Raw genomic sequence first — 57671 nt, forward strand, 5'->3', positions numbered from 1 at the left:
GCGACCGGATCGTACTGCCGGTCAATTGAGCCAAGGGCGCTACAGCCCCCGCGCCCAGGCTGGGCGCAAGCCGGCCGACTCGGGCGCAGTAATCGCCTGGCGGACCTCGCCCAGCAAGCGCGCCTTGTCCGCCCCCAGCGTCCCTTTCAGGACCAGCCAGTTCGAGGCGTGGTCGCTGCGGAAAACGGTGCGCTTCAGTTCCAGCCCGCTCAGCAGGCGCTCGGTTTCGACGAATAGTTCATGCTGGCTCAACGGCTCCCAGCCGGGAAAACCGGCCCGCAAGCGTTGTTCGCCCTGCGGAAAACTGACCACCAGCGTCGCCAGGTATTCCGGTTGCGTCGCATTGATCAGGCGGGCCGAATTGTCGGCATGCTGCGCGCTGAGCGCCTTGCCACCCAGGCCGTTGAGGATCATCACCGAACGCGTGATGCCGGCCTGCCCGAGCTTGTCGAGCGACTCGCGGGTGGTTTCAAAGCTTTCGCCCTTGTTGACCGCCGCCAACACCTGGTCGTCACCCGACTCGGCACCGACATAGACCATCTTCAGGCCGGCCGCCGCCAGTTCGTCGATTTCCTGCTGCGACTTCTTGCGCAGGTTGCGCGGCAGGCAGTACGAGGAAATCCGCCGCACCGCCGGCAGGTGCGTGCGGATCGCTTCGAGAATGCTCAACAGGCGGCGGGTCGGCAGGACCAGCGCATCGCCATCGGCCAGGAAGACCCGGCGTACCTGATCGCCGTAGCGCTGGCCGGTCAGGCGGATGCTTTCCAGCACCTCGTCTTCTTCCCGGGCGCGGAATTTCTTCTGCGGCGCGGTGTACATCTCACAGAAAGTGCACTGGTTCCACGAACAGCCATCGGTGACCGGCAGGATCAGCGATTCCGCCTCGCTGGGCGGCCGGAAGACCGGCTCGACGTAGCGGATCGGGATCATGCTCAGGCGCTCACCTTGGCGATGAAGGCCGGCGGCACCAGGGCCGCCTTGCGGGCGGTGTAGTCGAAGAACATGATGCCGTGCTTGCCGCGCGCCACTTCGCGGCCGCTGGCCTGGTCGCTGAGACGCCAGACCAGGTCGCAGCCGTACTTGTTGAAATCGTCGGCGGCCATTTCGACGAGCAGCGTTTCGCCGTGGAAGGCTTCGGAACGATACTGCGCCGCGACATCGGCGACAACGATGCCGACGCCTTCGACATCCAGTTCGCTATAGCCGAGCGACTTGAAGAAGCGCACCCGCGCCTCGGAAACCAGCGAGATCAGCGCCGCATTGTCGAGGTGATGGCCGTAGTTGATATGGCTGATGTAGATGGGAATTTCGGTCGAAAAACTGAAACGCTCGGGCAAATCGATCTTGATGCGGGGCATGTTGTCTTACCTGGAAATGGGCAAAACCCGATTCTAAGGGCTGCGCCCGCTCGTCACCAGCACCGGGCAAGCCCTTGGCAAGGCAAGCCGGCACGTTAGAATCTGCCGCATCAGCCTTGGAGTCGCCATGAAACGTCCTTGTACAACCGCCCTCGCCAGTCTGCTGGCCCTCGCCCTGCTCGTTCCCGTTGCCCGGGCCGAAGAGCCGGCCGTCAAAAGCGTCGGTCAGGTCGACCTCGCTCGCTATGCCGGCAAATGGCACGAAATCGGCGCCTTCCCGATGTTCTTCCAGCGCCAGTGCATCGGTGACACGACAGCCGAATACGTGCTGAAGACGGATGGCGAAGTCAGCGTCACCAACCGCTGCCGTACCGACAGCGGCTTCGATCAGGCCAGCGGCCGGGCTTGGGCGCCCGAGGCGGCGCGCAGTGCAGAACTGAAGGTTTCCTTCTTCTGGCCCTTCCGTTCCGACTACTGGGTCATCGCCCTCGATCCGGATTACCGCTGGGCGGTGGTCGGCAACCCCAACCGCAAATACCTGTGGCTGCTGTCGCGCACGCCGCAACTGCCGGCCGCCGACATCGAGCGCGCCCTGAACGCCGCTGCCAGCCAGGGCTACGACCTGAAACAGTTCAAATACACCCGCCAAACGGAGACCACCCCATGAAAGCCATCGACCACAGCCGCCTCGACCAGGTCGTCCGCGATGCCCGCAAGGCCGCCGACAGCCGCGCCGAGGGCTACCGCGAGCGCGCCCTGAAAATCTACCCGTGGATCTGCGGCCGCTGCGCCCGCGAATTCACCACCGCCAACCTGCGCGAACTGACGGTGCACCACCGCGATCACAACCACGACAACAACCCGAACGACGGCAGCAACTGGGAGTTGCTCTGCCTCTACTGCCACGACAACGAGCACCAGAAGCAGATCGAAGCCGACCGTGGCTACACCGACAGTTCGCTGGGCGGCGGCGGCGCAACGCACAACCCGTTTGCCGCGCTGCAGGGCCTGCTGAAAAAGAAGGATTGAGCCGGGCGATGGCCGAACAGTATCGCCTGTCGATCACCACGCGCGGCCGGGGTTCGACCGAGATCACCGGCGAAATCGCCGCGCTGGTGGCCAGTGCTGCGGTCGACGTCGGGATTGCCCACATTTTCGTCCGCCATACCAGTTGCAGCCTGGCGATTACCGAAAACGCCGACCCGACGGTCCGCCGCGACCTGGAAACCCTGCTCCAGCGCTGGGCGCCGGACGGCGACCCGGCCTACCGCCACGACCTCGAAGGCGACGACGACATGGCGGCCCACGCCCGTTCGCTGCTGACCGGCGTTTCGCTGAGTGTGCCCTTCGCCGACGGCCGCCTGCTGCTCGGCACCTGGCAGGGCATCTACCTGTTCGAACACCGGACCCAGAGCCACCGGCGGGAAATCGTCCTTACCCTGCTCGGCTGAATTCGGCCGTCACTCCGGCCGGCGCGGCACGCTAAAGGAAAGTGTCGTCGAATGGGCGACACGCTGGCTCGTGCACTCCGCCACACATGCCTCGGCATGGCTGGCCTGGATGACATTCAAGCCGTTGCTGCCCAGCGTGACGACGGCCAGACCGGCGGCATCGGTGCGCAGAGGCGCCGCCTGGTCGTCATTGATGAAGTCGCCGATCAGCTTGGCATTGGCCAAAGGCTGCCCGCGCAGCAGCAGGCGAAGCGGCAGGCGCTCGCCCTTGCGCAAGGCCAGGGGATCTTTCAGCGGCACAATTTCCAGCGGCAGGCCGAGCGGCCGAGCCGGCTCGCCCGACGCGGCGAGCACGGCGCTGGCATAGCGCAGCAGGCGCCAGGTCCGGCGGACTTCCCCGGCCCCCGCCGCCTGCCCGTCGGCCAGCCAACGGCCATCCGTCATCTCGCGCCAGGCGCCGGCATCGAGGCGCAAAGCCAGCCGGGCCACCGGCTCCTCGGGCACGAAGCGCCACTGTCCGGCCCGTATTTCGCTGCGCCAGCCGGCCGCTTGCCCCTGCTCGTTCCAGGCCTCAACCTGCTGGATAGCCGCCGGATCATAAGCCTCGTCCTCGGCTCCTTCGCCATAGACCGCCGCCCACTGCCCTGCCCGCTGGGCCACCCAGAGGCCGTGCGCCTGGACGCTACCGGCCAGCAGGGCAAGGGCGAGGGTCAATACTGCGTGGTGAAATTTCATTGCGTGCATCCTTTAGGGAAACGCTGAAATATTGGTCATCCCCGCGAAAACGGGGATCCAGTTCGTTGATTTTCTGGATTCCCGCCTTCGCGGGAATGACATATTTGAATAAATCAGCGTTTTTCTTAGCCAATTGCGCCATTTAGAAATCAACCGTCGCCGACAACTGGAAAGTACGCGGCATGCCGATGGCCAGCGTGCTCCAGGTCGATGCCCCGGCCCAATATTCCTTGTCCAGCGCATTGCGCAGGTTGGCGCGCCAGACGACGTTCTTGCCGACCAGGCTGGTCTTGTAGCGGGCGCCGAGATCGAGCGTCGTCCAGGCCGGCAACTGCCGGCTGTTGCTCTGGTCGACATACTGTTTGCCGCTGTGCAGCACGCTGCCGCTGACGGTCAGGCCGCTCAGCACCGGCACATCCCATTCGGCATTGAAGCTGGCCTGCACGCCGGGCACGCCGACCGCCGTATTGCCTTGCGTTGCCGCGCTATTGGTCTGGGTCAGTTTGGCGTCGATCCAGGTGATGCCGCTGTAGAGACGCACCCCGTCGCCAGCCGCGCCGAAGGCGGAAAGCTCGATGCCGCGATTGCGCTGCTCGCCATCGACGGCATAGACGTTGTTGCTCAATTGCCCGCTCGGTCGGGTGATCTGGAAGGCGCTCAGCATGGTCATCAGGCGGCCGTGATCGACCTTGACGCCGATTTCATGCTGTTTCGTCTTGTACGGCGCAAAGACCTCGCCGGCATTGAGCGCCGTCATCGGCGCGCTGTCGCCCTTGGCCAGACCTTCGATGTAGTTGCCGTACAGCGAAACATGGTTCAGCGGCTTGAAGACCACGCCCAGCATCGGCGTCAGCGCACTCTTGTCGTAGCTGCTGCTGACGGCGCCGCTGGCGGCATAGTTTTCCGAATTGACGTTCTGCTGGCGCAGACCCAGGATCACCTGCAGCCGTTCGTCAAAGGCCGACACGGTATCGGACAGCGCGACGCCGCTCAGCGTATTGGCCGACTGCTTGAGCACGCTGCCCGGCAAGGCAACATCCTGTGCCGGCTGGTCGATCGGGTTGTAGAGATTCGACGTGTAAGTCCGCCCATTCACCGTTCCGCGCCCCAGGCTATCCTCGTAGCGGCTGAACTGCAGGGTCACCCGATGCTTCAGCGCCCCCGTTTCAAAGCGCCCGCGCAAGCCGCCTTCGAGCGAACTGCGCTGCACGTCGAAAATCGCCGCCACCGGCAAAACACTGGTATTGCCGCTGCTGCTGGTGATTGACGGCGTATTGAACAGGCGCTCGACATCGGTCTGCGCCGTGCCGAAACTACCGAACACCGACAGCTGCTCGGCCGCCTCGTATTCAAGACGCAACAGCGCCGACTGCTCGTCGCTACGCGAGTATTCCCAGGACTGCGTGGTGTTGCGCCGGCCGTCCGGCGCCTCGGGCACCGCCACACCGTTGTTCAGCCACAAGCGCCGGGAGGGAGCATCGATATTCTCCCGCTGATCGATCAGATCCAGCGTCGCCTTCAGCTTCTCGCCCTGGTAATCGAGCGCCAGCGCACCCAGGCTGGTCCGTTTCGATTGATTGTCGAGTGCCGTATCGCCGTTCTGGTAGGCACCATTGAAGCGCACGCCAAACTGGCGCTCCGGCCCGAAACGACGGGCGACATCGACATGCCCACCGAGCTGGCCATCGCTCAGGTAGTCGCCCCGCACCTGCGTCAGATCATTAGCGGCCCGCTTCGGCACGACATTGATCGTGCCGCCGCCGGCGCCGTTCGGCGACATGCCGTAAATCATCGCCGCCGGCCCTTTGAGAACTTCGATCCGCTCGGCGTAATCGGCCATAACGCGATAGTTCGGACCGACGCCATAGAGGCCGTCAAAGGCGATCTCCCCGGTGTTGTTGTCACCGACCGCAAAGCCGCGGATGAAAAAGGCATCGGCATTGTCGGCCCCCATGCCGCTGCTGCGTACCGACGGGTCCAGGCGCACCATGTCGGCCACCGTCGTCGCCTGGGCATCCTGGATGCTCTGGGCGGTAAAGGCCGTGACACTGAAGGGCGAATCCATCGTATCGACATTGCCCAGCATGCCCAGCCGCCCACCCCGCGCCATCTGGCCGCCGGCATAGGCCTTGGGCAACTCCCCCGGCTGCATGGCTGCCGTCACGGTGAGCGGCGACAAGGTGGCCTCGGACTCGCTACGCGGCCGGACGCGTAGTTCGCCACCGACCACCACCCCGTCCAGGCCGCTGCCGGCCAGGGCCTGTTCGATGGCCGACTGGGCGCTCATGCTGCCGGCGATGGCCGGCGCATTTTTACCGGCGAGCAGCGCCGCATTGACACTCAGTTGCCAACCGGCCTGGCTGGCAATGCGGGTCAGCGTCGTCGACAGCGGGCCGGCCGGAATATCGAAGGCCTGTGCCGGGCGGGCAGCCTGGGCCAGTGCCGACTGCGGCGCAAAACCGAGGCCGAGCGCCGGCCCGACCAGAAGAGCGGCGCGGACAGCCAGCACCAGCGTGTGTTGGGAAAGCAGATGAAGATCCGGCATGAGAGAAGCTCCAGAGAATGAATGTGTTGTTTCACCTGGTATGCCGAACACGCCCCGAAAAAGGGAACTGCCGTTCAAGAAATTATTTGGCGATCAGCCGCAAGTGGTCGTGCCCCGCCCTTTCGACCTGCAGCGGCAGGCTGCCTTCGAGGGCGGCGAGGATGAGCGGCAAGTCGCGTTCCGGATTGCCGATGCGGTAGACGCCGACTAGCCGCAGCTGGCTGACGCGCGACTCCACCTCCAGCTTCACGGTCGTATAGCGGCCGAGTTCGGCGAGGAAATCGGCCAGCGGCACGTTGTCGGCAATCAGCAAGCCTTTCGTCCAGCCCTCGCGAGCCGCTGCGGCGGAACCATGGGCGGCGGCCTGCCGGGCCGTCAGACGGCCGCTTTCGCCGGTCTCGACAATCACCGTGCGATTGTCGTCCGCCGGCGCCAGACGCACTGCGCCGGCAAAGACATCGACCAGGGTCTGGCCGCCCACGCTGCGTACCGAAAAGCGCGTCCCGAGTGCCGTGACCCGGCCATGCACGGTATCCACGACCAGCGGGCGCGGCACACTCCTGCGGTCGACACCCGAATCGAGCAATATTTCGCCATCGTAGAGGACGATACGGCGCAATTCGTCGTTGTAATCGACCTTGACCCGGGTCGCCGTATTCAGGCTCAACTGGCTGCCATCATCGAGTTCGAGCTGGCGGGTTTCGCCAACCGCGGTCCGCAAGTCGGCAGTCAGTGCCGCCAGCACCTGCCACTTTGCCGGGCGCGGCAAGGCGGCCCCAAGCACGGCGAGGCCGCCCAGCGCCATGGCGCCAACGCCGAGCAGGCGCAGCGCCTGCCGGCGCGATTTACAGCTCAATTCGCGTCGTGCCTCCAGCAGCGCTTGTCGGAAGCAAGCCGGAGGCGCATTGGCCCGCAGCCGGGAAAACGGCTGGGCAATCATCTCGACCCGTGCCCAGGCCTGGGCGTGCTCGGGGGCGGCAGCCAGCCACTCGTGCCAGCGTTGCCGCTCGGCTTCGTCGGCTGTTTCGTCACCCAGTCGGGCAAACCATTCGGCGGCGGCGGCCAGGGCGGCATTTTCCTTATTCATCGGCATCGCCGGCCTGCAGCATCAAACAATTCAGCATGGCTTCGGCCATGTACTTTTTGATCATCCGCTCGCTGACGCCGAGGCGTTCGCCGATCTCCCGGTAAGTCAGGCCGTCGAGTTGCGACAGCAAGAAGGCTTCGCGGACGCGCGGCTTCAGGCGGTCGAGCATGGCATCGACCTGCATCAGCGCCTCCAAGGCCAGCGCCTTTTCTTCCGGCGACGGCGCGAACGGCTCGGGCTGGCTGCTCAGGGCATCCAGCCAAGCCCGCTCCAGCGTCTGACGACGCCAGAAGTCGACCAGCAGGCCGCGTGCGACCGTGGTCAGATAGGCCCGCGGCTCACCGAGCGGCTTGGTCTCCCGCCGTCCAAGCAAACGCAGAAAGGTATCGTGGGCGAGATCCGCCGCCCGCTCGCCGCAACCGATCTGGCGGCGCAACCAGCCATGCAGCCAGCCATGATGCGCGCGATAGATGTCGCCAATACATTCGCCGGATGCGGCCGCGAGGTCCATGGAAAGCTCCTGAGAGGTAACTCTTCGGCTGGCTATCCGCGCTGCGGTTTGGCTGGCTTAGTTGATAATCGTTCTCATTATCCGGAACAATCGGGGAGCGGTCAATTGGCAGACAAAGAGCGGCGGCTATGATGGCAGCCAGACGCCGCAGGCAAAAAAACAGGCGGTTGCCCGCCTGAAAACTCTCCTCCACGAGAAAAGCGCGACCCTCAGGCTTCGGGCGAGCCGTCAGCCAGCACCAGGGTCAGCGGCACCGTGCCGTGGCGCTGGCGCAGGCGGCGACCAAGTCCGGCCGGGAACAGGCCGAGGCAATAGGTGCTCGGCACGACGATCGCCGAGCAATTGAGTTCTTCGGCCAGGTCGATGATGCCGGCGACCGCTTCGCTTTCACGGAAATAGCACTGGCTGGGAATACCGGCATCGCGCAAGGTGTTGGCCGCGGCCTCGAGAAAGATGGCCGCGCGTTCCTGGAAATACTGGCTGACTTCGGCCTCGGTGTAAAAGCGCAGCACTTCCCAGTTACGTACCGGTTCGGCGACATGGAGCAGGCAGACCTCGACGGCAACGCCGGCCCGGGCGCACTCGATGGCATAGCGCAGGCTCCACGCCGACTCGGCACTGGCATCGATCGGGATCAACAGTTTGAGCCCACTGCCGGGGGCAACGGAATGCAGATTTTTCATGATCGACAGATCTCCCATGTCACTCCCCTTCCCTGGCGGAATCCGCCGTTAGCCCGCTGCGCTGCCGGATGGCCTGATCCAGCCCCCGGCGCATCCGGCGGAAAAACAATGGCCCGACCACAAGCAGCAGCAAGGGCAAGGAAAGCAGCAACTGAGTCAGGAAAACCATGCCCGGCGCAGCCTCTATCCGCGCCGCCGGCTGCAATAGCCAGGTCACCAGCACGACACCGGCAAGCATGCCGAGGCGCTCGAAACGGTCGAATTCCAGCCCGCCTATCCGCGTCAGCAGTTCCGGCCACTCCCCCACCGGCCACAGGCGCAATTGCGGAAAGACCTGCCCAAGCAGCCATTGCAGGCAAGGCGAACGCAGGATCGGGCTGGCGCGGGTCATTACAGGGCGAGGAAGGCAAAGATGGCGACGCAGGTTGGCGGCAAGGCGGCCAGGAAGAGGCCGAGCGGGCTGACCGACTGTTCGTCGAAACTCGATTTGAGAATGGAGAGGCCGGCCGGATTCGGCGCATTGGCGATGATCGTCAAGCCGCCACCGGTCACCGCGCCGGCCACGATGGCGTACTTGAATTCCGGCGAGACGCCGTCGACCAGCGAAGCCAGGTAGGTCAGCGCGGCGTTGTCGGTGACTGCCGTCAAGGCGGTGGCGAGGAAATAGAGCACGGTCGGTTCAACGCCGGTCAGGGCGCTTTGCAGCCACCAGCGCTGCAGGCCGCCGAGAACCACCAGGCCGGCCAGGAAGAAGGCGACCAGCAAGCCTTCACGCAGGATCAGGCGATCCTGGTACTGCTTGTAGGCTTCGGTATACCCCAGGAAAAAGAGGAAAAAGCCCATGAAGACGACGGGATGGTGGGCAAAGAATACGACCCCGACGAGAAATAGCAGGTGGACGCCGGCGACGGTGCGCGACATGCTGGCCGGCGCCCCGTCGACCTGCCCCTTGGCGGCAATTTCATGGCGGAAGAACCAGGTCAGCACGGCGGCATTGACGAATACGGCGAAGGCCGCTTTCCAGCCGAAATGGGAGAGCATGAACAGGCTGTCCCACTGCCACTTGCCTGCCACCATCAACACCGGCGGTGCGGCAAAATTGGTCAGCGTGCCGCCGATCGAAATATTGACGAAAAGCAGGCCGAGGGTGGCGTACTTCAGGCGGTTGGAAAGCTGCTGCTGGAAATAGCGATCGCGCAGCATCAGCGCGGCCAGCGTCATCGCGGCCGGTTCGGTAATGAAGGAGCCAAGCAGCGGCACGACCGACAGGCAGAGGAAATAGACCGCCACCACGCGCTGCATGGGGATCATGCTGGCGATAAACTGGACCAGCGCAATGATGGTGTTCAGGATCGGGCGGCTGGCGGCAATCACCATGATCACGAAGACGAACATCGGCTCGGTGAAATTGCGTGCTTCCAGGTAGTCGACCGCAGCATCCTTGCCGGACAGCCCGACCAGCGTGGCGATCAGGATGAAGGCCCAGAAACCGAAGACCACCTCGACCTCGGCCAGCAGGTGCCAGAGACCGGCATGGCGCGGCTGGGCATGGGCCAGATGGGCGAAGAACTTGGTCGAAAAGGTGTGCAGCACCGCCAGTGCAAAAATGACGGCAGCGACGATTTCCGGGGTTGAGGCAGCAATGTTCGGCATGATTTCGGGTCGAAGCGATATGCACTCCAATATAGCCATCTGCCGCCTTTGCGATAATTCGGGAGTCGCTTAGCGCTTTCACCTACGGGATTCCCTTATTACCGCCCTCCATCGTCTCGGTCACAATGCAGGCACCACCTTTCCGGCAATGCGCCCTCCCGGTTTGAACCCCCTCCTGCTCTACCTCGGCTTTGCCGGCCTTTACATTGCCCTCGATGTCGCCAGCTTCATCGATCCGCTGCACGGGCTGAACATCACGCCCTGGAACCCGGCCCCGGCCCTCGGGCTGGTTTTCCTGCTGCGCCTGGGAAAATCGGCCTGGCTGCCGTTGACCGCGACACTGCTGCTCAGCGAATGGCTGATCCGCGGCCTGCCGCAAGCCTGGTGGACGAGTCTCGGAGCGACGCTGATCCTGGCTACCGGCTACATCGCACTGGGCGAACTGCTGCGCCGCCGGCTGCCGCCGGCCACCCTGCTCGACGACCGCACCGCGCTGTTCAACTGGATAGTCCCGATCGCCGGCGGCACCCTGTTGATCAGTCTCGTCTATCTGAGCAGCCTGAGCCTGCTCGGGCTATTGCCGGCGAGCGGCTGGAAAACCGGCGTCCTGCATTTCTGGGTCGGCGACGGCGTCGGCATTGCGGTCGCCATGCCCCTCTTCTGGTGGCTGAGCAGCGAACGCGGCCGCATTTTGCTGAAAGCCGCCGCCTGGCGCTGGGAAACGCTGGGCTATGCACTGCTCAGCCTGGCCGCCTTGTGGCTGGCCTTCGACGTCGGCGATGACAACCGCTCCAAGCTGTTCTATCTGCTCTTCCTGCCCATCGTCTGGGCTTCCGCCCGCCAGGGCATGGCCGGCGCCATCATCTCCGCCTCGCTGCTGCAGGCCGAGGTGATCGCCGTCGTCCAGGCGCTCGACTACAGCGCGGTGACGGTCGCCGAAATGCAGATGCTGTCGCTGGCGATGGCCCTGATCGGCTTTTTCATCGGCAGCGTGGTCGATGAACAGCGGCGCACCAGCGATGAACTGAAACAGACGCTGCGCCTCGCCGCGGCAGGCGAAATGGCCGGTGCCATGGCGCACGAGTTGAACCAGCCGCTGACGGCACTGGCCGCCTACGCCGCCGCCTGCGAAAAACTGCTTGAGCGCGGCGAGTCGGGCGAGCGCCTGAATGCGGCGATCCAGGGCATGCTGCTCGAATCGGGCCGCACCGGCGAAGTCGTCCGCCGCCTGCGCGACTTTTTCCGGACCGGCGCCACCAAGCTGGAAGCGCTGCCGCTGGCCGAGATCATCACTCAGGCCAGCCGCCCCTACCAGGACAAGGCCGTCCAACGCGGCGTCGAATTCACGCTTGGCCCGATTCCCGACGCCACCTTGCTGGCCGACCGCCTGCAACTTGAAGTGGTGCTCCGGAATCTGCTGGCCAACGCTTTCGATGCCGTCGCCGCCAGCGAACTGGAACGGCACCAGGTCGCACTGCGGGCGGAAGTGCTGCATGGCAACCGGGTCTCGATCGAGGTCGAGGATTCCGGCACCGGCCTTTCCGGCAAGGAGGCAGCCTTGCTCTTCGAACCTTTCCAGTCCTCGAAATCAAGCGGCCTCGGCCTCGGCCTGGTCATCAGCCGGGCCATCGTCGAAACCCATGGCGGCACGCTGTGGGGAGAAGTCGCCTCGCACGGCATCTTCAAAATCATTCTGCCGCTTCAGGAGAGCCCCTCGCATGCATGAGCCACTCAGCGTTTTTATCGTCGATGACGATGCTTCCGTCCGCGACGCCCTGAGCTTGCTGCTCGGCATCCACGACTACCGGGTCGCCGTCTTTGCCGATGCCGAAAGTTTCCTCAAGGCCTACAAAAAGGAATGGCGCGGCTGCCTGCTGCTCGACATCCGGATGCCCGGCATGGATGGCCTGTCGCTGCAAAAGCACCTGGCCGAGCTGGGCAGCGAATTGCCGGTCATCGTGATGACCGGCCACGGTGACGTCGCCTCGGCCCGTGAAGCCTTCCGGGCCCTGGCCATCGACTTTCTCGAAAAGCCGCTCGACCACAAAAAGCTGCTGGCCGGCCTGGCCGAGGCATTCAGCCGCCAGCAGGTCAGCCTGGTCGCCAAAATGAATCAGGACCAGACGCAGCGCCTGCTTGGCAACCTGACCCCGCGCGAACGGGAAATCATGGAAAAGGTGGTCAACGGCCAGCACAACCGGGAAATCGCCGCCGAACTCGGCATCAGCCCGCGCACGGTGGAGGTGCACAAGGCGCGGATGATGGACAAGCTCGGTGTCGGCAACGTGGCCGACCTGGTTCGCCTGCAACTGCACGCGAACCGGGGTTAAGCCGGAAGCAGCCCGGCCTTGCCGGCTAACTGCTCTTTTCCAGTCGTTCCGGCGCGCGGGCCTGCAGCACCGGCAAGACTGGCGCCGGGATATCCGTCACCAGCAGCTTCGGATTGGTCTGCGGCGTCGGCATGATGAAGTCGCTCATGCGGGATGCCGCGATCACTGCCGCGTAAGCCGGATCGACAAGATTCCGCTGGATCAGGTCGAGCGGACTGTTCAGCAGATTTTGCAGGGTCTGCGCCGCAATCGACGCCCGACGCTCGGCGTCAGCGACATCGGCAATCACCGGGGCGGCGCCTGGCGTGCCGATCTGGTCGGCGAGCGCGGCCGGATTGCCGAGCGGCACGGCCTGCCCATCGAGCGGCGAAATGATGCCCGGTGGGGGCGTGCCTGTAGCGGAAAGATCGGTCGCACTCACCGACGCTGGATTCGTCGGCGAAATTCCGCTGTCGCGCACCAGGGTGGCCGCTGTGGCATCCGGCCCGAGCAGCCCGGCGGTCAGTGCGCCTTGCAGCACGGCCGGCTTCGACAAAATCGTCGCCGTATCGAGGCCTGCGGCCGCCAGATCAAGATCGCTCAACTGGACACCGTTCAAAACGCTATCGGCCGACAATGCCTGCAATAAATCAGTGCCGACCGCGGCGCTCTGGGCGGTTGAATTGGTATTCAGCCCCAACAGCGTACTCAGATCAACGGGTTGGGCCGGGGAGCCGCCCAGTTGCGTCAAATCGACTTGGGCCAGCGCGGCACTGACCGCCTGTTGTTCAAACCCCGTCAGTTGCTCCAGCAAAGACTGGCTTGCCTGATTGAGCAAGGCCTGCGTCCCTGCCGGATCGCTTGCGATGGCGGTGTTCAGGACGTTCGGGTCGATCTGCAGGCTGAGCGTCCCGACTGTATCTCCAGGCGTAGCGGCAACCAGTTCAATACCGATCCCCCGCAGCCTGGCGAGGCTGGCACTGTCGCTGGCGATGGCGCTGCTCGCCAACTGGTTCAGGCTCAACGCCAACTGGTCGACCAGCAAACTGTCGGAAAAACCGGTCAACAAGGTCTGCGAACTGGCAACATTACTTTGCAGGGCATTGAACGTGTCGACCAGGCCCTGTGCCGTGGCAAAGACGCTCGCCGGGCTACTGTCGGCCAGTGCTGCCTGCTCGGCTTGCAGCCGCTCCCGGGCCGCCGAAACGCCGGACAGCAAGAAACCGGCATCCGAAATATCAACAATGCTGGACGCGCGGTCGAACGCGGCCTGAACCGGCGGCGAGCTTGCCGTGAGCAACGACGTACGCACCACCGGCGGAACGGCGGAAAGAGCAATCGGCTGAATCGAGAGAGAACTGCTCATCGCAAAACCACCCGGCTTGATTGGCAATCAGCCAAGCATCCGGTCTCGCACCACGATATCTGCCAGAAAATCGGGACTGGCTGAAAAGTGCCGGTTTTTTGCTGTCTACCGTAGGCTCAAGGGCTGCGTGGCATCAATGCCGTGGCTCGGCATCGAAAACTCGACGCCTCGCCGCGACAACTGATTGGTAGACAATGTCAAGGAATCGCTGGTTCTATCGGTGCCTGCCTATTTGTCGGAACCGGCAAACCTCATGACCGGGCCTGGAGTTTGTCTTGCGTGCGGAGTTCGAAGTCTGTCACATCGTGGCGCTCATGCAGTTGGCTCTCCAGCGGCCCGTTCACCCGGTTGACCATGCGGCCTCGTTGCACGGCCGGGCGCTGGCCGATTTCATCCGCCCAGCGAATCACGTGGGGGTACTCATTGACCTGCAAAAACTCCCCCGCCTCGTATAGCTGACCTTTGGCCAAAAGCCCGTACCACGGCCAGATGGCCATGTCGGCGATGGTGTACTGATCACCGCCGACATAGGGGCTTTCGCCCAGCCGCCGGTTGAGCACATCCATCTGGCGTTTGACCTCCATCGCATAGCGGTCAATTGCGTATTCGATTTTGGTCGGCGCATAGGAATAGAAATGGCCGAAGCCACCACCCAGAAAAGGCGTACTGCCCATCTGCCAGAACAGCCACGACAGGCATTCGGCGCGGCGGGCCGGTTCGCTGGGCACAAAGGCGCCAAACTTCTCGGCCAGATAGAGCAGGATCGATCCCGACTCGAACACCCTGACCGGTTGCGGACCACTGCAGTCCAGTAGCGCCGGAATCTTGGAATTGGGGTTCACCTCGACAAAGCTGCTACCAAACTGATCGCCCTCGTTGATCCGGATCAGCCAGGCATCGTATTCAGCCCCGTGCAGCCCGAGGGCCAGCAATTCTTCCAGCATCACCGTCACTTTGACGCCGTTGGGTGTCGCCAGCGAATACAGTTGTAGCGGGTGTTTGCCACGGGGCAGCACCTGCTCATGGGTGGCCCCGGCAATGGGCCGGTTGATGTTGGCGAACTGGCCGCCGTTCGCCTTGTCCCAGATCCAGACTTTGGGGGGGAGATAACTGTTGGTGTCGGACATGAATGCCTCTCTGAATGATTTCTGAAATGCGAACCTAGCCCTTGACGCAGACCACCTGCTTCAGGGTATGCAGCACCTCGGTCAGGTCGCTCTGGTTGGCCATCACCTGGTCGATGTCCTTGTAGGCGCCGGGAATCTCGTCGATGACGCCCTTGTCCTTGCGGCAGATGACGCCGGCCGTCTGCTTGAGCAGGTCGGCTTCACTGAAGGTCTTGGTGGCCGCCGTCCGGCTCATCCGGCGGCCGGCGCCGTGAGCGCTGGAGTCGAAACTTTCCGGGTTGCCCTTGCCGCGCACGATGTAGCTGCGCGCGCCCATGCTGCCGGGAATGATGCCGAGATCGCCGGCCCGGGCCCGGATCGCCCCCTTGCGGGTGACCCAGACATCAGCCCCGTAGTGGTGCTCGCGGGCCACGTAGTTATGATGGCAATTGACCACCTCGCTGGTCACCGCGAAAGCCGGCAGGTGCCGCTGCAGGCCGGCCAGCACCAGATCCATCATGCACTGGCGGTTGATGTAGGCGTATTCCTGAGCCCAGTGCACGGCCTCGACATAATCGGCAAAATAGGCGCTGCCTTCCCGAAAATAGGCCAGGTCGCGGTCGGGTAGCTGGATTTGCTGGCGCTCCATGTCGCGCCGCGCCAGTTCGATGAAGTAGCTGGCCAGCGCGTTGCCGATGCCCCGGCTGCCGGAGTGCAGCATCACCCAGAGCTGGTCCGACTCGTCCAGGCAGACTTCGATGAAGTGATTGCCGCCGCCTAGCGTGCCGAGCTGATTGACCCATTTCGAGGACTTGCCGAAGCTTTTCAACAATTGCGGGTGCTGCCGCATCATCTGCTTCAGCTTGGCCTCGAAAGGCCGCGCGGCCAGCGTCAAGGCTTGGGCATCCTCGTGCTGTGCCTTGCCGACCGGCACATCGCGGCTGATCTGCGTAAAGATCTTTTTCAACGCCTTCTCGCTCAGTTGATTGGCGCCGATCGACAGCCGGCAGGCGACCATGCCGCAACCGATATCGACGCCGACCGCGGCCGGCACGATGGCACGGTCGGTGGCGATCACCGAACCGATGGTCGCCCCGATGCCGAGATGAACGTCCGGCATCGCCGCGACATGGTGATGGATGAACGGCAGGCTGGCGATATTGGCCAGTTGTTGCTTCGACTTGTCGTCGACGTCATCGGTCCAGATCTTGACGGGCACCGGGCAGTTGGCGAGGGTTTGGCGGATCGGCATGGTCCGGAAACAGTAGCACGGCCCGGCGCCGCGCTCAAAAGCCGAAGCCTGCGGTCGACTACCTTTTCAGGGCAATTTTCGGGGCGCCCTGCCCGGCGCGGATCGCTCGACGACGAAGTCGCCGACGATGAAGCCGCACCCGGTTTTTGCCCTAACCTCTTCCGTAGAAACACCCGGGTGCAGTTCGCTCAGGGTCAGGCTGCCCTCCGCATTGACGGTGAAGACGCAGAGATCGGTAATGATCATGTCTACCACTCCCTTGCCAGTCAGCGGCAAGCTGCAGCGTGGCAGGATCTTGGGCGTTCCATCCTTTGCCGTGTGCTCCATCAGGACGATCACCCGCCCGACTCCGGAAACCAGGTCCATCGCACCGCCTGGCCCCTTGACCATCTTGCCAGGCACCATCCAGTTGGCCAGGTCGCCGTTCTCCGACACCTCCAGGCCGCCAAGAATGGACAGGTCGACATGGCCGCCGCGAATCATCGCGAAGGAGTCGGCGCTGGAAAAGAAACTGCTGCCGGGAATGCTCGTGATGGTCTGCTTGCCGGCATTGATCAGGTCGGGATCGACCGCCTCCGCCGACGGAAAGGGGCCGATGCCCAGCAGGCCGTTTTCCGATTGCAGCGTGACCTGCATGCCGTCGGGAATGTAATTGGCGACCAGGGTCGGGATGCCGATGCCCAGATTGACGTAGTAGCCGTTCCTCAACTCCTGCGCCGCCCGCCGGGCCATCCGTTCACGCAGCGGGTCGGCCTTGCCCGGCGTCGCCGTGCCGGCCGTGGTTCGGAACTCGATGCGCTTTTGGTAACCGGCGCCCTGGACAATGCGGTCCACGTAGATGCCCGGCGTGTGGATCTGGTCGGGATCCAGCTCGCCCGGCTCTACCAGTTCCTCGACTTCAGCCACCGTGACCCGGCCGCAGGTGGCGATCATCGGGTTGAAGTTACGCGCCGTCTTGCGGAAAACCAAGTTGCCGGCATGGTCGCCCTTCCAGGCCTTGACGATCGCGATGTCGGCGCAAATGGCCGGCTCCAGCACATAGTCCTGGCCATCGAACCGGCGCGTTTCCTTGCCTTCGGCCAGCCGGGTGCCGAACGCGGTGCGCGTGTAGAAGCCGGGGATGCCGGCGCCGCCGGCCCGCAGCCGTTCGGCCAGGGTGCCCTGCGGCACCAGTTCAAGCTCCAGTTCGCCGGCCAGCACCTGGCGCTCGAATTCCTTGTTCTCGCCGACATAGGAGGCGACCACTTTCTTCACCTGCCGCGTTTTCAGCAGCGGCCCCATGCCGAAATCGTCAACGCCGGCGTTGTTGCCGACGATGGTCAGGTCGCTGGTGCCGGCCTGCAGCAGCCCGGCGATCAGGTTTTCCGGAATGCCGCACAGGCCGAAGCCGCCGGCGGCGACGGTCATGCCGTCGAAGAGCAGGCCGTCCAGCGCGGCCTGGCTCGTTGCGTACACTTTGTTCATTGTGCTGTTCCCTCTTCTGGTCTTTTGCGAGGCAAGCGGGGAGCGACCAATCGCCCCCCGCCTAGCTCAGGCCTTAATCAACCCGTTCCGGTACCGGCAGATTCACCCATTCCTTGTAGAAAGCCTCGATGTCCGGCTCGAAGTCATGGATTACCGGATACCACGGGGTCGGCGCCTCGACGTCATGCAGCGTGCCGCAGGTCGGGCAGTAGTACTCGCGGTAGACCTGCCACTGGGTATCCGGCGCCATCAGTTTGGGATAGACCTCGGTCATTGCCTCTTCGGTGTCGCGCACGTAGATCGACGCGTGCAGCTTCCAGTTCTCCTTGTAATCGCAGAACTCGTGGCCACAGTCGCACTTGATGAGCCATTGCTTGGTCTTGGCCGACTGCACGATGTACATGTGCGGCGCCAGCGGCAGCACGATGCGGTCCTTGAAGCCGACCTTGGCCTGCAATGCCGCGACGTACTGCTCGAAGCGGCTGTTGTCCTTGGGCATCGACAGCATGCGGAAAGTGGTTTCCCAGTCCAGCGTGCCTTCGACCAGATGTGAAACCTGTTCATTGGTATATGACATTTTTGTCTCCTTGATTCAGATGGTGGCTTGCCCGACTTACTCTTCGACCTGAACGACGGTCGTCACGTCGGGCATCAGCGAGAGGTCCATGCGATGCTTGGAACCGTAGGTCGGCACGCCCAACTCTTCTTCCAGCAATTCCCACCCGGCCGGCAGATTCCAGAAGTCCTTGAACTCCTTGGTGAATTTCTCGGACAGTCCGAAGCTGGTGGCAAACATATGCTGGACCTGTACCGAGGCGTGCTTGTTGATGATCCGTTCGCGCTCTTCCTTCATCCACTCGCGGGTCGGCAGGGCACGGGCAAGGCGCTCCTTGCGCATCGCCGAACGACGGGCCAGGGTCTTGGCTTCGTCGACCGTGTAGACGCCCTTGGCATCCTGGGTGAAGACCGCGCCATAGACCTTCTGCGCGTATTCCGGCAGCAGGAACTTCTGGTTCAGGTCGTTCTCGATGGCCTTGACCTCGCGATCGATCGGATCGCCGAAGCCCGGGCCGCCGCGCAGGTAGTTCAGGTAGAGGTCGTGGTTGTCGTAGCAATCCTCGGTGGTGACGCACTGCTTGTCGCGCTTGACCACCGCCGTCGCGTCAAGGTGGCGCTCGTAGTCGGGTGCCGAGGGATCGATGTCGCCGCCGAGCGGCAGCGAGTCGCCGATCGCGATGCGCTCCTTGAGGCCTGTCTTGTGGGCTTCGAAACGGTAGCCGGTGGCCGACGGGTAGCCGCCCATCATGCCCCAGTCGCTGTTCATGAAGCCGTTGCCCATGAAGAACATCGTCCAGTCCTGGGCGTTCCAGACCATGCGCAGGGTTTCGAAACCGCAGCCGCCGCGGTACTTGCCGTAGCCGCCGGAGTTGGCCTTGACGTTGCGGCCGAGGTAAAGGAGCGGCTCGGCCATTTCCCAGATTTCGATGTCGCCCATGTCGCCTTCCGGATTCCAGATGGCGGCGGCGTGGTTCAGGCCGTCCTTGACGGCGCAGGCGCCGGTGCCGCAAGAAGAGGCCTCGAAGCTGTTGACCGCATGGATCTCGCCATCCTGATTGATGCCGCCGCCCTGCAGCCAATTGGAGGTATTGGCGTTGCCGGCATTGACCTCTTCCAGATAGCCGCGGCTGAAGTAGGACTGGCCGAGACCGCGCCACAACGCCGCCCAGCCGGAGACCAGGAAGTGCCAGGCATAGGCGTGGCCGGTGCGGCGGTCATCCGGGTTGCACCAGGTGCCCTTGGGCAGGTGGAACTCGGTAGCGTAGTAGGCGCCGTCGTTGATGCGCTGGGTGGGGACCAGAGTCTGGCACATCATCACCCAGATGCCTGAGGTGAAAGCCACCTGGTGTGCATTGAAGGTATGCCAGCCCCAGCGGCTGGCGCCTTCGAAGTCGAGCCGCCACTTGCCGTCCGGCTTGATGGTCATCTCGCAGGGGGAGTGCATTATCGAATCGAGCTTGGCGAAGGCATTGGAGACCTGCACGTCGTCGTGCTTGAAAGGCACATCGACGAAGGACACCTTACGGTACTTGCCCGGCAGGGTCATCGCCTTGACCCGACTCATCAGGCCGCGGCGGCCTTCCTCGATCACTTCGTGCGAGAACTTCATGTACGCATCAAGGCCGTCGGCCCGGATCACCTCCTCGACCAGCTCGCGGATCATGTGGCAGCCGGCAATGCGGGTCTTCTCGTCGAGAATCCAGTATTTCGGCGTGCGTACCGAACGTTGGCTTTCATGCAGCCAGTCGCGCAGCGGCTCGTCGTTGATACCGGTCTTACGGCAGGTAATCATGTAGCCGTCGCCGAAACGCTGGGTCTGGCCGGTGGACATCGAACCCGGCGTCACGGCGCCGGTGTCGATGACGTGGGTGACGCCGCCCACCCAGCCGATCAGCTTGCCATCCCAGAAGATCGGGACGATGGTGGCGATGTCGCAGGGGTGCACGTTGCCGATCGAACAGTCATTGGTCGTAAACATGTCGCCGGGATTGATCGTCGGGTTGGCTTCCCAGTTGTTCTCGATCATGTACTTGATCGCTGCGCCCATGGTGCCGACGTGGATGATGATGCCAGTCGAGGTCAGGACGCAGTCGCCGGCGGCGTTGTAGAGCGTGAAGCAGAGTTCGCCTTCCTGCTCGACGATCGGGCTGGCGGCGATCTTTTTCGCCGTTTCGCGGGCATGGACCAGGCCGCCGCGCAGCTTGGAGAACAGCTTTTCGTAGCCGATCGGGTCGCTGTCGCGCAGTTCCAGCTGTTCCAGGCCGTTGTAGTAGCCGGTCGCCTTGGTGCGCTCGATGATCGCATCGCGGTGCTGCTTGAGCGTCATGCCGCTGGCCAGCAGGTTGCCGATGCCGATTTCTTTGGTGCTCATCATATTCATGATTTATCTCCTCACTTGACTTCTTTGAGATGGAACAGGCGATGCTTGTCGATCGTGGTTTCGAAGCCGTCCGGCACGACGAAGGTCGTCGCGTCGGATTCGATGATGGCGGGGCCGACGATGTGGTTCCCGGCCTTCAGCGACTCCATCTTCCACAGCGCCGCTTCGACCCAGCGCTTGTGGCGGTAGAACGGGCGGGTACCGAGATAGGCCTCCTTGGGCGGCGTCGGGCCGCAGTCCGCGTCCTCCGGCAGCACCGGTTTCTGCGTGACGACCATGCCGCGTAGAATGGCGCCGGTGATCGAGAAGCCGAGTTCCGGCGAGCGGGCTGAACTGGCATAGACCCGGCCGTAGGTAGTTTCGAAGCTATCGACGATCTGGTCCCAGTCTGCTGCGGTGGACGCACTGGAAACGGGAGAAACGATTTCGAGATCGTTCAACTGCCCCATGTACTGCATCTTGTAGCCGGGGATCAGCAGCACGTCTTCCGGCTTGAAGCCGTTGATGATGAACTCGTCGATTACCTTGACCGCCAGTTCGCCCCAGGCTTCCTGCAGCGTGGCGCAGGCCGCCGCCTTCTTGTCGTCGCTCGCGAACTGGGCAACCCCGAGGTCGACCGACTTGTCGTAGCGATACTCGAAGTCGGCACAGGCGCAGCCGAAAGCCGAGAAACCGGCGGCCCAGGCGGGGACCACGACATCCTTGAAGCCGACGCCCTCGGTATAGCCGTAGGTGTGCACCGGGCCGGCGCCACCGTAGGAGAAGCAGGTGAACTCGGCCGGGTTGTAGCCCTTGGCGCTGATGTTGGCGCGCAGGTATTCGGACAGCGTCAGGTCGAGCAGCTCGATGACGCCGGCCGCCGCATCTTCGACCGAGAGGCCGAGCGGGTCGGCGATCTGCGCCTTGATGTGGTCACGAGCGCGCTGGACGTCGAGCTTGATGGCGCCGCCGAGGAAGTTCTGCGGATTGAGGTAGCCGAGCACGACGTGGCAATCGGAGACCGAGACCGTATCCAAGCCGCTTTCCGGCCAGCAGGTGCCGACGCGGTAGCCGGCACTGTCCGGGCCGAGCTTGATCGATTTGCTGTACGGGTCAAGGCGGACGAAACTGCCGGCACCGGCACCGACCGAGTCCATCGCCACCAGCGGCAGCGACAGGACCAGGCGGGCCATGTCGGGGTCGGACTTGATGGCGAAATTGCCCTTGGTGATCAGCGCCACGTCGAAGCTGGTACCGCCGATGTCGGAGCAGGCGATGTTCTCGTCGCCGAGGTATTCACCGAGCAACTTGGAACCGATCACCCCGCCGATCGGGCCGGAGACGATGGTGCGGGCCAGTTCCTTGGCCTTCCAGCTGATCGTGCCGCCGTGCGTCGCCATCACCCGCAGATCGAACTTGGCGCCGTGTTTCTTGAAGCGGTCGCTGACCTTCTTCAGCGTCTGGCGCGACGGTTCGGCGCCGTAGGCTTCGAGGATGGTGGTGTTCATCCGGTGGCTTTCCTTGCGCGACGGGTAGTAATCGACCGATGCGAAGACCGGGATGTCCGCCTTGAGTTTCTTCAGTTCGTCACGCACCAGATCGCGCGCCCGCTGTTCGCTGGCCTCGTTCTTGTGGGACTGCAGCAGGCAGATCACGATGGCCTGGGAACCGGCCTCGACCAGATCGCGGGTGGCCTGGCGCACTTCGTCTTCGCGCAACGGAATGACGATCTTGCCCTGGACATCGGTGCGCTCGGTGACACCGCGGGTGCGGGAAACCGGCACCAGCGGCTCGTCGTAACGGTGGGTGTTGAGGTGGATGCGATCTTCCAGGGCGTAGCCCAGGTAGCTCTGCAAGGCGCGCCCCATCGAGTGGATTTGCTCGAAGCCCTTGTTGCAGATCAGGCCGACATCAAGGCCCTTGCGCATCAGGATGCGGTTGAGCATCGCGGTGCCGGAATAGACGCAGGTCACCAGTTCCGGATAAACGTCATCGACGTTCCGCCCCCAGTGTTCGAGAGCGTCGACCGACGAGTTATAGATGGCGAGGGATTCGTCCCCCGGGTTGCTTTGCGCCTTGCCGACGACAAAACGTCCATCGGCCCGCACAAAAAAGGTATCGGTCATCGTGCCGCCGGCATCGATGCCCATCACCTGTACGTTTGACTGCTGGATTTGCATGTTTGTCTCCTGTCATTGGTATGTTGTGGTGAGTGATCCCACGCTGACCTAATGGCAAGGGGCGGGCCAGGTCGCGAAAAAGTCGCCACCCGGTTGAATTCCATCGATTAATCATGAGCTTGGCGAAAACACGAAGAAAACGACAACTGTCCGGCCAATGGCAGAAAAACGTCCTGAATCACGACGCCAATTTTCGACTGTCCGAATTCCGGACACTTCTTCAATGCTTTGCTGCGCCGCACAAGCCATTGATACACAATGACTTTTATTGACTTCCTTATCATCGCCGGCTACGTTTACGATTAAGTAAATCAATTGTTCTGCCGCGTTAATTCCGGAGCCCGCCACGAGACCAAAGTGAGTCCCCACAGCAATCTTCTTATTCCACGAATCGGCGATGAGTCGGCAGTAGCCTGCTCCTGGGAACGTTTCCTCCAGGACATGCCACTGCCCGCTGTCGGCGTACGTAATGTTGTACTCGACTCATGGCGGCGCAGCCGCTCGGAGGCGGTCGATCCGACCACCGGCAGTGCGCCGGCCGCCGATGGCGACAGGATTTACCAGTTGCGGGCGCGTTCCCGGGATTTATACGAAGCTGCCAAGCCGGTGCTCGAAACCCTGCGTGAAATTCTGCGCGAATCCGGCACCCTGATCATGCTCAGTGATCCGAGCGGCACCATTCTCGATCTCAATGGCGAATCCCGGGCCCGCGATGCCGGCGAACAGATCAATCTGGCACCGGGCGGCTGCTGGAGCGAGGAACTGATCGGCACCAACGCCATCGGCACGACCATTGCAACGCACCAGCCGGTGCAGATCTACGCCAGCGAACACTACTGCATCGACGTCAAGCACTGGACCTGCGCCGCCGCGCCCATCCTCGATCCGCTGGGGAAGACGTTGCTCGGTGTTGTCGATGTCTCCGGAGTCAAGGAAACCTTCCACGGCCATACGCTCGGCCTGGTCATTTCAGCCGCCAAGCAGATAGAGGGCGTGCTGGCCCGGCGCGATGCCGAATTGCATGGCCGCCTGCTCGAGCACGCCATGGATGGCTTCAGCCGGTATGGCAATGATTGCGTCGTGCTGTTCGACCAGCGCGGCCGCATCGTCAAAACCAGTGGCAGCATGCAACAGGCCCGTGAAATGTACGGCGTACGCCTGCCGTTCGAAGTGGGCAGCCAGCTAACGGCCCTCGACTTCGCCGTGCATCCCGACGAGCGCATCCGACAGACACCCCTGTGGCTCCGCCCGGAATGGCTGCACCCGGTCCGCTCCCGCGATGGCGACCTCGGCACCCTGCTGGTTATCCCCACTGGCAATCCGCATCGACCGATGGTCAATACCTCGACCTTGGCGATTACGGCAACAGGCGATGTCTTCGCCGAGATCATCGGCACCAGCCAAGCCATTTCGACGGCGAAGGCGCGGGCCAGAAGGATTGCGCCGCTTGACCTGCCCGTACTGCTGCTCGGCGAAACCGGCGCCGGCAAGGAAGTATTCGCACGTGCCATCCACAAGGCGAGCCGCAAACCGGAAGGACCTTTCATTGCCGTCAACTGCGGCGCCCTGACCCGTGAACTGCTGGCCAGCGAACTGTTCGGCTACAGCGAAGGGGCTTTCACTGGCGCCCGCCGCGGCGGCCTGCCCGGCAAGTTCGAGCAGGCGGATGGTGGCACCCTGTTCCTCGACGAAATCGGCGAAATGCCGCTCGACATGCAACCGCATCTGCTCCGTGTGCTGCAGGATGGCGTCGTCGTCCGGCTCGGCGATACCCGCGAGCGGAAAGTGGCAGTGCGCATCGTTGCCGCCACCAACCGGGACTTGCAAGCAGATGCCCGCGCCGGCCGCTTCCGTGAAGACCTTTTCCACCGGCTCTGCGTCATCAGCCTGCACCTGCCGCCCTTGCGCGAACGCCCGGAGGATACCGAAGCGATCATCGGCCATCTCAACCAGCGCCTTGCCCAAAAATATGGATGCCCGCCGAAGAGCCTCGATCCGGAGGTCTTGGCCCATTTGCTGCGCTATCGCTGGCCGGGCAACACCCGGGAATTGCAAAATGTTTTCGAGGCGATGTTTGCGCTGAGCGATGGCAATCGCATCGATGGCACGCTGCTCCCGCCACACATTGGTGCTGCCACCGTCGATTCGGTGCTGGTCAACGGCGGCGTCATGCCTGCCGTGGCGGCCGGACGTTTAGCCGAGATGGAAAGATCGGTGATCAATGCGGCTGTTGCCAATGCCCGTGGCAACCTGTCGATGGCAGCACGAAACCTGGGCATCTCGCGCAGCACGCTCTACGTCAAATTAGCTGCCATGCGTGAATCAACGAAGGCTGGATCGTTACCCTTGTCATTGAGCCCCGCCCCATAAGCGGCTTTAAGCTGGAAACGCTGAGCCGCAGTAGAAGCGTCACAATGCCTGCGGTCGACTGCCTTTTCAGGGCAATTTCAGGGGCGCCCTGCCTGGCACCCCGAAAGCAAAATCAGCTACTGGCCCGCGCCGCCGCGCCGCAGGCATGGCAGAAGCGGGCGAAGGCACTCTTCCGCTCATTACACTGGCCGCAATGGTCGAACAGGCAGATGCCGCAATGCGGGCAATAGTCGATTGCCGTATTGGCCAGGTCGACCGGCCGTTCGCAACCGGGGCAGACTTTCTTGGCCAGCCGGGCGAGCGCCGTGTCGTAGCTCAGTTCCTTGCGCCGCTCGACATCGGGCAGGCTCTCGGCCTGTTTCTGCCGTTCCAGGTAGCGGTTCAGCGAAACGATGGCCTGCCGCCCGACCAACACGGTAATGACGATGCCGACGACGTAGCGGACATAGCCGCCATAGCTCGGCAGGTAAGGTACCAGTTCGACGAAGAAGGCGAACAGCGCGAAGTAGATAAAGCCCCAGACGAAGGGCCAGTAGGTGCTCTTGCGCTTCTTGGCGAACAGCCAGCCGGCAATGCCGAGCAACGGCACGGTCAGCGTCAGGCGGTAGAGGAAGACGCGCAGCTCCTGGCTGCGCTGCCCGGTCTCTAGCTGGCCGGCGGCGGCTTGCTCCAGCTCGCGCAACTGCCGCTGCGCCCGCGCCTCGGCCTGCTGGGCATCGAGCAGGATCTGCTGTTGCGCCTCGACCTCGCTCAACGCCTTGCGCTCGGCAGCCTTCAGCGTATCGAGCTCCTGTGTGCGGGCGATCAGTTCCGGGTCCTGCTCGGCGCGCTGGGTGACGTGCCGGGTGGCCAGCCAGTTGTTGAAAGTATCGCGGGCGCTCGCTGAATTGGCGCGCGCCGTATTATGGCCGAGGCGTGCCTGATCCAGCTTGTCCTGGGCTTCCTGGCGGGTTTTCTGGGTCTGTTTGATGGCACCGCGTGCCTGCTCGGCCTGCGGCTGGTCGATGAAATCTTCCAGCGTGTAGTGATGCTCGACTTTGGGCAGGTTCTCGACTATCGTCCCACCGAGCCCGATCAGAAAACTGGCAAAGACAAAGGCGACGATCCACAGACCGAAGCGGAACCATTTTTCGGAAAGACGCAGCGCCTTGCTCATGCTTGCTCCTTTTTGAAGAGGCCGGCCACGCCGCTGCCGGCTTTGACAACGAACAAGGCCAGCGCGCCGCCGACAACGCCAACCACAATATCGAGCAACAGCGACAGCACACCGCCGAACAAGCCGGCCGCCTCGGCCAGCCCTTCGATACCGTGATGTACCGGCGGTAGGCCGTGGCTGAGGATGCTGCCGCCGACCATGAACATGGCGACGGTACCAATCACCGTCAGCGCCTTCATCAGCTTCGGCGCGGCGAGCACCAGCCCCTGGCCAAGGCCGCGGGCCAGTCCGTTGCTCTTCTTCAGCAGGTAAAAACCGAGGTCGTCGAGCTTGACGATGCCGGCGACGATGCCATAGACGCCGACCGTCATGATCAGGCCGATCCCGGCCAGCACGCTGACCTGAGTCATAAACGGCTGGCTGGCGACGGTGCCGAGCGCGATGACGATGATCTCGGCCGAGAGCACGAAGTCGGTACGGATGGCGCCCTTGATCTTGTCGGCCTCGAAGACTGCCAGATCGACGGTCTCGTCAAGCAACGCAGTCAGTTCTTCGGCATGGTGCGCCGCATCTTCGGCGGCGCTGTGCAGCCATTTGTGGGCCAGCTTTTCGACGCCCTCGAAGCAGAGATAGAAGCCGCCGAGCATCAGCAGCGGCATCACCGCCCACGGGATGAAGGCGCTGATCGCCAGCGCCGCCGGCACCAGGATCACCTTGTTCTTCAGCGAACCGACCGCCACCGCCCAGACCACCGGCAGTTCACGCTCGGCGCGGACACCGGAGACTTGTTCGGCATTGAGGGCCAGATCGTCGCCCAGCACGCCGGCCGTTTTCTTGGCGGCGACCTTGGTCAGCAGCGCGACATCGTCGAGGACGCTGGCAATATCATCGATCAGGACAAGCAGGCTGGCTCCGGCCATCGGACACTTTCGTTGTTCTTGGTGGCCGCGATTTTACCGGCACAATCGCTCAGGCGCTCATGACAAGCGCCTGAGCGGGCCGGCACCGGGCAGCAAGGGAAGTGCTGATCTATTGAAACATGTCATTCCCGCGCAGGCGGGAATCCAGAAAAATCAACGGACTGGATCCCCGCTTTCGCGTGGATGACGAATATTTCAGCGTCTCCCTAAGCGGCGAAAGTCAGCTTCAGTGAATCGATCAGTTCGTGCAGCGCTGCGCGCAGGTGGACCTCGCTGCAGCCCATCAGCACGCCGTCTTCCAGCGCGTCGAGGGCCAGTTGCTGCAGCTCGCGAAAGTTTTCGTTGAGCACCTTGATCTTCTCGGTGCAGGCAATCGGGCTGCCGTCCTGCGCCTGCCAAACCGGCAGTGCGGCGTCCTCGGGATTGGTCAAAGCCATGTTGCGTTCGTTCCTGTGTTTCGAAAACCGGCGGCAAGTCTCGCATTCCCTGCCCCGGCGCGCAATCGGCCAGCCCGTTCAGGGCAGGATGAAACTGCTTTTTTCGACCTGACCGCTGGCCGGGTCCTGGCGGGCGACAATCCGGAACTCGATCGGCTGGATACCGCGCAAGCCGCTGTCGGCCGGCGCCGAAACGGTCAGCTGGACCGGCCGGATGCTGCCCGACTCGGCGGCAAATTCGCGCGGCCCGACAATCTCCAGCCCCGGGATGCCCTGCACTTCGACGGCGAAGTCGCGCGGCGCTTCGGCCAGGTTCATCAGGTTCAGCGTGTAGGCGTTCTCGATGCGCCCCTCGGCCGTCTCGCGCAGCAAGGCGCCCCGGTCGCGCTGCACGTTAACCAGCAGCAGGGAGCGTTGGCTGGCGGTCAACGTGCCGAAAACGGCAAAAATCACCAGCAGTCCGGCATAGACCGCGACCCGCGGCCGTTCCCGCCAGCCCTGCGGCTGCGGCCGCCCGGCCAGCTCCCGTTCCGAAGCGAAGCGGATCAACCCGGTCGGCGCGCCGATACGAGTCATGACCTGATCGCAGGCATCGACGCACAGGCCGCAGTTGATGCACTGGTATTGCAGGCCGTCGCGAATGTCGATGCCGGTCGGGCAGACTTCGACGCAGATGTTGCAGTCGATGCAGTCACCGGTCTTCCCCGCCTGTTGGCGACGGTTGCGCGGCTCGCCGCGACCGGCGTCGTAACTGACCGTACTTGTCGTTTGGTCGAACATGACGCCCTGAAAACGGGAGTACGGGCACATGTGCTGGCAGACCGCCTCGCGGGCCAGACCGGCCATGGCATAAGTAAAAGCGCAGTAGAAGATCAGCCAGAAGCCTTCCCACGGTCCGACCTGCCAGCCGGGCAAGGCGGCCAGCACGTCGCGCACCGGCGTGAAGTAACCGACAAAGGTGATCGCCGTCCACGCTGCAATCACGAACCACAGGCCGTGCTTGGTGGTGCGCAACAGCAGCTTGCGCGCCGTCCACGGACTTTGGTCGAGCTTCAGGCGGGCCAGGTGGTCACCTTCGACCTGGGCTTCGACCCAGCTGAAAATCATCGTGTAAATCGTCTGCGGGCAGGCGAAGCCGCAAAATACCCGGCCGGCCAGCGCCGTCGCCAGAAACAGCGCGGTGGCGGCAATGATCAGCAGGTAGGCGAGCAGCAAGGCATCCTGCGGCCAGAGGACGAGGCCGAACAGATAGAACTTTTCGTGGGCGATGTCGAAAAGTACGGCTTGCCGGCTCAGGCCGTCGCTCTCCCAGTTCAGCCAGCAGGTGCCGTAAAAAATGATCTGGGTGAACCAGACCATCGCCCAGCGCAGCGTGTTGAAACGCCCGCTGCTTGCCTTGGCGTGGATTTTCCCGCGTTTGCGATAAAGCTCCAGTTTCGCTTCCCGAACCTTGCTGACAGGCCTGCTCATTTCGATCTTCTCCTGACGACGATTTCGGAGAGAACGACTCCCCGATCAACCGGCAGCCGAGTAGAACACCGGGCGCAAAATAGAAACAGTTTCAGTTAATTCGATTTTTCATAGGAACAGATAAAAACAAACTGCTGGCAAAAAACTGTTCAGATCGAAAACTTTGATCCCTGTGCCTATTTTTTTTGCAGGAAAAGCGAACAATGGATGCTCAATTCAATCACTGTGCGAACCCATGATGACAGCGGCGGCAATTCCCGTATTCGAACAACAAGACAACGCGCCCAGCGGCCGGCGCATCCCGGGCAACAAGGGGATCTGGGTCGGCATCACCTGCGAGTTCGTCGAGTTCCTGGTGCTCTTCGTCGTCTACTTTGTTGCCCGCGCCCACTTTCCCGAATCCTTCGAACAAGGCACCGACCGCCTGTCGCGCGTCGCCGGCACGATCATCACCTTGTTGATGGTGACCAGCAGCTTCTTCATCGCCTGCTCGGTCGCCACCATGCGCGCCGGCAAGCGCCGGCAGTCGATCTACTGGCTGGTCGCCGGCCTGGTCGTCGCCCTCGGCTACCCGGTCGCCAAATACCTGGAGATCAGCTGGAACCTGGCGCACGGCATCAACGGCGAATCGGGCATTTTCTTCACGGTCTATTACTACCTGACCTTCAACCACCTGGTGCACGCCACTTGGGGCATCCTCGGCATTCTCTGGGTGCTGGCCCGCCATCTGGCCGGCGGCTATTCAGCCGACGACCACGCCGGCCTGGAGGCGCTGGCCAGCTATTGGCACGCCACCGACATCATCTGGCTGGTCATTTTCCCCTTCTTCTACGTCCTGGCCTGATCATGCAAACCAGCCATTCCGCCCCCTCTTCTGCCCTCGCTCCGCTCGCCTACGCCTGGCTGGCGCTGGTCGCCCTGACCCTGCTCAGCCTCGGCCTCGGCCACTGGTTCCACGGCGCCGCCTGGCTGCCGCTACTGGTCGCCGTCATCATCTGGCTGAAGGGCAAGCTGATCGCCCGCCAGTTCATCGAGTCGCACATCGCCCACCCGTTCATCGCCCGGGTGCTCAATGCCTTCATCGCCTTTACGCCGATCGCGCTGCTGCTGATCGCCTTCTTCGGCACGCAGTTCGCGCGCTGGGCAACGCTATAGCTGGTCGGCGACCAGTTGGCCGAGGGTGGCGATCGCCGCCTGCTGGCGCGGCGAGTCGGGATGGCCGAAATTGAGGCGCAGCCAGTGGCCGAATTCGCGCTTGGCGGAAAAGATCGGCCCCGGCGCGATACTGATGCCATGCGCCAGCGCCTGCCGGTGCAACAACAGCGCATCGACCTGGCGCGGCAGTTCCAGCCAGAGAAAATAGCCGCCCTGCGGCCGTGCCAGCCGGGTGCCTGCTGGAAAATGCCGCTCGACAGCCTCGACCAGCATTGCCTCCTGCCGGGCCAGCGAGCGCCGCAAATGGCGCAGATGGTTTTCGTAGCCGCCGTGCTTCAGATAGTCGGCCAGCGCGATCTGCACCGGAATGGTCGTCGCCAGGCTGGTCGATAGCTTCTGGCGCTGGATGCGGCTGGCGTAGCGGCCGGCCGCGACCCAGCCCAGGCGATAGCCGGGGGCCAGGCATTTCGAAAACGACGAGACATGCATGACCAGCCCGTCGCTGTCCTCGGCCTTGCTGCACAAAGGCGCCTGCGGGCCAAAGTACAGTTCGGCATAGACGTCGTCCTCGATCAGCGGCACCTGATGCCGGCGCAGCAAATCGAGCAGCGCCTTCTTGTTCTCATCCGGGACCAGGCCGCCGCTCGGGTTGGAAAAATTCAACATGAACAGGCAAGCCTTGATCGGGTGCAGCCGCAAGGCTTCTTCCAGCGCCGCCAGGCTGATCCCGTCGCGCGGATGGGTCGGGATTTCGATGACCTTGAGGCCGAGCCGCTCGCTGGCCTGCAAGGTTGCATAGAAAGTCGGCGATTCGATGGCGATCAGGTCGCCCGGCCGGGTCACCGCCTGCAGGCACAGGTTCAGGCCCTCCAGCGCGCCGGAGGTGACGATGATTTCCTGCGGCGAGACATTGGCGCCCTGCGCCAGGTAGCGCAAGGCCAGTTGCCGGCGCAGCTCCTCGTTGCCGGGCGGCAGGTCGGTCACCGTCGCCAGCGGATCGAGCTTGCGGGCGGCGCTGGCCAGAAAACGGCCGAGCTTGTCGAGCGGAAACAGGTAGGGGCTGGGAAAGCTGGAGCCGAGCGGCACGACCGATGGGTCCTTGACGCTTTCCAGGATCTGGAAAATGAAGTCGCTGACTTCAAGCTGGGTCGAATCGCCGACCGGCTGGCTCATTTCCGGTTCGGGCAGGCGCTGGCCGAGCCGGGCGCGGACAAAATAACCCGATTTTGGCCGGGCCTCGATCAGACCACGACTTTCCAGCAGATAGTAGGCCTGGCTGACGGTTACCGGGCTGACGTCGTGGGTGTTGCAGGCCTGGCGAATGGAAGGCAGGCGATCACCGGCGCGGAATACCCCTGCGGTAATCAGTTTTTCGGTCTGCTCGGCAAGGTCCTGGTAACGACTCATGCGCGGATGGTATCAGGGGCGGCGCGAGACGACTTTCAGGCAGATCATTTTCCCGGCGAATTGGCCGGCGGCCGAGTTCGGCCGGTGTTCAGTGTTCGTTGTGCGGCTCGCCGTCGATCCAGAAGTTCTTGATCCAGGCGGCGCGTCGGTCGAGATGCGAACGCCGGTCGTGCAGGATCAGGCCCGCCATGGTCAGGTAGGGGGGCGGGCTGACCGTCGCGCAGTGCCGGCGGTCAGGGCCGCGGACAAAGGCGAACATCGGTGGCGTATGCTCCGGTGATCCGTGTTGTGTCATCGCGACCTCCGCTATTTGGTGAATAAGGCAAACGGCGATTATGCCATATGCCTTGTCCCAGCGGGCTGCCGACGAACTGGTAGAATCCAGTCCGCAAACCGCCGACTTCCTGCGGTCGACTGCCCAATTTGCCCGATTTTCGAAACGAATGACTGAATACTCCGCCTCCTCCATCCGCGTCCTGAAAGATCTGGAACCCGTCAAGGAACGCCCGGGCATGTACACCCGGACGACCTGCCCGACCCACATCATTCAGGAAGTCATCGACAATGCCGCCGACGAGGCGCTGGCCGGCTTCGCGAAAAAGATCGGCGTGCTGGTCCGGGCCGATGGCGTGATCGAAGTTTCCGACAACGGCCGCGGCATTCCGGTCGAGATCCACCCGGAAGAAGGCCGGCCGGCGGTCGAACTGGTCTTCTGCAAGCTGCACGCCGGCGGCAAGTTCAACAAGAAGGAATCGGGCAACGCTTACCGCTTCTCGGGCGGCCTGCACGGCGTCGGCGTCTCGGTGACCAATGCGCTGTCGATCCGGCTGGAAGTCGAGATCAAGCGCGGCGGCGGCATCCACCATATCGCCTTCGGCGCCGGCTTCGTCACCGAACCGCTCAGCCGTCTCGGCGACTGCGGCCCGCGCACCACCGGCACCACGGTGCGCATTCAGCCCGACCCGAAGTACTTCGACTCGCCGAAGATCAACCTCGGCCAGCTTGAGCATCTGCTGCGCTCGAAGGCCGTGCTGATGCCGAATGTCACGGTCGACCTCGAAATCGAGGGCGAAACCAAAAAAACCTGGTGCTACCAGAACGGCATGGCCGATTACCTCAACGAAATGATGGTCGGCTCGCCGGTGGCGCCGATCTTCGTCGGCGAGAAATACGTTGAGACGGCCAACGGTTTCGCCGTCGGCGAAGGCGCCACCTGGGCGCTGGCCTGGTTCGAGGAAGGCGGCGGCAAGCCGGAATCCTACGTCAACCTGATCCCGACGCTGGATGGCGGCACCCACGAGGCCGGGCTGAAGGCCGGCGTCTTCGAGGCGATCAAGACTTTCGCCGACCACCACGCCATCCTGCCGGCCAAAGTCAAACTGGCGCAGGAAGACGTCTGTGGCCGGATGACCTACCTGCTCTCCGCCAAGGTCCTCGACCCGCAATTCCAGGGCCAGACCAAGGAAAAACTGACCAGCCGCGATGCCTACAAGCTGGTCTCGCAGATGGTGCGCGACCCCTTCGAACTGTGGCTGAACAGCCACGCCGACTTCGGCAAGAAAATCGCCGAACTGGCCGTCAAGGCAGCGCAGAACCGGATGAAATCGACGCAGAAGGTCGAGAAGAAGAAATCCTCCGGCATCGCCACCCTGCCCGGCAAGCTGACCGACTGCGAATCGGACGACATCACGCGCAACGAAGTCTTCCTGGTCGAGGGCGACTCGGCCGGCGGCTCAGCCAAGCAGGGCCGCGACAAGGAAACCCAGGCCGTGCTGCCCTTGCGCGGCAAGGTGCTCAACACCTGGGAAGTGGATCGCGACCAGTTGTTCAAGAACAACGAAGTGCATGACATTTCCGTCGCCATCGGTGTCGACCCGCACGGCATTGACCAGATCGACAGCATCGACGTCTCCGGCCTGCGTTATGGCCGCATCATCGTGATGTCGGATGCCGACGTAGACGGTTCGCACATCCAGGTCCTGCTATTCACCCTCTTCCTCAAACACTTCCCGGCCCTGGTCGAGCGCGGCCACATCCACGTCGCCCAGCCGCCGCTGTTCCGCGTCGATGTCGAAGCACGCGGCCACACCCGCAAGGTTTATTGCCTGGACGAAGCCGAGAAGGAACAGACGCTGCAGAAGCTGGCCGACGAAGGCGTTTCGGAAAACAAGATCACCGTCTCCCGCTTCAAGGGCCTCGGCGAAATGAACCCGGATCAGTTGTGGGAAACCACGCTCTGCCCAGACACGCGCCGCCTGGTGCCGTTCCAGGCCGACCGCGCGACGATCAAGGAAATGAACACCACCTTCACGCTGCTGATGGGCAAGGGCGAAGCCGCCGGTCGCCGGGCCTGGATGGAAAAGGACGGCGGACTGGTCGAGGCGGACGTCTGAGCGCCGAAGCTTCCCTCAGCCTCCCGCTTCCTGCGGTCGACCGGGAAAAAAGCACGAAAACCGGCCGCATCGCGGGGCCGGGAATTGACCCAGCCAGCCGCCAACAGGAACCCGCCCAATATCAAACCGCATCACTGCCATCCTCGTCGCCGGTGCCTTGCTCGCCCTGGCCTTTGCCCTCAATCCTTCGCCGGAAAAGCACCGTGCCCGGATCACGGAAGCCATCGGTGAACGCAGCCAGCTGCAACGAGTCCTGGGTATTGGCCACCTGACCTCCTTCGCTTCGACCTACCACTCGCTGGGTGTCGTTTCATATACGACGGTCAACGAGAAAGTCACCTCCGTCGGCGTTATGGGCATGGTCTTTGTTGCCGACTGATGACCGGCAATGCGAACCATGGCCTTCCGGCCCGGTCCGATAGAGCAGTAAACTTGTACCTGGCACACCAGATGGCGTTGAAACCGTGGTCTGATTCGCCCCTGAATCCCTTGCCCCGAGACGCCGAAAGCCCATGAAAACCCCGAAAAGACTCACCACACTCGTTGAAGAAGGCCTTGTTGACGAGGTGCTTGGGCAATTGATGAGCGGCAAGGAAGCCACCGTCTATATCGTCCGCTGCGGCGAGCACATCCGTTGCGCCAAGGTGTACAAGGAGGCGAACCAGCGTAGTTTCCGCAAGGCCGCCTCCTATCAGGAAGGGCGCAAGGTCAAGAACAGCCGGCAGGCGCGCGCCATGGAAAAAGGCAGCCGCTACGGCCGCCAGATGCAGGAAGAAGTCTGGCAGAACGCCGAGGTCGATGCCTTGTACCGGCTGGCCGCGGCCGGCGTCCGGGTGCCGCAGCCGCACATCTGCTTCGAGGGCGTGCTGCTGATGGATCTGGTCAGCGATGGTGAGGGCAACGTCGCGCCGCGCCTCAACGATGTCGCGCTGAGCGAGGAACTGGCGCTGGAATACCACGCCCTGCTGGTCAACCAGGTCGTGCGCATGCTGTGCGCCGGCATCATTCACGGTGACCTCTCGGAATACAACATCCTGGTCGGCGCCGATGGCCCGGTCATCATCGACCTGCCGCAGGCCATCGACGCCGCTGCCAACAGCGCCGCCGCCGAAATGCTGGAGCGCGACGTGATCAACCTGCGCAGCTATTTCAGCGCCTTTGCCCCGTCGCTGAAAGACAGCCAGTACGGCAAGGAAATCTGGGGCCTGTACGAAAGCGGCCTGTTGCGCCCGGATCAGGTGCTGACCGGCCAGGTCGTCCTCGACGAACATCTGGCCGATGTCGATGCCGTGCTGTTCCAGGTCGAGCAGGCAATCAAGGAAAACGAAATCCGCCGCATGTGCCAGTAAGGCAAACCGGTCTTATCCCAAACCCATGCCCAACATTGCATTGATGAAATCCCCCCTGATTCTCCGCCGCGCCCTGCTCGCCGCCTCCGTCGCCTGGCTGGCCGGTTGCGCCACCGTTGCGCCGGGCAAGCCCGGCCAAGCTGCCACCGCCCCGCACAAGCCAAGGATCGCCCTTGCCCTCGGCGGCGGCGCGGCGCGTGGCTTCGCCCATATCGGCGTGATCAAGATGCTGGAATCGCAGGGCATCGTCGCCGACTACGTGGTCGGGACCAGTGCCGGCGCCGTGGTCGGTTCGCTCTATGCCGGCGGCCACGATGCCTACGCGATGCAGAAAATCGCCCAGCAGCTCGACGAAACCATCTTTGCCGACTGGACACTGGGCGGACGCGGCTTTCTCAAAGGCGAGGCGCTGCAGGGCTTCGTCAATCAGCATCTGCGCAACCGCCCGTTGGAAGGTCTGAACAAGCCGTTTGCCGCCGTCGCCACCGACCTCAAGAGCGGTGAGCGAGTGGTCTTCCGGACCGGCGACAGCGGCCTCGCCGTGCGCGCCTCGGCCGCCGTGCCCGGCGTTTTCCAGCCGACCCAGTTTGCCGGCAAGTCCTATGTCGATGGCGGCCTGAGCAGCCCGGTTCCGGTCCAGGCGGCACGCGAGATGGGTGCCGACTTCGTCATCGCCGTCGATATTTCGGCCCGCCCCGAGGGCCAGCCGGTCGACAGCCTGAGCAGCGTCATGTGGCAGACCATCACCATCATGGGCGGCGTCATCGGCCGCAACGAACTGCGCGATGCCGACATCGTCATCCGCCCCAACCTGCCCTACGTCAAATCCTGGGACTTCACCGCCCGCCACGACGCGATCCTCGAAGGCGAACGCGCCGCCCAGGCCGCCATCCCGCTGATCCGCCAGAAGCTCGCCAGACAGGCGGGCAGCCCGGCGCTGGCCAGCGTCAAGACGCCGTGAACCGCCCGCTGATGCCAGCCAGCCCGCGCCGCATTCTGTCCGTCATCCCGCCGATGACGCAGTTGAACACGCCCTACCCGTCGACCGCCTACCTGACCGGCTTTCTTCGTTCGCGCGGCTTCGATGCCGTGCAGGAAGACATTGCCCTGCAACTGGTCCTCGAACTGTTTTCGCCGGCCGGCCTGCAGGCCATCCACGACAAGGTGCAGGCGGTGCCGGCCAAGAAACGCTCGCCCTCGCTGCACTGCTTCGCGGAAAATTTCGAGCGTTACCTCGCCACCGTCACGCCGGCCATCGCCTTTCTGCAAGGGCGTGATCCGTCGATCGGCCATCGCATCTGCGGTCGCAATTTCCTGCCGGAAGGGCCGCGCTTCGCCTCACTCGACGTCTATATCGACGACGAAGGCGGTGACCCGCTGGCCTGGGCCTTCGGCTCGCTAGGCGTGCAGGACCGGGCGCGCCATCTCGCAACGCTGTTCCTCAACGACCTGGCCGACGTGCTGCGCGAAGCGGTCGACGCGCGCTTCGAGTTCGTCCGCTACGCCGAATCGCTGGCCCGCAGCCAGCCGACGTTCGAGCCGCTGGCCCGCGCCCTGGCCGCAGCCCCCAGCCTGGTCGACCAAACGCTGGAAAAACTGACTCTACAGGCAGTCGACCGCGCCCCGAAGGAAGCCCCCTTGGGGGGCAGCAATCCGCAAATCGTGCTGCTTTCCGTGCCTTTCCCCGGTTCGGTCTATGCCGCCTTCCGCATTGCGCAAAGCATCAAGGCGCGCGATCCGGGCATCGTCACCGTACTCGGCGGTGGCTGGGTCAATACCGAATTGCGCGAACTGAAAGAGCCGCGCGTCTTCGATTATTTCGACTACGTGACGCTCGACGACGGCGAGCAGCCGATCATCGCCCTGCTCGAACACCTCGACGGCAAGCGGCCGCGCCTCAACCTGGTCCGCACCTACTGCCGCGTCGACGACCAGGTCCGCTACTTCAACAGCAGCGAACCCGACGTCCCCTTCGCCGAAGTCGGCACGCCAACCTGGGACGGCCTGCCGCTCGACCGCTACCTGTCGTTGCTCGACATGCTCAACCCGATGCACCGCCTGTGGTCGGACGGGCGCTGGAACAAGCTGACCGTCGCCCACGGCTGCTACTGGAAGAAGTGCAGCTTCTGCGACGTCAGCCTCGACTACATCGGGCGCTACGACGGCGCGCCAGCCGAACTGCTGGTCGATCGCATCGAACAGATCATCGCCGAAACCGGGCAGACCGGTTTCCATTTCGTCGACGAAGCGGCACCGCCGAAAGCCCTGAAGTCACTGGCCGACGAGCTGCAAAGACGCAACCGCTCGATTTCCTGGTGGGGCAACATCCGCTTCGAAAAATCTTTCACCCCGGAACTCTGCAACCAGTTGGCCGACAGCGGCTGCATCGCCGTCTCCGGCGGCCTCGAAGTCGCCTCCGACCGCCTGCTCAAACTGATGAAGAAAGGCGTCTCGGTCGATCAGGTCGCCCGCGTCACCAAGGCTTTCAGCGAAGCCGGCATCCTCGTCCATGCCTACCTGATGTACGGCTTCCCGACGCAGACCGTGCAGGACACCGTCGATGCGCTCGAATACGTCCGCCAGCTATTCGCCGAAGGCTGCATCCAGTCCGGCTTCTTCCACCGCTTCGCGTGCACCGTCCATTCGCCGGTCGGCCTCAACCCGGCCGAGTACGGCATCAAGCTGCAACCGCTGCCGCCGATCACCTTCGCCAGCAACGACGTCGAATTCATCGACCCGACCGGCGTCGACCACAACAGTCTGGGCAAGGCGCTGAACAAGGCGCTCTACAACTACATGCACGGCATCGGGCTGGATGAGGACGTCCGCGCTTGGTTCAACGAGCGCGTCCCGAAACCGCGCGTCGGCCGCCACTTCATCGCCAAGGCGCTAAGCAGCCGTTGATTTTCGGTAAGGAAGATGTCGTTCCCGCGTAGGCGGGAACCCAGTCAATCCCCCCCTCTGGATTCCCGCTTTCGCGGGAATGACTCTTAACTCAACGGTGTTACCGGCCAAGCGGGCCTTCTGTTCATTGCGGCCGAAAAGTCCGCTTAAAGGAGTTCGGCCGGGATATTGCCGCCGTTATCGGCCAGTTTCTGCAGCACGGTCTTGTGCAGCCACATGTTCATCTGCGCCGAATCACCCATCTTCTCGGCCGGGCAGCCCAGTTCGGACGCCAGTTCCTTGCGTGCCGCCAGGCTGCTGTCCAGGCCGAGCAGTTTCATCAGATCAACGATGGACGTCTTCCAGTTGAGCTTCTCGGCATGCCCGGCCGCCAGCGCCTCCAGCCTGGCCACGACATCGACCGCGCTGATCGCCACCGGTGCCGCGGCAGCGGGCGCCTCTACGGCAGCCGGTGCTGCCTCGGCCGCCACTTCTTTCTTTTCATCGCCAAAACCAAGCTTGGCCAGAATGTTGCTGAAGATTCCCATGCTGTTTCTCCTTCGCGACGGATTGAACAAATGCGCAGCCCGGAAAAATCACCGGGCCTAAGTTCATGTTAGTTGCATTTGGCGACAAGCTTGGTGAATTTTTATTAAGCGGTTTTTACAATTAGCAAACCGCCCCCAATCACCCCATCGGCATTACAAAACGGCGAAGCACTGGCCCGGCAGAGGCAAAGTGCGTTAAATTTCCGGCCATGCTGTCTGCAAGTAACCGCCAATAAATCCGGGGCCCAATCATTTCCAGCAATTTTGCTTTTCTCGCCGAACACGACCCGGTCTTTCTGCAACTCGCCGGCACTGCCGAGCAGGTCTTCGCAGCCGATCCCAACACAACGCTGATCAAACTGCGGCAGCTGGGCGAAGCCTTGGCGCAGGATATTGCCGCCCGTGCCGGCGTCGAGTTCGATCACGAAACCACGCAGGCCGATCTGCTCTCTCGACTTGGGCGCGAAATCCGCCTCGACGCCACCGTGCGCAACCTCTTCCATACCTTGCGTATCGAGGGCAACAAGGCAACACATCAGTTTCGTACCCGACACAAGGAAGCGATGGATGGCCTCAAGCTGGCCCGCGCCCTTGCCGTCTGGTTTCATCAGTCGTTCGGCAAAGCCGGCGCTGGTTTTCAGCCCGGCCCTTTCATTGCGCCCAGCGACCCCAGTCAGGCCTTGCGTTTGCTGCAAAGTGAAATCGCACAACTGCGCGCCGAGTTGGGCGACAAAACCACCGCGCTTGAAAACAACCAGCAAGTCGCCGCACTGATCGCCCGTGAAAAGGAAGAGTACGCCGTCCTCGCCGAGCAGATGGATGCCGAAGCGCGCACCTACCAAAGCCTGGCGGAAGAACAGGGCGCCGTGCTCGACCGCGTCCGGCTGGAATTCGAGCAACGACTGCAAGCCCTGCAAAGGCAAGTCGACGCCAGTCAGAAAGCGGCTCAACAGGTCAGCCAAAGCACCGGGAATGCCAGTAAACAACTGGTGCTCAGCGAGGAACTCACCCGCATCCTGATCGACCAGCAACTAATCCAGGCCGGCTGGGAGGCCGATACCCAGCAACTCACCTACGCCCGCGGTGCACGCCCGGAAAATGGTAAAAACCAAGCGATCGCCGAATGGCCGACGCTCGGCAAGGAAGCCGCCGATTACGTGCTGTTCGCCGGCTTGACGCCGATCGCCGTCGTCGAAGCCAAGCGCCAAAACGCCAACGTCGCCGGCAAGATTCCGCAGGCCGAACGTTATGCACGCGGCTACCGCCAATTGCCGGCCGCCCAACCGGCATGGCAACTCGAAGGCCACCACAGTGGCTGGCCCGATGCCGAAAGCAGCCACTTCGAAATCCCCTTCGTCTACTCCAGCAACAGCCGGCCCTACCTGCAGCAGCTCGCTGAACAGAGCGGCACCTGGTTCCGCGATGTGCGCCGCCCGGCCAATCTCGCCAAGCCGCTGATGGATTTCCACACCCCGGCCGGCCTGCTGGATATGCTGACGCGCAGCAAGAGCGAGGCTGAAGCCAGGCTGCAACAGGAAGGTTTCACCTATCTGCGCCTGCGCAACTATCAGGAACGCGCCATTCAGGCCGTCGAAGCGGCTCTCGCCGCCGGCCAGCCCAACTGCCTGCTGGCGATGGCCACCGGCACCGGCAAGACGCGCACCATCATCGGGCTGATGTACCGCTTCCTGAAAGCCGAACGCTTCCGGCGCATCCTCTTCCTCGTCGACCGCAGCGCCCTCGGCCAGCAAGCCCAGGAAAACTTCGATGAAGCCGCGCTCGAACAAAACCTGCCGCTCTCCAAGGCCTACAACATCGCCGAAATGGGCGACATGGCGGCCGAAGCCGAAACCCGCGTCCAGGTCGCCACCGTACAGGCCATGGTCAAGCGCATCTTCCAGAGCGACTCCCCGCCGGGCATCGACGAATTCGACTGCATCATCATCGACGAAGCCCACCGCGGCTACACCCTCGATCAGGAAATGTCCGAAGGTGAACTGCAGGTCCGCGACCAGGCTCAATACCTGTCCACCTACCGCCGCGTCCTCGACTACTTCGACGCCACCAGGATTGCGCTGACCGCCACGCCGGCCAAACACACCAGCGACATCTTCGGCCGCCCGGTCTACACCTACTCCTACCGCGAAGCCGTTGCCGACGACTGGCTGATCGACCACGAACCGCCGATCCGCTACGAAACGCTGCTCAGCAAGCACGGCATCAAATTCGCCAAGGGCGAGCAAGTCAGCGCCATCGACCTCGGCACCGGCGAAATCGAGCAATCCGAACTCGAAGACGAGCTGAAATTCGACGTCGAAAGCTTCAACCGCCGCGTCATCAACGAAGATTTCAACCGCGTCATCTGCGAGCAACTGGTCGAAGAAATCGATCCGTTCAGCGAAGAAAAAACCCTGATCTTCTGCGCCACCGACCTCCACGCCGACATGGTCAAGCGCCTGCTCGACGCTGCCTTCAAGGAAAAATACGGCGACGAATACGCCGAAGCCGCCGTCCGCAAGATCACCGGCCAGTCGGACAAGATCAAGCAACTGATCGCCCGCTACAAAAATGAGCGCTACCCCAGCATCGCCATCACCGTCGACCTGCTCACCACCGGCATCGACGTCCCCGCCATCAGCCATATCGTCTTCATGCGCCGCGTCCGTTCGCGCATCCTCTACGAACAGATGATCGGCCGCGCCACCCGCCGCTGCGACGACATCGGCAAAACCGTGTTCAAAATCTACGACCCGGTCGATATCTACAAGGCGCTCGAAGCGGTCAACACCATGCAACCGCTGGTCAAGGACCCAAACATCACGCTCGAACAACTGGTCGGCGAACTCGACAACCCGGCCAGTTTCACCGCACCCGGCAGCCGCAAAGACCAGACTCACGCCCACGATGTTCTCGACGCCATCAGCCAGAAGCTCATGCGCGTCCTGCGCAGCGCCACGCACCAGGCCGAGAAAAAGCCCGAACTCAAAACCCGGCTCGACGAACTCGAACAACACTGGGGCGTCGCCCCGGCCACCCTCCACCAGCACCTGCGCGAGCTGGGGCCGACTGCTGCGGTCGACTGGCTGAAACAGCAAAAATCGCTGATCGCCCAGGTCGAAGGCCTCCGGCTGATGATCGGCAGCCCCTACAAGCCGATCATCTCCGGCCACCAGGACGAATTGCTCGCCCGCGAACAAAGCTACGGCGACTACCGCAAGCCCGAGGACTACCTCGACAGCTTCAACCACTTCATCCAGCAGCAACTCAACCAGTCCGCCGCCTTGAGTGTCGTGGTCAATCGCCCGAAAGACCTGAGCCGCGAGCAACTGCGCGAAGTCCGCCTGCTCCTCGACGAACACGGCTACTCCGAAGCCCGCCTGCAAACCGCCTGGCGCAACCGCAGCAACCAGGACATCGCCGCCAGCATCATCGGCTACATCCGCCAGGCCGCGCTGGGCGAAGCCCTGCTCCCCTTCGAGCAACGCGTCGCCCAAGCCATGCTGCGCATTTTCAGCCTGACCAACTGGTCGCCCGTGCAACGCAAATGGCTGGACCGCCTGGCCAAGCAGTTGCACCACGAAGTCGTCATCGACCAGCAATTCGTCAACCGCGCCTTCGCCACTGACGGCGGTGCCAAGCGGCTCGATGCCATGCTTGGCGGCACGCTGGATAAGGTGCTCGAAACGCTGGCCGATGGCCTGTGGTCGAGTGCAGCCTGATCAACCAAGACGCCCCGCAGCAACATCAGTCATGAAGACGGAAGATGGGTTTGGTAACATCGGACAAACAGCGGTTGCGAATCAAAGGAGAAAAGCGTGAATCTGAAACCATCGACGGTGTTAAACCAGAACCGCGAACTGATTCGGCAAGTCGTTCTCAGCCATCGCTCCAATAATCCCCGTGTGTTCGGCTCAGTCATTCACGGAACGGATACGGACACCAGCGATCTGGATTTGCTGGTTGACCCGTTGCCGGGCGTCACCCTGTTCGACCTTGGTGCAATTCAGATAGAACTCGAAGAATCCCTCGGCATTTCGGTGGATGTTCTGACGCCGAAAGACCTGCCCAAAAGGTTCCGGGACCAGGTACTGGGTGAAGCGCTTCCTGTATGACAGCACCACAAAATCGCCAGGCCGACTATGTGGCGCTGATGCTCAGCGCAGCCACTCAGGCAAGAAGCTACACCGAAGGAATGTCCCAAGCTGATTTCCTTGAAGACTCGAAAACGCAAGATGCCGTCATTATGAAATTGCTGGTCATTGGCGAATTGGCCGCCCAGTTGCTTGAAGAGCATAACGAATTCACTGGCACGCATCCGGAAATTCCATGGCATCAGATGAAAGGCATGCGTAATCGGATGGCCCACGGCTACTTTGAGCTGAACATGGATGTAGTCTGGGATACGGTTCAATTGGCGCTCCCTGATCTCGAAGCCAATTTGCGCTTGATCACTCGCTAGCGCCAGCCGCCTGAGCCGAATCATCGCACCATTCGGCTCAGAATATGAGCCGAATAATGTTAACATTTGGCTCATCGACTTGAATATCTCCCGCCCGCATGCACCACTGGATCTGGCAACACCCCGACTGGCCCCATTTCGGCTGGCAGGCTGAAACGCTTGCCCCGTTGTTGCGCCAGGTTGCCCTCGCCCAGGGCCGGTTACTCGGGCGCACGCGCACCGGCGATCAAACGCTGCAAGCCGAATTCAGCCTGGACGCCCTGTTGCAGAACATCGTCAATTCCGGCGCCATCGAAGGCGAACGGCTCAATGTCGAATCCGTTCGCTCCAGCCTGGCTCGCCGCCTCGGCCTCGATGCTGGCAGCGCCCAACCCGAAGCGCGCAGCGAAGGGCTGGCGCGCATCATGTGGGACGCCACCACCAATCTCGACGCCCCGCTCAGCGAAGCCCGCCTGTTGCAATGGCATAGCTGGCTCTTTGCCGGCGACGACGGCTTCCTGGGCCACAAAATCCGCATCGGCGACTGGCGCGGCAACGACCCGATGCAAGTCGTCTCCGGCCGCATCGACCGCCCCACCGTGCACTTCGAAGCCCCGCCGCGTGACGGGCTGGAAGCCCGCCTTGCCGAATTCGTCGCCTGGTTCAACGCCAGCCGCAGCGACGCCAGGCTTGACCCGCTGCTGCGCGCCGCCATCGCCCACTTCTGGTTCGTCACCCTGCACCCGTTCGACGATGGCAACGGCCGCCTCACCCGCGCCCTGACCGATCTTGCGCTGGCCCAGGGCGAACAGCAGAGCATCCGCTTCTACGCCATGTCCGTCGCCATCCTGGCCGACCGCAAGGGTTACTACCAGCATTTGGAAAATGGCCAAAAACTGGCGTCGACCGCAGCATTTGCCGAACCGCTCGACCTCACCCCCTGGCTAGGCTGGTTCCTGAACACCCTGCAGCAAGCTATCGCCGACGCCGAAGCGCAGATCGACCGCGTCCTCGGCAAAAGCCAGTTCTGGCTGCAGCACCGCCAGCACGGCCTCGGCCCGGAACAGATCAAGGTCCTCAACCGCCTGCTCGACGGCGACCAGGCCGAGCGCGGCGGCTTCGCCCAGGGCATCAGTGCCGCCCAATACCAGGCCGTCGCCAAGGTCAGCAAAGCCACCGCCACCCGCCATCTCGCCGACCTCGTCGCCAAGGGCTGCCTGGTCAAGCTGCCCGGCGGCGGTCGCAACACCCGCTATCAAATCCTCTGGCCCGCCACCGGCGCGGCCGCCATCGTACAAACCCCGGAACACCCATGAGCAACAACGAAATCGTCCAGAAACTCTGGAACCTCTGCGACGTCCTGCGCGACGACGGCATCAACTATTCCGACTACGTTACCGAACTGGTGCTGCTGCTGTTCATCAAGATGGAGTACGAAAACGCCCAGAGCGGCGTCATGCTCGGCCACAAGCTGCCGGAAGGCGCACGCTGGCCGGACATCGAGAAACTGAGCGGCGTAAACCTGCTCAACCACTACCGCGCCACGCTGCTCGACCTGTCGCAAAGCACCGACCCGCTGATTTCCGCCATCTACGCCGACGCCCAGACCCGGCTCAAGGAACCGCGCCACCTCGAACAACTGATCAAGAGCATCGACGGTATCGACTGGTACTCCGCCCAGCGCGACGGCCTCGGCGACCTCTACGAAGGCCTGCTCGAAAAGAACGCCAGCGAAACCAAGTCCGGCGCCGGCCAATACTTCACGCCGCGCCCGCTGATCGACTGCATCGTCGCGCTGATCAACCCGCAAGCCGGCGAAACCGTGCAAGACCCGGCCGCCGGCACCGCCGGCTTTTTGATCGCCGCCGACGCCTGGATTAAATCCAAAACCGACAACTACTACGACCTTAGTGAAAAACAGCGCGAATTCCAGCGCAACAAAGCCTTCATCGGCATGGAACTCGTCCCCGGCACCCGCCGCCTGGCGCTGATGAACTGCCTGCTGCACGGCATGGAAGGCGATGCAGAAGGCGTCATCCACCTCGGCAACACGCTGGGCAACGCCGGCAGCAGCCTGCCGAAAAGCGACATCATCCTCAGCAATCCGCCCTTCGGCACTGCCAAGGGTGGCGGCGGCCCGACCCGCGACGATTTCACACACAGCACCAGCAACAAACAACTCGCCTTCGTCCAGCACATCTACCGGCATTTGAAGGATGGTGGCCGCGCCGCCGTCGTCCTCCCCGACAACGTCCTTTTCGAGGCCGGCGTCGGCGCCGACATCCGGCGCGACCTGATGGACAAATGCAACCTGCACACCATCCTGCGCCTGCCCACCGGCATCTTCTACGCCCAGGGCGTCAAGACCAACGTGCTGTTCTTCGACAAAGTCAGCCAGCACGCCACCGGCAGCACCCAGGAAGTCCGCGTCTACGACCTACGCGCCAACATGCCTCGCTTCGGCAAACGCACCCCGCTGACCCGCGCCCATTTCGCCGATTTCGAGCAGTGCTACGGTCAACCGCCAAAAAACCACGAAAATGAAACCAGCCGCTACCGCAGCTTCAGCCGCGAATGGATCAGGGAACGCGCCGACAGCCTCGACATCGCCTGGCTGAAAGACGACAACGCCGAAGACGCCGCCGACCTGCCGGAACCGGCCGTGCTGGCGCAGGAAGCGATGGGCGAACTGGAAGGGGCGCTGGCGGAATTGCAGGCGATCTTGAAGGAGTTGGGCGAGGTGGAGGAATGAGCGGGCTGCCTAGCGGTTGGGCCGCAACCAATATTGCCGAAATCGGCGACTTGGTCGGCGGTAAAACACCAAGCAAGGCCGAGCCGCGTTTTTGGGCCAATGGAACAGTGACTTGGGTATCGCCCAAAGACATGAAGGTATTCGATCTTGCTGGTTCAGAAGATCAAATATCTGAAACAGCAATTAGTGACGGAGGCATGAACCTACTTCCGGCCCAATCAATTCTGATGGTGACCAGAAGCGGCATCCTGTCGCATACCTTTCCGGTTGCAATCACGCGAAATCCGGTCACTATCAATCAAGACATCAAGGCTATTACCCCTACTGCAGCTTTCAATACACGCTATCTGGCCTACAACCTCAAGTCACAGCAAAGAGCAATACTGAACGGTTGCGCCAAGTCGGGAACAACTGTTGAAAGCATCGAAACTGAGCAGCTAAAAAGACTCCCAATCCCCCTCGCCCCACTCCCCGAACAAAAACGCATCGCCGACAAACTCGACAACGTGCTGGCTCGGGTGGATGCCTGCCGCGATCGCCTCGACCGCCTTCCGGCCCTGCTCAAACGCTTCCGCCAATCCATCCTCGCCGCCGCTACTTCGGGCCGGCTGACTGAAGATTGGCGAGAAAAACAGGCCATCGACAATTGGGGATCTGACATCTCCTTTGGCGAACTAGGCAAAGTGAGCGGCGGCCTTACAAAAAATGGAAAACGCAGCGAATTACAACTACAAAAGCCATATCTTCGGGTCGCAAATGTTTATGCGAACGAGCTTCGACTTGAGGACGTGGCAAGCATTGGCATGACGCAGCAGGAGTTTTCAAAGACCTGCTTACAACGAGACGATCTACTAATCGTCGAAGGAAATGGAAGCATTGACCAGGTTGGTCGCGTTGCTATCTGGAGTGCTGAAGTACCCGACTGCTCACACCAAAACCACTTGATCCGCTGGCGTGCCGGCCCTCGGCTACTTCCAAAATTTGCACTCTATTTCCTGCTAAGTCCAGAAGGCAGAAGTCAGATCATTGACGTCGCAAGCTCCACTACAGGCCTACATACACTCAGCATTTCAAAAGTATCTGGAATGAGTGTTCCAGTACCAAGCCTCCCTGAACAAACCGAAATCATCCGCCGCGTCGAAATCCTCTTCGCCTTCGCCGACCGCCTCGAAGCCCGTCTTACAACCGCCCGCCGGCAGGTCGGCCAACTGACCCCGGCCCTGCTCGCCAAGGCCTTTCGCGGCGAACTGGTGCCACAAGACCCGGCCGACGAGCCGGCGGCCGAACTGCTCAAGCGCCTCGCCGCTCAACGGGAAACCGCCCCGAAAACCAATCGCGGCCGTAAAATTGCCAGCCGATAAACATTGAAATATTGCTGCCGAGCTACCAGCCATGAACTCAATTCGAAAAATCAGTATCCGCGGCTATAAATCAATCCGCGAACTGGAAAATTTCTCGCTCACCAATCTGAATGTGCTGATCGGTGCCAACGGGGCTGGCAAAAGCAACTTCATCAGCTTCTTCCGCCTGCTGGCGCGCCTCATGGCCGGTGAACTCAATTACTTCATCGCAAAATCTGGCGGCCCTGATGCCATGCTCCACTATGGCCGCAAGCGCACGCCGCAAATGTCGGCCGAGATGTACTTTGGCAGCAATGGCTACAAATTTGCCCTGGAACCCACGCTCAGCAATACCCTGATCTTTGCTTGGGAGCAGTTTTATTGGGACTACAACGGCTACACCTTCTCGCTCGGTTCTGGTCATGCCGAAACGCTTTCGGGAAGCGGTCGCCATGCCAAGGTCGCAAGCTATGTCGTTCCTTCCGTCAGAAGCTGGATCGTCTATCACTTCCACGACACCAGCGACACGGCACCTATGAAACAGCCCTGCGCGCTCAACGACAACGGTTGGCTGCGCCCGGACGGCGCCAATCTCGCAGCCTATCTTTACCGTCTACGCGAACAGTTCCCGGATCACTATCGCCGTATCGTCGACACCGTTCAGTTGGTGGCGCCATTTTTTGCCGACTTTCAGTTGCGCCCAAACCCGCTCGACCAGAACTCGATCCAGTTGGAGTGGAACGAAATCGGCAGCGATTTTCCGTTTCTCGGCCATCATCTCTCGGATGGCAGCCTGCGCTTTATCTGCCTGGCCACCGTGCTGCTCCAGCCTGACGAACTGATGCCGGCCACCATCCTGTTCGACGAGCCAGAGTTGGGCCTACACCCTTACGCCATCGAACTGCTGGCGTCGTTGATGCATCAGGCTGCGGTGAAACACCAACTTATCGTTTCCACACAGTCTGTTGAACTACTCAACCAGTTCTCGCCGGACCAGGTAATCGTCGTAGACCGTGAAAATGATCAATCCACGTTCAAGCGCCTTGACCCAAAAAATCTTGCGGTCTGGCTTGATGAATACTCGCTCGGCGAAATGTGGAAACAGAACATGTTCGGCGGGAGACCCAGCTAATGGCCGGCAACCATACCCGCGTAAATATCCTCGTTGAAGGCCAGACCGAGGAATCCTTTGTTCGCAAACTGCTTGTTCCGCATCTGGCAAACTTTGATGTCTGGCTGACGCCACGCATCATTCAAACCAGCAAGGGACACAAGGGCGGCGTGGTCAGCTACGGCAAGCTCAGACATCAAGTCCGGCAATGGTGCCAACAAGACCCGACTGCTCGCGTGACAACGTTGTTCGATGTTTATGGTTTGCCCACCGATTTCCCCGGTATCACCGACTGGAATGCAAACCAGCCTGCGCAAATCCAGGTGGCCGCGCTTGAGGCAAACCTGCAGGCAGATATCGGCCAGGCCAATTTGATCCCTTACATGCAATTGCATGAATACGAGGCACTGCTATTCAGCGACCTGAATGCTTTTGGCTACGCTGACGTATCACCGCAGACAATTACCAACTGGCAGGCCCAGTTAGCTCAGTTCGCCGGGCCGGAGGACGTCAACAACTCTCCACAAACAGCCCCCTCCAAGCGCCTGATCGCCCACTGGCCAAACTATGCTCATGCCAAACCACACTATGGGGTACTGATTGCAAGCAAGATCGGCCTGCCGGCAATCCGTGCGGCATGCCCTCGTTTCAACGCCTGGGTTACTCGATTAGAAAACCTGTAGTCAATACCTCACTCTCACACCGAATAAGCGCTTTCACCTAATGCAGAAAATTGACCAACTCGACTGGCAGGAAGCCGTCGATCTGCTCTGCTTCTCCGCGGCCCGCCTGATTCTCGAAGGCATTTCCTTCGCCGAGTTTCGTGACCGCATGGAGGGCATGGTCCCGCTGCTGCTGAAGGCAGCCGGCATTCCGCAGGCGGAGCAGGCACCCGAAATGCTCCGCGGCATGGCGACGGCAGTAGCGCTGGAAATGTGGAACGCGACGCCGATCCCGGACAACCGCTTTCGCCCACTTAAACGGGCCCGACCGGAGCGCAATGCGCCCTGCCTGTGCGGCTCAGGCAGGAAGTTCAAGCAGTGTTGCGGCATGGCCGATATGGCAGAACTGGGCGTTTCCGAGGAACTGATGCTGAGCAAGGTGCTGGCGAGCTTCTCTCGCAAGCGCCTGCTCGAACTGCCGCTGCTGGAGTTGTCGCCGCAGGCGCTGGCCGGTGTGGCCCACGACTGGCTGGAGAACGGCCGGGCGAAAGATGCGGTGGCTCTGCTCGAAAAGCTGTTCACGCACTTGCCGGAACTTGACGAACGAGCGGAATGGGCGGCCGATGAGTTGCTCAACGCCTACCTGGAGGTGGACGCGCCGCGCAAGAAACAGAAGTTCATCGATGCCCTCAAAGCCGCGCCGGACAAGATGCTGCGTTCGGCCGGCTGGCAGCGCCAGACGACCGTGCATAGCGACCGGGGCGATTACGCCGAGGCCTGGGAAGCCTTCCGCGAGGCGCAACGGCTGACGCCGAACGCGCCGGCGCTGTCGCACCTCGAAGTACTGGTGCTGGTCTCCGAAGGTCGCCGCGCCGAGGCACAAGCCCGCGCCAAATTCTGGGCAGCCCGCCTCGCCCGCGACCAGGAATACGACCACAGCGACCTGATCGCCCTGCTCCACGATCTGGCCGAAGGCAGCGACGAAAGCCTATTACGGACGCTATCGCTGGGCGGCGGGCCGGTTTCGCAGCTAGCCGCGGTCATCGAGCACTGGCCGGCGCCGGCCAGCGAATACCGGCTGGCTCACGGCGCCGAACTGACAGCAAAAGCCAGACTGGAGCAGCTCGAGTCGGCCTGGATGGATATCCGTGAAGAATACAACCTGGATGGCCTGATGGATTTTCTGGCGATGCGGCCACTGGCCGGCCAATCCTTCATGGTGCTGCGCGACCTGAGCGAACTGCTGGGCATGCTGCCCGACGCCCTGCCCGGCAGCAAGGATGCCCTGACCCGCCGGCTGCTGGAACGCAGCGAGGCGCTGCGCCAGACGGTACTGGGCAAGCTGAAGGCATTGGAGCAGGAACTGCCCTGGGGCTTCCTTTTCAACCGCCCGCTGCTAACGCTGGTTTGCTATTACGTCGACGAGTTCGCCGCCAGCCGCCCGGCCGAAACCCTCGACCTGCTGCGCTGGAGCGTCAATGTCGCCAACCCGAACGACAACACCGGGCTGCGCGAAAACCTGATCCACGCGCTGGTCGCCCAAGGTTTGCCGGATGAGGCCATCGCCGTGGCCGCCCGTTATCCGGATGATTTTGCCTCGACCGAGTTCGGCAGGGTGCTGGCGCTGTTCGCCGCCGGACGCTTGGGCGATGCGGAAGCGGCGCTGAAGACCGCTGCCGCCCAGTCGCCCAAGGTGTGGAAGATGCTGCATGCGGCCAATCCAAAAATGCCACGTATGACGGGGCAGGGCATCACCGTCGGCGGCAACGACGAAGCCTGGTTATATCGCAGCCGCCATCTCGATTTGTGGCGCTCGACCGGTGCCTTGAAGTGGGGTGCCGGAATCAAACTGGCGGCTAAGGCAGCGGCCAAACCCAAGTCGCTCCCGGAGCCAGACGACAGGCAGAATCCGTTGTTCTGAATACCACCCCGCTGCAGCGGCTTGATACCCCGGCCACCGATTCGGGCGAATTGCCGGTGAGTACATCCACCCTATGATAAATTTGCCGCCGACTTGATTCAGGATGCGGATGCAAGACCATGACCGACCAGCTTAACCTCTTCGACAGCAGCGCCAAACCGCCCGCCGACGAACCAGAAACGCTTGCCCAGGCAACCGCAGCAGTCGCTGAATTGCCGCCGGAAGCCGCAGATGATTCATTGCCGGAGGCCGGTTCCGCCGCTCCGCCCGATCTGCCGCCCTCGGCCAACGGCCCGGCCGACGATATCCCATCGCCGGCCGACTACGCCGCCCGCCGCTATCTCGAATACGCGATGAGCGTCGTCACCGGCCGCGCCCTGCCTTCGGCGGCCGACGGCCAGAAACCGGTGCAGCGCCGCATTCTCTACGCCATGCACCGGATGGGCCTGTACAAGAGCCCGCGCCACGTCAAATCGGCCCGGGTGGTCGGTGACGTGATCGGTAAATACCACCCGCACGGCGATTCGTCGGTCTACGACGCGATGGTCCGCATGGCCCAGGACTGGAGCCTGCGTTACCCGATCGTCGACGGCCAGGGCAACTTCGGCTCGCGCGATGGCGACAACGCCGCCGCCATGCGCTACACGGAAGCCCGCCTGACGCCGATTGCCGAGCTGCTGCTGGCCGAACTCGACGAAGGCACGGTCGACTGGAAGCCCAACTACGACGGCGCCAATGACGAACCGGCGCTGCTCCCGGCCCGCCTGCCTTTTTGCCTGCTCAATGGCGCCTCCGGCATCGCGGTCGGCATGGCGACCGAAATCCCGGCCCACAATCTGCGCGAAGTGGCGAATGCTGCGGTCAACCTCGTCAAAAACCCGAATTTCAGCGAAGACGAAGTCCTGGCACTGATTCCCGGCCCCGACTACCCGGGCGGCGCGCAGATCATCTCCTCGCCCGAGGAAATTGCGGCCACCTACAAGAGCGGCCGCGGCAGCCTGCGCGTCCGTGCCAAGTGGAAGATCGAGAATCTGGCGCGCGGCCAGTGGCGCCTGGTCATCACCGAATTGCCGCCGGGCGTGTCGACGGCGACCGTGATGTCGGAAATCGAAGCCTGCTCCAACCCGGTCGCCAAGGAAAAAGCTGGCAAGAAGGTGTTCACGCCGGAACAGCTCAACCTGAAAGCCGCCTTCCTGTCTGCCATTTCGGAAAGCGGCGTGCGTGACGAATCTGGCAAGGAACACGACGTCCGCCTGGTCATCGAGCCCGCCTCGTCGCGCCAGGGTCAGGACGATCTGGTGCGCATGCTGCTCGCCCACACCAGCCTCGAAACCAACGCCTCGATCAACCTGACCGTGCTCGGCGTCACCGGTACGCCGCGCCAGGCTTCGCTGTACAGCATGATCGAGGAATGGTGCCGCTTCCGGCTGACCACGGTCGAACGGCGCACCCGCCACCGGCTGACGGCCGCTGAAAAGCGCATCCATATTCTCGAAGGCCGGCAGGCGATCCTGCTCGACATCGACCGCGTCATCAAGGTCATCCGCGAATCGGACGACCCGAAGGCCGATCTGATGGCGCACTTCAAGCTGTCCGAAATCCAGGCCGAAGACATCCTCGAAATCCGCCTGCGCCAGTTGGCGCGGCTGGAAGGGATCAAGATCGGCGAGGAACTGGCCAAGCTGCGCGCCGAAGCGGCCGGCCTGAACCACCTGCTGAGTTCGGAAGAAGCGCTGCGCGCCTGCGTCGCCAGCGAAATCGAGGCCGATGCCAAGAAGTACGGTGACGACCGCCGGACGCTGATCGAAGCCGACGCCAAGGTCACGATGTCGGACGCGAAGACCGTTTCCATCGTCGATGAACCGACGACGCTGATCGTCTCCAAACACGGCTGGCTGCGCTCGCGCCAGGGCCACAGCATCGACCCGACGCAACTGACTTTCCGTTCCGGCGACAGCCTGCTCGCCTGTTTGCCGTGCCGGACGGTCGACCACCTGATTTTGCTCGATACCAAGGGCCGCGCCTATTCGATCCCGGCCTCGGACATCCCCGGCGGCAAGGGTGACGGCATTCCGGCCACCTCGCTGGCCGACTTCCAGGAAGGCGGCAAGCCCTGCCTGGCGCTGGCCGTGTCGAATGACAAGACCTATCTGGTGGCGGCCGACGGCGGCTACGGCTTCCGCTGCCAAGGCAGCGACTTCATGTCGCGCGGCAAGGCCGGCAAGGCCTTCCTGTCACTGGGCGACAACGAAACCCCCGCGGTTTTCATGCCGGCCCCGGCCGACGGCGAAATCGCCTGCATCACCAAGGATGGCCGGGCCTTGGTCTTCAATCTGGAAGAAATTCGCTTGCTCGCCAAGGGCCGCGGCCTCAAGCTGATCGACGCCGCCCCGGGCAAGACGGCGCTGGAAGATATCGTGCCGGTGGTCGACGGTGTCGCTGGCAAGCTCAAGGGCGAACGGCTGGAAATCTGTCGCGGCAATCGCGGCGGCAAGGGCAAGCTGGTCCGGGCCAACCGGAAGTAAGCCGCCCGACCACTCGGGAAAACGTAGACGAAAAAAAACCGGAGCATGCTCCGGCTTTTTTATGCGTGACTACCGAAGCAATCAGGCAGCCTTGCTGGCCTTGACGGTCGCGGCAGTCGCAGCGGCAACGCTGGCTTCGGCAACTTCGGCAGCCTGCTTGGCAACCTTGTTCAGGCCTTCGTAAGCTTCGTTGGCCGACTTAATGGCGGTCTTGACGGCAGCGACAGCCACTTCGGAACCAGCCGGAGCAGAAGCCAGGGCCTTTTCAACCAGACCGGAAACCTTGGCATTGGTATCGGCAACCTGGGTTTCAACTTCCTTGGCGATCTTGTCCTTGGTTTCGGAGGCGATGGCGATCACGTTGCGCGAATACTCCATGCCCTTTTCGATGGACGGCGAAGCCAGCGTCTTCTGCAGCGCGACGAAGGACTGGACGTCCTTGGCACCGAGCAGCGTGGTGAAGTTGGACATGGAAACTTCGAAGACCGAACGGGCGGCTGCCAGATTCAGCAGGGCCAGACGTTCGACGCCGTCAAAAGCGGTATTGGCAAAGAACAGGGCGAAGTTGAAACCGGACTTGGCGAAATCTTCAGGTTTGGTGATCATGGTAAATTCTCCGTTGGGGTTGGGGTAATCCTTGGGTGCTGCTTATATATTTGCTGCACCGCAACATGACTTCATTCTAGCCAACCCCAAGGGCATGTCAAGCAATTTGTGCACCGCACCAATTTTGACCCAGAATCGACAACCCTCTTCTTCCCTACCACACCGTGTCAGGCCCGTGCCCCGTCCAGGACTCATGTCGCTTCCCAAGCCAGATCGCCTGCTGCCCGTGGAGGAATCCAGCGCAGCAGCACCTTGGCCAACTCTTCCGGGAAGATGGGCTTGCTGACAAAGTCATTCATCCCGGACTGAAAGCAGCCCTGCCGGTCCTCGGGCGTGACATTGGCCGTCATCGCCACGATCGGCAGCTTGCCGAAATCGGGATTCTTGCGGATCTCCCGGGTGGCAGTCAGGCCATCCATCACCGGCATCTGCATATCCATGAAGATCAGGTCATAATATCCCGGAGCCGCCGCCTGCAATCGGGCCAGCGCCAGACTGCCGTTTTCAGCAACGTCGACATGCAAACCAAAGTCTTCGAGAATGAACAGGGCAACCTCCTGATTCACCGGATTATCTTCGACCAGAAGAATCTTCGCCCCAGCAATCGCCCGACGTACCAGCATCATTATTTCGCTCTCCACCACCGATTCTCCTGACTTCAATCCGGGACTCTCACCAACAACGGCCAGGCGAATCTCTTTGAAAATTATCCGCAACACTGAAAAGGCCAGAAAGAACGGCGCGCTCAGCAACTCCATCCGCTACAATTCAGCCCGTTTGACATATTCCATCCCGCATGAAAACGCTCCGGATCATTCTCGCTGACGACCAGTTGCTGGTTCGTGCCGGGGTTCGCGCTCTGCTCGAATCGCTGCCCGGGCACGAAGTCATTGCCGAATGCGCCGACGGCAACCAGGCGATCGCCGAAGTTCGGCGCCAGAAGCCCGACATCACGGTTCTCGACATCGCCATGCCCGGCCCGTCGGGCATCGAAGTCACCAAAACCATCCGTCAGTTCGACCAGGCAACCCGAATCCTCATCCTGTCCAGCATCGACCGTCACGAGATCATCGAACAGGCCATGGCGGCCGGCGCCAACGGCTACCTGCTGAAAGACTTCCTCCTCGCAGAGTTGCAACTTGCGGTTCAAACGGTCTCCAACAACGGCTGCTTCCTGTCGCCGCGCGTTCAGGAAACACTGAATCACCCCCTGCCGGACGGCGACCATGCCGGCAGCACCGTACTGACCGTTCGCCAGACAGAAATCCTCCGCCTGGTCGCCTCCGGCAAAACCACCAAGGAAATCGCCCGCGATCTCGAGATCAGCCCGAAAACCGTCGAATTTCATCGCGCCCAGTTGATGGAGAGAATCGGCGTGCACGATGTCACCGGCCTGACCCGTTACGCAATGCAGTATGGTCTGATCACCTGACACATCAGTCAGCCCCCGGTAGCTCAACAGCCAGCACCGTTCGCAACTCATCCCCCATCGCCACCACCGCTTGACGAAGACTGAGGCAATCGGCCATCAAGTCATCGTTCAGAACTCCGCCAGGCAGCGTATCAGGCGCCATTTGGCGCAATCCGTCCTCAATCCGGCGCGCCAGAACCAGGCAGGCATTCGCCGAAAACAGGACGCAACTGCCGCGTATGTCATGTACCGCTTGTTTGATGGCACGCAAATCCGCATTGCTGATGCCTTGATCAAGTGAGTCCAGCAGGGTCGGCTGATTGCTCAGATACATGCCAACCAGCCTTTTGGCAGCCCCGGCATTCCCTCCCAAATTGGTCAGCAAGTAATCCAGGTTGATCGTTTTGAAACTGGAGCCTGGCTCCATCGGATACGTCATTGCCAACGACCTCTTAGTCTGCATTCTTCTTTTGCAAACAGCTTAGAGCCTCGCTGGCAGCGGGGGAACCGGGTATTACCCTAGGTCGGGAAGGCAGGACGCGGAGCGCCCTGCACAAGCCTCGGAAAATGAGCGAGTGACGCCGAGTTCCTTGCTCAAAAAGCAAGGGGGTGCCTTGGCGTGAAATGGCGAGGAACTGGGCCGAAGGAATCAAGGCCGGGAGATGATTCGCAGAAAATCCGGGGTCGGCGGCCAAGCCCAGGATTTCTCCCGCAAAAAGCAAAAAGGCCAATCAAAGATTGGCCTAAGTGCTTTTGCATCATGTAGTTGGCGCGCCCGGAGCGATTCGAACGCCCGACCCTCTGGTTCGTAGCCAGATACTCTATCCAACTGAGCTACGGGCGCGCTGTCAGAGCCGCGCATTATACGGATGAATGCGTAGAATGCAAGGGTTTTCAAGGAAAATGTGTAATGCGCGCCAATTTCATCAGAATGCCCAAATATCCAGAGTGCTGGGAAAGCTGCGGCTCCTGTGCCAGCGGCAATGTCTTCATCCTTGAATTATTGGTGAAAATTGATGATTTGATCGAACGCGACGACAACATCCTGACGCTGGAAACCGGCAAGGTCGCCCTCGACATCCCCTCCCCCTACGCCGGTCGGGTCGTCGCCATTCATGTCACAGAGGGCGATACAGTTGATGAGGAAGCGCTCCTGGTAACGCTGGAATCAATCTGACCAGACCCGACCACAGGCCGGGCCTGCGCCCCGCAGCTACTTTGGGGATTCGACCACCATGCTGTTGCGGATTTCCCGCACCCCCTTGACGCTGCTGACCAGATCCAGCGCCCGCCGCAGTGCATGCTCATCCGGCACGCTGCCGGCCAGGGTCACGATACCGGCTTTGGTTTGCACCCGGAACTGACCGCCGGCCAGGCCGATATCGGTGCGCAGCAAGGTCTCGACCCGATCATTCAGCGTCGCGTCCGGCACCTCGCCAGCCGATAGCGCGGCAGCTTGCGGGTTATCGGTGGCGAAAGCGGTGAAACCCAAGCCGGCGAGCAGGCCAAAAACCAGCACGGTCGCAGCAATCCCTTTATGGTTGCTCATGTTTAGCTCCTTTTGATATTGAACACAAAAGGCATATTGCGAACTTCGTGCCAGCCATTTTTTTATATACAAATCAATAACATGTGAAATATCGGCAAAATACCGCCAGTCATTTTCGTCGCCCGCTAGCGACAGCGCGTTCCCTTTTTGCCTGCAACGCCTTATTTATCGGGGCAAACGACTGTCACCGCTCAGCGACGCCGTCGCCGTCACTGCGGAACATGGCCGGCGTCAGGTCGTACTTCTGCAGCAAACGATAGAACTCGGTACGGTTACGCTCGGCAATGCGTGCTGCATCAGCCACATTGCCATCGGTCAACTTGAGCAACTGGACCAGATAACCGCGTTCGAAACGCTGCTTCGCCTCGCCATAGGTCAGCGCCTCCATGGTTGGCAAGCGCAAGGCACGCTGCACCAGCGACAGCGGGATCAACTGCGTCGAAGTCAGGGCGCAGCTTTGTTCCACTACGTTATAGAGCTGCCGAACATTGCCGGGCCAGGCTGCCGTGGCCAGCGCCTCAAGCGCATCCGGTGCAAAACCGCTGATCGGCTTGCCGTATTTGCCGGCGACCTGCTGGACAAAATGTGCCGCCAGCGGCGGAATATCCTCACGCCGCTCTTCCAGGCGCGGCAAGGTCAGCGAAACGACAT

The 57671-nt window shown here is 62.3% G+C and carries 53 protein-coding genes and 1 tRNA gene (1 of these 54 cut by a window edge); 25 read left to right on the top strand and 29 right to left on the bottom strand.

Annotated elements, in window-relative coordinates:
• Positions 1–39: 39 nt before the first annotated feature.
• A complete protein-coding gene (locus AT959_RS13090) occupies positions 40–930 on the bottom strand; it encodes a radical SAM protein (RefSeq protein WP_066883770.1) in 891 nt (296 codons plus the stop codon).
• A gap of 2 nt (positions 931–932) precedes the next feature.
• Complete coding sequence (locus AT959_RS13095; RefSeq protein WP_066883772.1) at positions 933–1358, bottom strand: acyl-CoA thioesterase; 426 nt, start codon at positions 1356–1358, stop codon at positions 933–935.
• A gap of 127 nt (positions 1359–1485) precedes the next feature.
• On the opposite strand from AT959_RS13095, the gene AT959_RS13100 reads away from it, so the two are divergent.
• Genes AT959_RS13100 through AT959_RS13110 form a run of 3 tightly spaced genes read left to right on the top strand, consistent with a single transcriptional unit; the run spans position 1486 to position 2809 of the window.
• On the top strand, positions 1486–2025 hold the full coding sequence (locus tag AT959_RS13100) for a lipocalin family protein (protein WP_066883774.1): 540 nt from the start codon (positions 1486–1488) through the stop codon (positions 2023–2025).
• Positions 2022–2387 (top strand): YajD family HNH nuclease, encoded by a 366-nt coding sequence (locus AT959_RS13105; protein WP_066883776.1) that lies wholly within the window; start codon positions 2022–2024, stop codon positions 2385–2387. The genes AT959_RS13100 and AT959_RS13105 overlap by 4 nt, the downstream gene beginning before the upstream one ends.
• 8 nt (positions 2388–2395) lie before the next feature.
• Positions 2396–2809 carry a secondary thiamine-phosphate synthase enzyme YjbQ gene (locus tag AT959_RS13110; RefSeq protein WP_066883778.1) on the top strand — a complete coding sequence of 138 codons (414 nt, stop codon included), beginning with the start codon at positions 2396–2398 and terminating at the stop codon, positions 2807–2809.
• A gap of 9 nt (positions 2810–2818) precedes the next feature.
• Here AT959_RS13110 and AT959_RS13115 read toward each other — a convergent pair whose 3' ends face one another.
• The 7 genes from AT959_RS13115 to AT959_RS13145 form a co-directional block, all read right to left on the bottom strand.
• Positions 2819–3544, bottom strand: a complete 726-nt coding sequence (locus AT959_RS13115) for a DUF4198 domain-containing protein (protein ID WP_157651302.1) — start codon at positions 3542–3544, stop codon at positions 2819–2821.
• 142 nt (positions 3545–3686) lie between these two features.
• A complete protein-coding gene (locus AT959_RS13120) occupies positions 3687–6089 on the bottom strand; it encodes a TonB-dependent receptor (protein ID WP_066883782.1) in 2403 nt (800 codons plus the stop codon).
• A gap of 82 nt (positions 6090–6171) precedes the next feature.
• Complete coding sequence (locus AT959_RS13125) at positions 6172–7176, bottom strand: FecR domain-containing protein (RefSeq protein WP_066883784.1); 1005 nt, start codon at positions 7174–7176, stop codon at positions 6172–6174.
• Complete coding sequence (locus AT959_RS13130; protein WP_066883786.1) at positions 7169–7687, bottom strand: sigma-70 family RNA polymerase sigma factor; 519 nt, start codon at positions 7685–7687, stop codon at positions 7169–7171. The genes AT959_RS13125 and AT959_RS13130 overlap by 8 nt, the downstream gene beginning before the upstream one ends.
• Before the next feature lie 209 nt (positions 7688–7896).
• Positions 7897–8370, bottom strand: coding sequence for a universal stress protein (locus AT959_RS13135; protein WP_157651303.1), 474 nt, complete (start codon positions 8368–8370; stop codon positions 7897–7899).
• Between the two features lie 19 nt (positions 8371–8389).
• Positions 8390–8761: a hypothetical protein gene (locus AT959_RS13140; RefSeq protein WP_066883790.1), complete on the bottom strand. Its 372-nt coding sequence runs from the start codon at positions 8759–8761 to the stop codon at positions 8390–8392.
• The gene (locus tag AT959_RS13145) at positions 8761–10023 is read right to left on the bottom strand and encodes a putative Na+/H+ antiporter (RefSeq protein ID WP_066883792.1); all 1263 of its coding nucleotides are present in this window, start codon (positions 10021–10023) and stop codon (positions 8761–8763) included. Before AT959_RS13145 ends, AT959_RS13140 begins: the two co-directional genes overlap by 1 nt.
• A gap of 163 nt (positions 10024–10186) precedes the next feature.
• On the opposite strand from AT959_RS13145, the gene AT959_RS13150 reads away from it, so the two are divergent.
• Together AT959_RS13150 and AT959_RS13155 are read left to right on the top strand one after the other, a co-directional pair.
• Positions 10187–11749, top strand: coding sequence for an ATP-binding protein (locus tag AT959_RS13150; RefSeq protein ID WP_205629914.1), 1563 nt, complete (start codon positions 10187–10189; stop codon positions 11747–11749).
• Positions 11742–12353: a response regulator transcription factor gene (locus AT959_RS13155; protein WP_066883796.1), complete on the top strand. Its 612-nt coding sequence runs from the start codon at positions 11742–11744 to the stop codon at positions 12351–12353. Before AT959_RS13150 ends, AT959_RS13155 begins: the two co-directional genes overlap by 8 nt.
• Positions 12354–12378: 25 nt before the next feature.
• On the opposite strand, the gene AT959_RS13160 is transcribed toward AT959_RS13155, so the two are convergent.
• The 7 genes from AT959_RS13160 to AT959_RS13190 all read right to left on the bottom strand — a co-directional run bounded on the left by AT959_RS13160 (position 12379) and on the right by AT959_RS13190 (position 22617).
• Positions 12379–13698 carry a hypothetical protein gene (locus tag AT959_RS13160; protein ID WP_066883798.1) on the bottom strand — a complete coding sequence of 440 codons (1320 nt, stop codon included), beginning with the start codon at positions 13696–13698 and terminating at the stop codon, positions 12379–12381.
• A gap of 251 nt (positions 13699–13949) precedes the next feature.
• Complete coding sequence (gene yghU, locus AT959_RS13165) at positions 13950–14825, bottom strand: glutathione-dependent disulfide-bond oxidoreductase (protein WP_066883800.1); 876 nt, start codon at positions 14823–14825, stop codon at positions 13950–13952.
• Between the two features lie 34 nt (positions 14826–14859).
• The gene (locus AT959_RS13170; protein ID WP_066883802.1) at positions 14860–16056 is read right to left on the bottom strand and encodes an RtcB family protein; all 1197 of its coding nucleotides are present in this window, start codon (positions 16054–16056) and stop codon (positions 14860–14862) included.
• Between the two features lie 66 nt (positions 16057–16122).
• Positions 16123–17520: a 3-oxoacid CoA-transferase gene (locus tag AT959_RS22135; RefSeq protein WP_083518397.1), complete on the bottom strand. Its 1398-nt coding sequence runs from the start codon at positions 17518–17520 to the stop codon at positions 16123–16125.
• A gap of 73 nt (positions 17521–17593) precedes the next feature.
• On the bottom strand, positions 17594–18097 hold the full coding sequence (locus AT959_RS13180; protein WP_066883804.1) for an acetone carboxylase subunit gamma: 504 nt from the start codon (positions 18095–18097) through the stop codon (positions 17594–17596).
• Between the two features lie 36 nt (positions 18098–18133).
• On the bottom strand, positions 18134–20458 hold the full coding sequence (locus AT959_RS13185) for a hydantoinase B/oxoprolinase family protein (protein ID WP_066883806.1): 2325 nt from the start codon (positions 20456–20458) through the stop codon (positions 18134–18136).
• An 11-nt stretch (positions 20459–20469) separates the two neighbouring features.
• The gene (locus tag AT959_RS13190) at positions 20470–22617 is read right to left on the bottom strand and encodes a hydantoinase/oxoprolinase family protein (RefSeq protein WP_066883808.1); all 2148 of its coding nucleotides are present in this window, start codon (positions 22615–22617) and stop codon (positions 20470–20472) included.
• Positions 22618–22974: 357 nt separating this feature from the next.
• Here AT959_RS13190 and AT959_RS13195 point away from each other — a divergent pair, with 357 nt between their 5' ends.
• Entirely contained in the window at positions 22975–24987 is a 2013-nt protein-coding gene (locus AT959_RS13195; RefSeq protein ID WP_066883810.1) for a sigma-54-dependent Fis family transcriptional regulator, read from the top strand.
• Between the two features lie 112 nt (positions 24988–25099).
• On the opposite strand, the gene AT959_RS13200 is transcribed toward AT959_RS13195, so the two are convergent.
• The 4 genes from AT959_RS13200 to ccoG form a co-directional block, all read right to left on the bottom strand.
• Complete coding sequence (locus AT959_RS13200; protein WP_066883812.1) at positions 25100–26143, bottom strand: zinc ribbon domain-containing protein; 1044 nt, start codon at positions 26141–26143, stop codon at positions 25100–25102.
• Positions 26140–27063 (bottom strand): DUF808 domain-containing protein, encoded by a 924-nt coding sequence (locus tag AT959_RS13205; RefSeq protein ID WP_066883815.1) that lies wholly within the window; start codon positions 27061–27063, stop codon positions 26140–26142. The genes AT959_RS13200 and AT959_RS13205 overlap by 4 nt, the downstream gene beginning before the upstream one ends.
• 206 nt (positions 27064–27269) lie before the next feature.
• The gene (locus AT959_RS13210; protein WP_066883817.1) at positions 27270–27500 is read right to left on the bottom strand and encodes a hypothetical protein; all 231 of its coding nucleotides are present in this window, start codon (positions 27498–27500) and stop codon (positions 27270–27272) included.
• A 78-nt stretch (positions 27501–27578) separates the two neighbouring features.
• Positions 27579–28970 (bottom strand): cytochrome c oxidase accessory protein CcoG, encoded by a 1392-nt coding sequence (ccoG, locus tag AT959_RS13215; protein WP_066883819.1) that lies wholly within the window; start codon positions 28968–28970, stop codon positions 27579–27581.
• A gap of 238 nt (positions 28971–29208) precedes the next feature.
• On the opposite strand from ccoG, the gene AT959_RS13220 reads away from it, so the two are divergent.
• Both AT959_RS13220 and AT959_RS13225 read left to right on the top strand, forming a co-directional pair.
• A complete protein-coding gene (locus tag AT959_RS13220; RefSeq protein WP_066884420.1) occupies positions 29209–29814 on the top strand; it encodes a cytochrome c oxidase subunit 3 family protein in 606 nt (201 codons plus the stop codon).
• Between the two features lie 2 nt (positions 29815–29816).
• Positions 29817–30125: a hypothetical protein gene (locus AT959_RS13225; RefSeq protein ID WP_066883821.1), complete on the top strand. Its 309-nt coding sequence runs from the start codon at positions 29817–29819 to the stop codon at positions 30123–30125.
• Here AT959_RS13225 and AT959_RS13230 read toward each other — a convergent pair.
• Positions 30120–31532 carry an aminotransferase-like domain-containing protein gene (locus AT959_RS13230; RefSeq protein WP_066883824.1) on the bottom strand — a complete coding sequence of 471 codons (1413 nt, stop codon included), beginning with the start codon at positions 31530–31532 and terminating at the stop codon, positions 30120–30122. The genes AT959_RS13225 and AT959_RS13230 overlap by 6 nt on opposite strands.
• Before the next feature lie 88 nt (positions 31533–31620).
• Positions 31621–31827 carry a hypothetical protein gene (locus AT959_RS21200; protein ID WP_153131096.1) on the bottom strand — a complete coding sequence of 69 codons (207 nt, stop codon included), beginning with the start codon at positions 31825–31827 and terminating at the stop codon, positions 31621–31623.
• A 148-nt stretch (positions 31828–31975) separates the two neighbouring features.
• Here AT959_RS21200 and parE point away from each other — a divergent pair, with 148 nt between their 5' ends.
• The 5 genes from parE to AT959_RS13255 all read left to right on the top strand — a co-directional run bounded on the left by parE (position 31976) and on the right by AT959_RS13255 (position 38178).
• Entirely contained in the window at positions 31976–33925 is a 1950-nt protein-coding gene (parE, locus tag AT959_RS13235; protein ID WP_066884423.1) for a DNA topoisomerase IV subunit B, read from the top strand.
• Positions 33926–34082: 157 nt separating this feature from the next.
• A complete protein-coding gene (locus tag AT959_RS13240) occupies positions 34083–34304 on the top strand; it encodes a hypothetical protein (protein WP_240481832.1) in 222 nt (73 codons plus the stop codon).
• 133 nt (positions 34305–34437) lie between these two features.
• Positions 34438–35274, top strand: coding sequence for a PA4780 family RIO1-like protein kinase (locus AT959_RS13245; RefSeq protein ID WP_066883828.1), 837 nt, complete (start codon positions 34438–34440; stop codon positions 35272–35274).
• Positions 35275–35317: 43 nt separating this feature from the next.
• Complete coding sequence (locus tag AT959_RS13250; RefSeq protein ID WP_066884426.1) at positions 35318–36235, top strand: patatin-like phospholipase family protein; 918 nt, start codon at positions 35318–35320, stop codon at positions 36233–36235.
• Between the two features lie 11 nt (positions 36236–36246).
• A complete protein-coding gene (locus AT959_RS13255) occupies positions 36247–38178 on the top strand; it encodes a B12-binding domain-containing radical SAM protein (protein WP_066884429.1) in 1932 nt (643 codons plus the stop codon).
• A 146-nt stretch (positions 38179–38324) separates the two neighbouring features.
• Here the strand turns inward: AT959_RS13255 and AT959_RS13260 are convergent, their stop codons facing one another.
• Positions 38325–38705, bottom strand: coding sequence for a DUF3597 domain-containing protein (locus AT959_RS13260; protein WP_066883830.1), 381 nt, complete (start codon positions 38703–38705; stop codon positions 38325–38327).
• Positions 38706–39001: 296 nt separating this feature from the next.
• Between AT959_RS13260 and hsdR the strand changes: the two genes are divergently transcribed.
• From hsdR to parC, 10 genes are all read left to right on the top strand, one after another.
• Positions 39002–42424, top strand: coding sequence for a type I restriction-modification system endonuclease (hsdR, locus tag AT959_RS13265; protein ID WP_240481850.1), 3423 nt, complete (start codon positions 39002–39004; stop codon positions 42422–42424).
• A gap of 96 nt (positions 42425–42520) precedes the next feature.
• The gene (locus AT959_RS13270; protein WP_240481833.1) at positions 42521–42817 is read left to right on the top strand and encodes a nucleotidyltransferase family protein; all 297 of its coding nucleotides are present in this window, start codon (positions 42521–42523) and stop codon (positions 42815–42817) included.
• Complete coding sequence (locus tag AT959_RS13275; protein WP_066883834.1) at positions 42814–43164, top strand: HepT-like ribonuclease domain-containing protein; 351 nt, start codon at positions 42814–42816, stop codon at positions 43162–43164. Before AT959_RS13270 ends, AT959_RS13275 begins: the two co-directional genes overlap by 4 nt.
• 98 nt (positions 43165–43262) lie before the next feature.
• On the top strand, positions 43263–44459 hold the full coding sequence (locus tag AT959_RS13280) for a Fic family protein (protein ID WP_066883836.1): 1197 nt from the start codon (positions 43263–43265) through the stop codon (positions 44457–44459).
• Positions 44456–45895: a class I SAM-dependent DNA methyltransferase gene (locus AT959_RS13285; RefSeq protein ID WP_066883838.1), complete on the top strand. Its 1440-nt coding sequence runs from the start codon at positions 44456–44458 to the stop codon at positions 45893–45895. The genes AT959_RS13280 and AT959_RS13285 overlap by 4 nt, the downstream gene beginning before the upstream one ends.
• A complete protein-coding gene (locus tag AT959_RS21205) occupies positions 45892–47256 on the top strand; it encodes a restriction endonuclease subunit S (protein ID WP_083518399.1) in 1365 nt (454 codons plus the stop codon). The genes AT959_RS13285 and AT959_RS21205 overlap by 4 nt, the downstream gene beginning before the upstream one ends.
• A gap of 31 nt (positions 47257–47287) precedes the next feature.
• On the top strand, positions 47288–48367 hold the full coding sequence (locus AT959_RS13295) for an AAA family ATPase (protein WP_066883842.1): 1080 nt from the start codon (positions 47288–47290) through the stop codon (positions 48365–48367).
• Positions 48367–49029: a DUF4276 family protein gene (locus tag AT959_RS13300; RefSeq protein ID WP_066883843.1), complete on the top strand. Its 663-nt coding sequence runs from the start codon at positions 48367–48369 to the stop codon at positions 49027–49029. The genes AT959_RS13295 and AT959_RS13300 overlap by 1 nt, the downstream gene beginning before the upstream one ends.
• A 40-nt stretch (positions 49030–49069) precedes the next feature.
• A complete protein-coding gene (locus AT959_RS13305) occupies positions 49070–50929 on the top strand; it encodes a YecA family protein (protein ID WP_066883845.1) in 1860 nt (619 codons plus the stop codon).
• A gap of 119 nt (positions 50930–51048) precedes the next feature.
• Complete coding sequence (gene parC / locus AT959_RS13310) at positions 51049–53454, top strand: DNA topoisomerase IV subunit A (protein WP_066883847.1); 2406 nt, start codon at positions 51049–51051, stop codon at positions 53452–53454.
• Positions 53455–53535: 81 nt separating this feature from the next.
• On the opposite strand, the gene AT959_RS13315 is transcribed toward parC, so the two are convergent.
• Both AT959_RS13315 and AT959_RS13320 read right to left on the bottom strand, forming a co-directional pair.
• Positions 53536–54060, bottom strand: a complete 525-nt coding sequence (locus AT959_RS13315; RefSeq protein ID WP_066883849.1) for a phasin family protein — start codon at positions 54058–54060, stop codon at positions 53536–53538.
• Between the two features lie 191 nt (positions 54061–54251).
• Positions 54252–54818 carry a response regulator gene (locus tag AT959_RS13320; protein WP_083518400.1) on the bottom strand — a complete coding sequence of 189 codons (567 nt, stop codon included), beginning with the start codon at positions 54816–54818 and terminating at the stop codon, positions 54252–54254.
• Positions 54819–54856: 38 nt separating this feature from the next.
• Between AT959_RS13320 and AT959_RS13325 the strand changes: the two genes are divergently transcribed.
• Positions 54857–55492: a response regulator gene (locus AT959_RS13325; RefSeq protein WP_066883852.1), complete on the top strand. Its 636-nt coding sequence runs from the start codon at positions 54857–54859 to the stop codon at positions 55490–55492.
• A gap of 4 nt (positions 55493–55496) precedes the next feature.
• Here the strand turns inward: AT959_RS13325 and AT959_RS13330 are convergent, their stop codons facing one another.
• Positions 55497–55910 (bottom strand): Hpt domain-containing protein, encoded by a 414-nt coding sequence (locus AT959_RS13330; RefSeq protein ID WP_157651304.1) that lies wholly within the window; start codon positions 55908–55910, stop codon positions 55497–55499.
• A 328-nt stretch (positions 55911–56238) separates the two neighbouring features.
• Positions 56239–56315 (bottom strand) — tRNA-Arg (locus tag AT959_RS13335).
• Positions 56316–56381: 66 nt separating this feature from the next.
• Between AT959_RS13335 and AT959_RS13340 the strand changes: the two genes are divergently transcribed.
• Positions 56382–56648, top strand: coding sequence for a biotin/lipoyl-containing protein (locus AT959_RS13340; protein WP_066883855.1), 267 nt, complete (start codon positions 56382–56384; stop codon positions 56646–56648).
• Between the two features lie 36 nt (positions 56649–56684).
• Here the strand turns inward: AT959_RS13340 and AT959_RS13345 are convergent, their stop codons facing one another.
• Both AT959_RS13345 and AT959_RS13350 read right to left on the bottom strand, forming a co-directional pair.
• The gene (locus AT959_RS13345; protein WP_066883857.1) at positions 56685–57020 is read right to left on the bottom strand and encodes a BON domain-containing protein; all 336 of its coding nucleotides are present in this window, start codon (positions 57018–57020) and stop codon (positions 56685–56687) included.
• A 184-nt stretch (positions 57021–57204) separates the two neighbouring features.
• A protein-coding gene (locus AT959_RS13350; protein ID WP_088178977.1) for a sigma 54-interacting transcriptional regulator crosses the window boundary here: on the bottom strand, positions 57205–57671 show its 3' portion. The gene runs 940 nt beyond the window's last position; 467 of the gene's 1407 nt are visible here — the last part of the coding sequence; the start codon falls outside the window, past its right edge; it ends in the stop codon at positions 57205–57207.

Source organism: Dechloromonas denitrificans (assembly GCF_001551835.1).
GTDB lineage: Bacteria > Pseudomonadota > Gammaproteobacteria > Burkholderiales > Rhodocyclaceae > Azonexus > Azonexus denitrificans.

Coding starts and splice junctions, on each gene's coding strand:
- AT959_RS13105 (WP_066883776.1), top strand. CDS start 2,022: ATGAAAGCCATCGACCACAGCCGCCTCGACCAGGTCGTCCGCGATGCC.
- AT959_RS13320 (WP_083518400.1), bottom strand. CDS start 54,818: ATGGAGTTGCTGAGCGCGCCGTTCTTTCTGGCCTTTTCAGTGTTGCGG.
- AT959_RS13260 (WP_066883830.1), bottom strand. CDS start 38,705: ATGGGAATCTTCAGCAACATTCTGGCCAAGCTTGGTTTTGGCGATGAA.
- AT959_RS13110 (WP_066883778.1), top strand. CDS start 2,396: ATGGCCGAACAGTATCGCCTGTCGATCACCACGCGCGGCCGGGGTTCG.
- AT959_RS13115 (WP_157651302.1), bottom strand. CDS start 3,544: ATGAAATTTCACCACGCAGTATTGACCCTCGCCCTTGCCCTGCTGGCC.
- AT959_RS13140 (WP_066883790.1), bottom strand. CDS start 8,761: ATGACCCGCGCCAGCCCGATCCTGCGTTCGCCTTGCCTGCAATGGCTG.
- AT959_RS13275 (WP_066883834.1), top strand. CDS start 42,814: ATGACAGCACCACAAAATCGCCAGGCCGACTATGTGGCGCTGATGCTC.
- AT959_RS22135 (WP_083518397.1), bottom strand. CDS start 17,520: ATGAACAAAGTGTACGCAACGAGCCAGGCCGCGCTGGACGGCCTGCTC.
- AT959_RS13095 (WP_066883772.1), bottom strand. CDS start 1,358: ATGCCCCGCATCAAGATCGATTTGCCCGAGCGTTTCAGTTTTTCGACC.
- AT959_RS13295 (WP_066883842.1), top strand. CDS start 47,288: ATGAACTCAATTCGAAAAATCAGTATCCGCGGCTATAAATCAATCCGC.
- AT959_RS13125 (WP_066883784.1), bottom strand. CDS start 7,176: ATGAATAAGGAAAATGCCGCCCTGGCCGCCGCCGCCGAATGGTTTGCC.
- AT959_RS13225 (WP_066883821.1), top strand. CDS start 29,817: ATGCAAACCAGCCATTCCGCCCCCTCTTCTGCCCTCGCTCCGCTCGCC.
- AT959_RS13340 (WP_066883855.1), top strand. CDS start 56,382: ATGCGCGCCAATTTCATCAGAATGCCCAAATATCCAGAGTGCTGGGAA.
- AT959_RS13190 (WP_066883808.1), bottom strand. CDS start 22,617: ATGCAAATCCAGCAGTCAAACGTACAGGTGATGGGCATCGATGCCGGC.
- AT959_RS13100 (WP_066883774.1), top strand. CDS start 1,486: ATGAAACGTCCTTGTACAACCGCCCTCGCCAGTCTGCTGGCCCTCGCC.
- AT959_RS13180 (WP_066883804.1), bottom strand. CDS start 18,097: ATGTCATATACCAATGAACAGGTTTCACATCTGGTCGAAGGCACGCTG.
- AT959_RS13315 (WP_066883849.1), bottom strand. CDS start 54,060: ATGATCACCAAACCTGAAGATTTCGCCAAGTCCGGTTTCAACTTCGCC.
- AT959_RS13285 (WP_066883838.1), top strand. CDS start 44,456: ATGAGCAACAACGAAATCGTCCAGAAACTCTGGAACCTCTGCGACGTC.
- AT959_RS13330 (WP_157651304.1), bottom strand. CDS start 55,910: ATGACGTATCCGATGGAGCCAGGCTCCAGTTTCAAAACGATCAACCTG.
- AT959_RS13145 (WP_066883792.1), bottom strand. CDS start 10,023: ATGCCGAACATTGCTGCCTCAACCCCGGAAATCGTCGCTGCCGTCATT.
- AT959_RS21200 (WP_153131096.1), bottom strand. CDS start 31,827: ATGACACAACACGGATCACCGGAGCATACGCCACCGATGTTCGCCTTT.
- AT959_RS13245 (WP_066883828.1), top strand. CDS start 34,438: ATGAAAACCCCGAAAAGACTCACCACACTCGTTGAAGAAGGCCTTGTT.
- AT959_RS13300 (WP_066883843.1), top strand. CDS start 48,367: ATGGCCGGCAACCATACCCGCGTAAATATCCTCGTTGAAGGCCAGACC.
- AT959_RS13170 (WP_066883802.1), bottom strand. CDS start 16,056: ATGCCGATCCGCCAAACCCTCGCCAACTGCCCGGTGCCCGTCAAGATC.
- AT959_RS13250 (WP_066884426.1), top strand. CDS start 35,318: ATGAAATCCCCCCTGATTCTCCGCCGCGCCCTGCTCGCCGCCTCCGTC.
- AT959_RS13155 (WP_066883796.1), top strand. CDS start 11,742: ATGCATGAGCCACTCAGCGTTTTTATCGTCGATGACGATGCTTCCGTC.
- ccoG (WP_066883819.1), bottom strand. CDS start 28,970: ATGAGCAGGCCTGTCAGCAAGGTTCGGGAAGCGAAACTGGAGCTTTAT.
- AT959_RS13200 (WP_066883812.1), bottom strand. CDS start 26,143: ATGAGCAAGGCGCTGCGTCTTTCCGAAAAATGGTTCCGCTTCGGTCTG.
- AT959_RS13345 (WP_066883857.1), bottom strand. CDS start 57,020: ATGAGCAACCATAAAGGGATTGCTGCGACCGTGCTGGTTTTTGGCCTG.
- yghU (WP_066883800.1), bottom strand. CDS start 14,825: ATGTCCGACACCAACAGTTATCTCCCCCCCAAAGTCTGGATCTGGGAC.
- AT959_RS13135 (WP_157651303.1), bottom strand. CDS start 8,370: ATGAAAAATCTGCATTCCGTTGCCCCCGGCAGTGGGCTCAAACTGTTG.
- AT959_RS13220 (WP_066884420.1), top strand. CDS start 29,209: ATGACAGCGGCGGCAATTCCCGTATTCGAACAACAAGACAACGCGCCC.
- AT959_RS21205 (WP_083518399.1), top strand. CDS start 45,892: ATGAGCGGGCTGCCTAGCGGTTGGGCCGCAACCAATATTGCCGAAATC.
- AT959_RS13130 (WP_066883786.1), bottom strand. CDS start 7,687: ATGGACCTCGCGGCCGCATCCGGCGAATGTATTGGCGACATCTATCGC.
- AT959_RS13160 (WP_066883798.1), bottom strand. CDS start 13,698: ATGAGCAGTTCTCTCTCGATTCAGCCGATTGCTCTTTCCGCCGTTCCG.
- AT959_RS13090 (WP_066883770.1), bottom strand. CDS start 930: ATGATCCCGATCCGCTACGTCGAGCCGGTCTTCCGGCCGCCCAGCGAG.
- AT959_RS13210 (WP_066883817.1), bottom strand. CDS start 27,500: ATGGCTTTGACCAATCCCGAGGACGCCGCACTGCCGGTTTGGCAGGCG.
- AT959_RS13280 (WP_066883836.1), top strand. CDS start 43,263: ATGCACCACTGGATCTGGCAACACCCCGACTGGCCCCATTTCGGCTGG.
- AT959_RS13325 (WP_066883852.1), top strand. CDS start 54,857: ATGAAAACGCTCCGGATCATTCTCGCTGACGACCAGTTGCTGGTTCGT.
- AT959_RS13230 (WP_066883824.1), bottom strand. CDS start 31,532: ATGAGTCGTTACCAGGACCTTGCCGAGCAGACCGAAAAACTGATTACC.
- parC (WP_066883847.1), top strand. CDS start 51,049: ATGACCGACCAGCTTAACCTCTTCGACAGCAGCGCCAAACCGCCCGCC.
- AT959_RS13255 (WP_066884429.1), top strand. CDS start 36,247: ATGCCAGCCAGCCCGCGCCGCATTCTGTCCGTCATCCCGCCGATGACG.
- AT959_RS13205 (WP_066883815.1), bottom strand. CDS start 27,063: ATGGCCGGAGCCAGCCTGCTTGTCCTGATCGATGATATTGCCAGCGTC.
- AT959_RS13185 (WP_066883806.1), bottom strand. CDS start 20,458: ATGAATATGATGAGCACCAAAGAAATCGGCATCGGCAACCTGCTGGCC.
- AT959_RS13120 (WP_066883782.1), bottom strand. CDS start 6,089: ATGCCGGATCTTCATCTGCTTTCCCAACACACGCTGGTGCTGGCTGTC.
- AT959_RS13305 (WP_066883845.1), top strand. CDS start 49,070: ATGCAGAAAATTGACCAACTCGACTGGCAGGAAGCCGTCGATCTGCTC.
- parE (WP_066884423.1), top strand. CDS start 31,976: ATGACTGAATACTCCGCCTCCTCCATCCGCGTCCTGAAAGATCTGGAA.